Origin of the sequence: Polynucleobacter sp. Tro8-14-1 (assembly GCF_018881655.1) — a bacterium.
Taxonomy (GTDB): domain Bacteria; phylum Pseudomonadota; class Gammaproteobacteria; order Burkholderiales; family Burkholderiaceae; genus Polynucleobacter.
The window spans coordinates 111,104-168,774 of record NZ_JACVPX010000006.1; the positions used below are offsets into that span (position 1 = coordinate 111,104).

At 46.1% G+C, this 57,671-nt stretch carries 55 protein-coding genes, 1 other RNA gene and 1 pseudogene (2 of these 57 running past the window's edge); 41 read left to right on the forward strand and 16 right to left on the reverse strand.

The annotated features are described in order from the left end of the window. Together ICN34_RS08055 and ICN34_RS08060 are read left to right on the forward strand one after the other, a co-directional pair. A protein-coding gene (locus ICN34_RS08055; RefSeq protein WP_216121885.1) for a ferrous iron transporter B crosses the window boundary here: on the forward strand, positions 1–467 show its final stretch. It extends 1,447 nt beyond the left edge of the window; 467 of the gene's 1,914 nt are visible here — the last part of the coding sequence; its start codon lies off the left edge, out of view; the stop codon is at positions 465–467. A 97-nt stretch (positions 468–564) separates the two neighbouring features. Continuing rightward, positions 565–1,608, forward strand: coding sequence for a fumarylacetoacetate hydrolase family protein (locus ICN34_RS08060; protein WP_216121886.1), 1,044 nt, complete (start codon positions 565–567; stop codon positions 1,606–1,608). A 71-nt stretch (positions 1,609–1,679) separates the two neighbouring features. On the opposite strand, the gene ICN34_RS08065 is transcribed toward ICN34_RS08060, so the two are convergent. Continuing rightward, positions 1,680–3,037 (reverse strand): IS3 family transposase gene (locus ICN34_RS08065; RefSeq protein ID WP_370623991.1). Its coding sequence is split into 2 segments (ribosomal slippage): positions 1,680–2,575 and positions 2,575–3,037, totalling 1,359 coding nucleotides; the frame shifts between segments, so codons are not numbered across the junction. Between the two features lie 107 nt (positions 3,038–3,144). Beyond that, a complete protein-coding gene (locus ICN34_RS08070) occupies positions 3,145–4,032 on the reverse strand; it encodes a fumarylacetoacetate hydrolase family protein (RefSeq protein ID WP_216121889.1) in 888 nt (295 codons plus the stop codon). 113 nt (positions 4,033–4,145) lie between these two features. Between ICN34_RS08070 and ICN34_RS08075 the strand changes: the two genes are divergently transcribed. From ICN34_RS08075 to ICN34_RS08085, 3 genes are read left to right on the forward strand one after another with little or no spacing between them, the layout of a single operon-like run. After that, entirely contained in the window at positions 4,146–5,132 is a 987-nt protein-coding gene (locus tag ICN34_RS08075; RefSeq protein ID WP_216121892.1) for a tripartite tricarboxylate transporter substrate binding protein, read from the forward strand. Beyond that, positions 5,132–5,929: a class II aldolase/adducin family protein gene (locus tag ICN34_RS08080; RefSeq protein ID WP_215359751.1), complete on the forward strand. Its 798-nt coding sequence runs from the start codon at positions 5,132–5,134 to the stop codon at positions 5,927–5,929. The genes ICN34_RS08075 and ICN34_RS08080 overlap by 1 nt, the downstream gene beginning before the upstream one ends. 21 nt (positions 5,930–5,950) lie before the next feature. Next, positions 5,951–6,748 carry a transporter gene (locus ICN34_RS08085; RefSeq protein ID WP_216121894.1) on the forward strand — a complete coding sequence of 266 codons (798 nt, stop codon included), beginning with the start codon at positions 5,951–5,953 and terminating at the stop codon, positions 6,746–6,748. Between the two features lie 11 nt (positions 6,749–6,759). On the opposite strand, the gene ICN34_RS08090 is transcribed toward ICN34_RS08085, so the two are convergent. After that, a complete protein-coding gene (locus ICN34_RS08090; protein ID WP_216121895.1) occupies positions 6,760–7,761 on the reverse strand; it encodes a tripartite tricarboxylate transporter substrate binding protein in 1,002 nt (333 codons plus the stop codon). Between the two features lie 106 nt (positions 7,762–7,867). Between ICN34_RS08090 and ICN34_RS08095 the strand changes: the two genes are divergently transcribed. From ICN34_RS08095 to ICN34_RS08105, 3 genes are read left to right on the forward strand one after another with little or no spacing between them, the layout of a single operon-like run. Then, positions 7,868–8,149 (forward strand): SemiSWEET transporter, encoded by a 282-nt coding sequence (locus ICN34_RS08095; RefSeq protein WP_216121897.1) that lies wholly within the window; start codon positions 7,868–7,870, stop codon positions 8,147–8,149. Positions 8,150–8,184: 35 nt separating this feature from the next. Further along, complete coding sequence (locus tag ICN34_RS08100) at positions 8,185–8,877, forward strand: fumarylacetoacetate hydrolase family protein (RefSeq protein WP_216121899.1); 693 nt, start codon at positions 8,185–8,187, stop codon at positions 8,875–8,877. A 21-nt stretch (positions 8,878–8,898) separates the two neighbouring features. Continuing rightward, entirely contained in the window at positions 8,899–9,948 is a 1,050-nt protein-coding gene (locus ICN34_RS08105; RefSeq protein ID WP_216121901.1) for an alpha/beta fold hydrolase, read from the forward strand. Between the two features lie 14 nt (positions 9,949–9,962). Here ICN34_RS08105 and ICN34_RS08110 read toward each other — a convergent pair whose 3' ends face one another. Next, complete coding sequence (locus tag ICN34_RS08110; protein ID WP_216121903.1) at positions 9,963–10,742, reverse strand: enoyl-CoA hydratase/isomerase family protein; 780 nt, start codon at positions 10,740–10,742, stop codon at positions 9,963–9,965. 87 nt (positions 10,743–10,829) lie between these two features. On the opposite strand from ICN34_RS08110, the gene ICN34_RS08115 reads away from it, so the two are divergent. From ICN34_RS08115 to ICN34_RS08145, 7 genes are all read left to right on the forward strand, one after another. After that, entirely contained in the window at positions 10,830–10,988 is a 159-nt protein-coding gene (locus ICN34_RS08115) for a DUF5993 family protein (RefSeq protein ID WP_158009030.1), read from the forward strand. Between the two features lie 6 nt (positions 10,989–10,994). Continuing rightward, positions 10,995–11,558, forward strand: a complete 564-nt coding sequence (locus tag ICN34_RS08120; protein ID WP_216121905.1) for a disulfide bond formation protein B — start codon at positions 10,995–10,997, stop codon at positions 11,556–11,558. A 34-nt stretch (positions 11,559–11,592) separates the two neighbouring features. Beyond that, positions 11,593–12,591 (forward strand): tripartite tricarboxylate transporter substrate binding protein, encoded by a 999-nt coding sequence (locus tag ICN34_RS08125; RefSeq protein ID WP_216121907.1) that lies wholly within the window; start codon positions 11,593–11,595, stop codon positions 12,589–12,591. Positions 12,592–12,683: 92 nt separating this feature from the next. Next, complete coding sequence (locus ICN34_RS08130; RefSeq protein WP_255538612.1) at positions 12,684–14,504, forward strand: COG3014 family protein; 1,821 nt, start codon at positions 12,684–12,686, stop codon at positions 14,502–14,504. Between the two features lie 11 nt (positions 14,505–14,515). Continuing rightward, complete coding sequence (locus ICN34_RS08135) at positions 14,516–14,872, forward strand: YcfL family protein (RefSeq protein WP_072582136.1); 357 nt, start codon at positions 14,516–14,518, stop codon at positions 14,870–14,872. Positions 14,873–14,924: 52 nt separating this feature from the next. Continuing rightward, positions 14,925–15,509: a penicillin-binding protein activator LpoB gene (gene lpoB, locus ICN34_RS08140; protein WP_370623994.1), complete on the forward strand. Its 585-nt coding sequence runs from the start codon at positions 14,925–14,927 to the stop codon at positions 15,507–15,509. Between the two features lie 35 nt (positions 15,510–15,544). Continuing rightward, entirely contained in the window at positions 15,545–16,582 is a 1,038-nt protein-coding gene (locus ICN34_RS08145; RefSeq protein ID WP_072582138.1) for a hypothetical protein, read from the forward strand. 20 nt (positions 16,583–16,602) lie between these two features. Here ICN34_RS08145 and ICN34_RS08150 read toward each other — a convergent pair whose 3' ends face one another. The 5 genes from ICN34_RS08150 to trxA all read right to left on the reverse strand — a co-directional run bounded on the left by ICN34_RS08150 (position 16,603) and on the right by trxA (position 22,147). After that, complete coding sequence (locus ICN34_RS08150; RefSeq protein WP_216121909.1) at positions 16,603–17,994, reverse strand: MATE family efflux transporter; 1,392 nt, start codon at positions 17,992–17,994, stop codon at positions 16,603–16,605. 3 nt (positions 17,995–17,997) lie between these two features. Next, a complete protein-coding gene (locus tag ICN34_RS08155; protein WP_216121910.1) occupies positions 17,998–19,716 on the reverse strand; it encodes a glycosyltransferase family 39 protein in 1,719 nt (572 codons plus the stop codon). An 89-nt stretch (positions 19,717–19,805) separates the two neighbouring features. Continuing rightward, entirely contained in the window at positions 19,806–20,153 is a 348-nt protein-coding gene (locus tag ICN34_RS08160; protein WP_072582141.1) for a type B 50S ribosomal protein L31, read from the reverse strand. A gap of 156 nt (positions 20,154–20,309) precedes the next feature. Beyond that, positions 20,310–21,572, reverse strand: a complete 1,263-nt coding sequence (rho, locus tag ICN34_RS08165) for a transcription termination factor Rho (RefSeq protein WP_011903147.1) — start codon at positions 21,570–21,572, stop codon at positions 20,310–20,312. Between the two features lie 248 nt (positions 21,573–21,820). Further along, on the reverse strand, positions 21,821–22,147 hold the full coding sequence (trxA, locus tag ICN34_RS08170) for a thioredoxin TrxA (protein ID WP_062309025.1): 327 nt from the start codon (positions 22,145–22,147) through the stop codon (positions 21,821–21,823). A 110-nt stretch (positions 22,148–22,257) separates the two neighbouring features. Here trxA and ICN34_RS08175 point away from each other — a divergent pair, with 110 nt between their 5' ends. Together ICN34_RS08175 and ICN34_RS08180 are read left to right on the forward strand one after the other, a co-directional pair. Next, positions 22,258–25,224, forward strand: coding sequence for a PD-(D/E)XK nuclease family protein (locus ICN34_RS08175; protein WP_216121912.1), 2,967 nt, complete (start codon positions 22,258–22,260; stop codon positions 25,222–25,224). Beyond that, positions 25,221–28,757 carry a UvrD-helicase domain-containing protein gene (locus ICN34_RS08180; protein WP_370623995.1) on the forward strand — a complete coding sequence of 1,179 codons (3,537 nt, stop codon included), beginning with the start codon at positions 25,221–25,223 and terminating at the stop codon, positions 28,755–28,757. Before ICN34_RS08175 ends, ICN34_RS08180 begins: the two co-directional genes overlap by 4 nt. A gap of 4 nt (positions 28,758–28,761) precedes the next feature. Here ICN34_RS08180 and ICN34_RS08185 read toward each other — a convergent pair whose 3' ends face one another. Next, positions 28,762–29,109 carry a BrnA antitoxin family protein gene (locus ICN34_RS08185; protein ID WP_215321817.1) on the reverse strand — a complete coding sequence of 116 codons (348 nt, stop codon included), beginning with the start codon at positions 29,107–29,109 and terminating at the stop codon, positions 28,762–28,764. After that, positions 29,090–29,362 carry a BrnT family toxin gene (locus tag ICN34_RS08190; protein ID WP_072582145.1) on the reverse strand — a complete coding sequence of 91 codons (273 nt, stop codon included), beginning with the start codon at positions 29,360–29,362 and terminating at the stop codon, positions 29,090–29,092. Before ICN34_RS08190 ends, ICN34_RS08185 begins: the two co-directional genes overlap by 20 nt. Before the next feature lie 225 nt (positions 29,363–29,587). Between ICN34_RS08190 and ICN34_RS08195 the strand changes: the two genes are divergently transcribed. Together ICN34_RS08195 and ICN34_RS08200 are read left to right on the forward strand one after the other, a co-directional pair. Beyond that, positions 29,588–30,400, forward strand: coding sequence for a tol-pal system YbgF family protein (locus ICN34_RS08195; protein WP_255538613.1), 813 nt, complete (start codon positions 29,588–29,590; stop codon positions 30,398–30,400). 28 nt (positions 30,401–30,428) lie between these two features. After that, positions 30,429–30,932, forward strand: a complete 504-nt coding sequence (locus tag ICN34_RS08200) for a DUF1993 family protein (RefSeq protein WP_216121914.1) — start codon at positions 30,429–30,431, stop codon at positions 30,930–30,932. 204 nt (positions 30,933–31,136) lie between these two features. Here ICN34_RS08200 and ICN34_RS08205 read toward each other — a convergent pair whose 3' ends face one another. Together ICN34_RS08205 and ICN34_RS08210 are read right to left on the reverse strand one after the other, a co-directional pair. Beyond that, on the reverse strand, positions 31,137–32,099 hold the full coding sequence (locus ICN34_RS08205) for a tripartite tricarboxylate transporter substrate binding protein (RefSeq protein ID WP_216121916.1): 963 nt from the start codon (positions 32,097–32,099) through the stop codon (positions 31,137–31,139). Beyond that, the gene (locus ICN34_RS08210; RefSeq protein WP_216121918.1) at positions 32,096–33,163 is read right to left on the reverse strand and encodes a tartrate dehydrogenase; all 1,068 of its coding nucleotides are present in this window, start codon (positions 33,161–33,163) and stop codon (positions 32,096–32,098) included. The genes ICN34_RS08205 and ICN34_RS08210 overlap by 4 nt, the downstream gene beginning before the upstream one ends. Before the next feature lie 228 nt (positions 33,164–33,391). On the opposite strand from ICN34_RS08210, the gene ICN34_RS08215 reads away from it, so the two are divergent. From ICN34_RS08215 to ICN34_RS11520, 3 genes are all read left to right on the forward strand, one after another. Further along, complete coding sequence (locus tag ICN34_RS08215) at positions 33,392–33,883, forward strand: LexA family transcriptional regulator (RefSeq protein WP_216121920.1); 492 nt, start codon at positions 33,392–33,394, stop codon at positions 33,881–33,883. A gap of 1 nt (position 33,884) precedes the next feature. Continuing rightward, positions 33,885–35,201 (forward strand): Y-family DNA polymerase, encoded by a 1,317-nt coding sequence (locus tag ICN34_RS08220; protein WP_255538614.1) that lies wholly within the window; start codon positions 33,885–33,887, stop codon positions 35,199–35,201. Between the two features lie 64 nt (positions 35,202–35,265). Beyond that, on the forward strand, positions 35,266–35,397 hold the full coding sequence (locus tag ICN34_RS11520; protein WP_255407106.1) for a hypothetical protein: 132 nt from the start codon (positions 35,266–35,268) through the stop codon (positions 35,395–35,397). 67 nt (positions 35,398–35,464) lie between these two features. Here the strand turns inward: ICN34_RS11520 and ICN34_RS08225 are convergent, their stop codons facing one another. Beyond that, positions 35,465–36,124: a putative quorum-sensing-regulated virulence factor gene (locus ICN34_RS08225; RefSeq protein WP_216121923.1), complete on the reverse strand. Its 660-nt coding sequence runs from the start codon at positions 36,122–36,124 to the stop codon at positions 35,465–35,467. Between the two features lie 185 nt (positions 36,125–36,309). Here ICN34_RS08225 and ICN34_RS08230 point away from each other — a divergent pair, with 185 nt between their 5' ends. The 3 genes from ICN34_RS08230 (at position 36,310) to ICN34_RS08240 (ending at position 38,765) form a co-directional block, all read left to right on the forward strand. Beyond that, entirely contained in the window at positions 36,310–37,299 is a 990-nt protein-coding gene (locus tag ICN34_RS08230) for a sulfurtransferase (RefSeq protein WP_216121925.1), read from the forward strand. 451 nt (positions 37,300–37,750) lie between these two features. Next, positions 37,751–38,380, forward strand: a complete 630-nt coding sequence (locus ICN34_RS08235) for a nucleotidyltransferase domain-containing protein (RefSeq protein ID WP_216121927.1) — start codon at positions 37,751–37,753, stop codon at positions 38,378–38,380. Between the two features lie 22 nt (positions 38,381–38,402). Then, a complete protein-coding gene (locus tag ICN34_RS08240; protein WP_216121929.1) occupies positions 38,403–38,765 on the forward strand; it encodes a DNA-binding protein in 363 nt (120 codons plus the stop codon). Between the two features lie 110 nt (positions 38,766–38,875). Here ICN34_RS08240 and ffs read toward each other — a convergent pair. Then, an RNA gene (ffs, locus tag ICN34_RS08245) (signal recognition particle sRNA small type) lies at positions 38,876–38,974 on the reverse strand. A 32-nt stretch (positions 38,975–39,006) separates the two neighbouring features. On the opposite strand from ffs, the gene dnaX reads away from it, so the two are divergent. The 13 genes and pseudogenes from dnaX (at position 39,007) to ICN34_RS08310 (ending at position 54,508) form a co-directional block, all read left to right on the forward strand. Then, positions 39,007–40,659 (forward strand): DNA polymerase III subunit gamma/tau, encoded by a 1,653-nt coding sequence (dnaX, locus tag ICN34_RS08250; RefSeq protein ID WP_216121931.1) that lies wholly within the window; start codon positions 39,007–39,009, stop codon positions 40,657–40,659. Positions 40,660–40,711: 52 nt separating this feature from the next. Beyond that, positions 40,712–41,035, forward strand: coding sequence for a YbaB/EbfC family nucleoid-associated protein (locus ICN34_RS08255; RefSeq protein ID WP_215359808.1), 324 nt, complete (start codon positions 40,712–40,714; stop codon positions 41,033–41,035). A gap of 33 nt (positions 41,036–41,068) precedes the next feature. Then, positions 41,069–41,683 carry a recombination mediator RecR gene (recR, locus tag ICN34_RS08260; protein WP_216121933.1) on the forward strand — a complete coding sequence of 205 codons (615 nt, stop codon included), beginning with the start codon at positions 41,069–41,071 and terminating at the stop codon, positions 41,681–41,683. A 243-nt stretch (positions 41,684–41,926) separates the two neighbouring features. Next, the gene (locus tag ICN34_RS08265) at positions 41,927–43,342 is read left to right on the forward strand and encodes a carbohydrate porin (protein WP_072582158.1); all 1,416 of its coding nucleotides are present in this window, start codon (positions 41,927–41,929) and stop codon (positions 43,340–43,342) included. A 185-nt stretch (positions 43,343–43,527) separates the two neighbouring features. Next, positions 43,528–45,045, forward strand: coding sequence for a TolC family protein (locus ICN34_RS08270; protein ID WP_072582159.1), 1,518 nt, complete (start codon positions 43,528–43,530; stop codon positions 45,043–45,045). Between the two features lie 9 nt (positions 45,046–45,054). After that, on the forward strand, positions 45,055–46,314 hold the full coding sequence (locus tag ICN34_RS08275) for an efflux RND transporter periplasmic adaptor subunit (RefSeq protein ID WP_083564197.1): 1,260 nt from the start codon (positions 45,055–45,057) through the stop codon (positions 46,312–46,314). Further along, entirely contained in the window at positions 46,315–49,392 is a 3,078-nt protein-coding gene (locus tag ICN34_RS08280) for an efflux RND transporter permease subunit (protein WP_216121935.1), read from the forward strand. A gap of 2 nt (positions 49,393–49,394) precedes the next feature. Then, positions 49,395–50,180 carry a 5'/3'-nucleotidase SurE gene (gene surE / locus ICN34_RS08285; RefSeq protein WP_072582161.1) on the forward strand — a complete coding sequence of 262 codons (786 nt, stop codon included), beginning with the start codon at positions 49,395–49,397 and terminating at the stop codon, positions 50,178–50,180. Between the two features lie 29 nt (positions 50,181–50,209). Then, a pseudogene (locus tag ICN34_RS08290) lies at positions 50,210–50,833 on the forward strand (protein-L-isoaspartate(D-aspartate) O-methyltransferase); the annotation flags it as partial. A 76-nt stretch (positions 50,834–50,909) separates the two neighbouring features. Then, on the forward strand, positions 50,910–51,632 hold the full coding sequence (locus ICN34_RS08295) for a peptidoglycan DD-metalloendopeptidase family protein (RefSeq protein WP_237767706.1): 723 nt from the start codon (positions 50,910–50,912) through the stop codon (positions 51,630–51,632). A 24-nt stretch (positions 51,633–51,656) separates the two neighbouring features. Next, complete coding sequence (locus tag ICN34_RS08300) at positions 51,657–52,478, forward strand: 3'-5' exonuclease (RefSeq protein ID WP_072582164.1); 822 nt, start codon at positions 51,657–51,659, stop codon at positions 52,476–52,478. After that, on the forward strand, positions 52,471–53,898 hold the full coding sequence (gene rlmD / locus ICN34_RS08305; RefSeq protein WP_072582165.1) for a 23S rRNA (uracil(1939)-C(5))-methyltransferase RlmD: 1,428 nt from the start codon (positions 52,471–52,473) through the stop codon (positions 53,896–53,898). Before ICN34_RS08300 ends, rlmD begins: the two co-directional genes overlap by 8 nt. A 55-nt stretch (positions 53,899–53,953) precedes the next feature. Next, positions 53,954–54,508 (forward strand): outer membrane protein, encoded by a 555-nt coding sequence (locus ICN34_RS08310; protein ID WP_072582166.1) that lies wholly within the window; start codon positions 53,954–53,956, stop codon positions 54,506–54,508. Between the two features lie 356 nt (positions 54,509–54,864). Here ICN34_RS08310 and ICN34_RS08315 read toward each other — a convergent pair whose 3' ends face one another. Then, positions 54,865–55,566 carry a Bax inhibitor-1 family protein gene (locus ICN34_RS08315; protein ID WP_072582541.1) on the reverse strand — a complete coding sequence of 234 codons (702 nt, stop codon included), beginning with the start codon at positions 55,564–55,566 and terminating at the stop codon, positions 54,865–54,867. Positions 55,567–55,826: 260 nt separating this feature from the next. Here ICN34_RS08315 and ndk point away from each other — a divergent pair, with 260 nt between their 5' ends. The 3 genes in view from ndk to ispG are tightly spaced (at most 46 nt apart) and all read left to right on the forward strand, a layout consistent with a single transcriptional unit that may run on beyond the window. Beyond that, the gene (gene ndk / locus ICN34_RS08320; RefSeq protein ID WP_071465494.1) at positions 55,827–56,252 is read left to right on the forward strand and encodes a nucleoside-diphosphate kinase; all 426 of its coding nucleotides are present in this window, start codon (positions 55,827–55,829) and stop codon (positions 56,250–56,252) included. Positions 56,253–56,298: 46 nt separating this feature from the next. Continuing rightward, positions 56,299–57,531, forward strand: coding sequence for a 23S rRNA (adenine(2503)-C(2))-methyltransferase RlmN (gene rlmN, locus ICN34_RS08325; RefSeq protein WP_216121936.1), 1,233 nt, complete (start codon positions 56,299–56,301; stop codon positions 57,529–57,531). A gap of 27 nt (positions 57,532–57,558) precedes the next feature. Next, positions 57,559–57,671: the 5' portion of a flavodoxin-dependent (E)-4-hydroxy-3-methylbut-2-enyl-diphosphate synthase gene (gene ispG / locus ICN34_RS08330; protein WP_216121938.1), read on the forward strand. It continues 1,156 nt past the right edge of the window; only the first 113 of its 1,269 coding nucleotides appear in the window; the start codon lies at positions 57,559–57,561; its stop codon lies beyond the right edge, outside the window.

Here is a 57,671-nt window from a genome sequence, read left to right on the forward strand (position 1 = left end):
TGATGACTATTGGTTTGTGGGTGTTATCTAGCTTTCCATTCCCGCCCGAGGGCGCAACAGGATCACCGATTCAATACAGCTTTGCTGGAATGATGGGGCAGGCCTTAGCGCATGTGTTTTCACCAATTGGATTTAACTGGCAGATCAGTATTGCTCTAGTGCCAGGTATGGCAGCCCGTGAAGTTGTGGTTAGCTCACTGGCAACGGTTTATGCGCTATCTAGCTCGAGTGTCGACGCAGCTGATGCGCTGATTCCCTTAATCTCCAATGGCTGGTCCTTAGCCACAGCTTTATCTCTATTGGCCTGGTTTGTATTTGCCCCTCAATGTTTGTCCACCATTGCTGCAGTAAAGCGCGAGACGGGTGGCTGGAAGATTCCGATCATCATGCTGAGCTACTTATTTGCCTTGGCCTATATCGCCTCCTTTATTACCTATCACTTAGCTATTTATCTAGGCCTAGGTTAAGCCTGCTGACATCTATATTTGCTGCGGCACCGCATAAAAGGGTGCGGTAGTATTCTTGTTGTAGTTAAAAAATAGATAACAAAACAAGGAGATATAGATGGGTTCACGTCGCCAATTTATGAAGACTGCTTCAGCTGCTGGGGCCGGTTTAGTAGCTGCCTCTACTATGGGTGTAATGAAAGAGGCTTCAGCACATCCCACCTCAGTATGGGGAGGGGAGGTTTACACCGGTCCACGTGAAATGGTCAAAAACAGCAAAATTCTCTCGATCCAAAATGCGGATGGAGCAGAAACCTTGGGTGTAGTTACCCCAAAAGGTGTTATCGATATTCGTGCCGTAGCTAAAAAAATGAAGATTGCAGCACCGACTACCTTGGATCAATTATTGCAAGAGGGTAATGCTGCGGGATTTAATAAGGTAGTAGCAAGCGCTGATAAATCTGGCGTGCCTTATTTAAAAGAATCGGACATTACTTTCGGGCGCCTGTTTAAAAACCCTGGAAAGATTGTTTGCGTTGGCTTAAATTACCGTGCGCATGCGGATGAGGTTGGTATGGCTCGCCCACGAGTACCGCCGCTATTCAATAAGTACAACAATAGTCTTACGGCTCACAACTGTTTATTGCAAATTCCACCGCCATCGGTTTCTTATAAACTAGATTATGAAACTGAGTTGTTGATTGTTGTCGGCAAGCAGATGCGCAATGTTCCCGAATCGGCTGCTTTGGATTATGTGGCAGGTTATTGCACCTCAAATGATTTCTCATCACGTGATTTGCAACTGGAATTGCCAAGTGGGCAATGGATGATTGGTAAGACCTTGGACCAATACGCACCAATTGGACCTTACTTTGTTACTTCTGACTTAGTGGGTGACCCTAATAAGCTTGACGTAAAGACTTGGGTGAATGGTGAGTTGCGTCAGAACTCAAATACTTCCGACTTTATTCACAATACCCAAAAAATGTTGTCTTACATCAGCACTTACTGGACATTAGAGCCGGGAGATATTGTTTTCACTGGTACACCGCAAGGCGTTATTGCTGGTATGCCAAAGGACAAGCAGGTATGGCTGAAGAAGGGTGATAAGATCGTAAGTTCAGTAGAAAAACTTGGAGATTTAAAGTTCACGTTGGCTTGATCACTCTAGAGTTTGTTTATCAAAAGAAAAGCCACCCGAATGAACTGACCCCCAGTAGTTGGACAGTTTAGTTAGGTTAGCACGAGGGATTGAGTTCGGTAATCAACCGGACTTAATCCCTTTAGCTTTTCTTTGATTCGGTCATGGTTGTAGTAGTGGATATATTCCTCTAGTTCTGCCTTAAATGATTTGATAGTCTCAAACTTCTTTTGATAGAAGAACTCCGTTTTCATAATCCCGAACCAGTTCTCCATGACAGAGTTATCTAGGCAACTACCTTTTCTAGACATGCTTTGAGTAATACCGTGCTTGCGTAAGGTCTGTTGATAAAGCCCCATTTGATATTGCCAGCCCTGGTCTGAGTGCAGCATGGGTTTGTCTTTTGGTCCCAGTTGTTTAAATGCGCTTTGAAGCATCTGCATTACTGAGCTAATCTGTGGCCGATCAGCAATCTCATAGGAGATGATCTCTTGGTTATATAAATCTAAGATCGGTGATAAGTACACTCGCTCGCCCTTGATATTGAACTCAGTCACATCGGTTACCCACTTTTGATTGGGTGCTTTAGCTATAAAGTTGCGCTCTAACAAGTTGGGGGCTGCCTTGCCCACAGACCCCTTATAAGACTGATAGCGCTTAGGTCTCACAGTCGATTTAAGTCCTAATTGAGTCATGAGCTTTTGCACTGTCTTGTGGTTTAAATGTTGATGTTGATTACGTAGCTCTAAATGTACCCGCCGATAGCCATAGCGACCCTGGTGGCGATGGTAGATTGCGCTAATTTGATTCTTAGCATCCAGATAGGGATCGGGCGCATGACTACTACTGGCTTTAAGCCAGTAGTAGTAAACGCTTTTAGCCATCTTGGCGATAGCGAGTAAATCGATTAAACGGTAATACGGCCTTAGCTCAGTAATTATTTGGGCTTGTTCTCTTTTGTTGCTTTGCTCTGAGCTAAGGCTTCTAACTTTTTTAGGTAGGCAGCCTGTGCTTCGGCATACTCCAAACGTCTTCGCAACTCTGCCGGCGTGAGCTCCGAGATAGGCTTTTTGAGTAATGCTTTGATATTAAATTGGGACATAGGCGGTTGTCCTCTCTGTCGATTGGCAAGGGCTGTAATACCGCCTTCATTGTAGAGTTTTTGCCATTGCAAAATGGTGGTCATACTACCAATCCCAAAGTGGGCAGCAGCTGGCCTAGCTGATATCTGATGCTGTGCCATGTACTCTAGAACCTGTACTTTGAACTGCGGGGAGTGGCGTTGGTGGCTGGGATTAAGACCACTATGGCCACGTGCTTGATAGGCTAAAGCCCATTTGCGGACATCTGAGTGACTAATCTCAAATAAGTGACTTACCCGCTTAAGACCACCTGACTTTAGAAACTCTTGAACTACCTTTAGCTTGAACTGCTTGCTGTACTTGCTCATAAAACAAAACCCCCTTGGTTGGACATAACGTCCAACTTTTGGGGGTCAGTTCATAGGGTGGCTTTTCTTATCAGTGGCTAGAACGTTTCTTAAACACTTAATCTGCTTTACTCGGCAATAAAAGTATTCTCAAGCTTTCCAATACCACCCATCTCAACGACTACAACATCGCCGTTCACTAAGTACTTAGGAGGTTTAAAGCCGATGCCAACGCCGACTGGAGTTCCGGTAGCGATCAAGTCTCCTGGGTAGAGGGTGATGCCTGCAGAGACCGTAGCGATCATATTGGGGATGTCAAAAATCAGATCTTTAGTATTGGAGTTTTGGCGTAATTCACCATTGACCCAGCACTTGACTGGGATATTTTCAGCATCGACTTCATCTGCTGTAACGACCCAAGGACCCATAGGGCAGAAGGTATCAAAACTTTTTCCTAAAAACCATTGCTTATGTCTTTGCTGCCAATCGCGCGCAGTCACATCATTGATGGCGGTATAACCCCAGACGTGTTTCATAGCATCTGCTTCGTTAATGCCTTTGCCGCCTTTGCCAATCACAATCGTGAGTTCCGCTTCGTAATCGATGCAGGTGGATACAGCAGTGGGGATAATGACGTTAGTATTGGGTCCGGTTACAGACTCGGGTGGCTTCGTGAAGAAGATTGCATGGCTTGGAATATCTTCCCCAGGTTTAGCGCTGCCATCAAATCCGCTGTTGGAAAATTCTTTAGCGTGCTCATGATAATTTTTACCGACACAGAAAATATTGCGACGCGGTCTAGGTACAGGAGCGAGTAGACGGATGTCGCTAAACGCATGCGTGGAAATAGGTTTTGGGAGCTTGCCTGCGAGGTCAGATTTGAGAATGGCAACAATGCCATCTTCACTAACGTCAACGCCCAAATCGAGCTCTTGAACTGTCGTGCCATCAGCAGACACAATTCCAACGCGAGTTTTGGTAGGTTCTTTGGCTAAAACAAATGCGGCATATCTCATGTTTGCTGTCTCCGGCTGGGGTTTTGTCTACGTTAACCCCTGTTTATTGTGATGAATCTTGTAGTAGGATAAAGAGTATAAATAATAACTAATTTACGTACTTGAGACAAAAAATGAGACAAAAATATTCATTTGCTACTACCTTAGTCTTTTTATGTACTTGCTTGGCCTCTCAGGGGGCTATTGCTCAAGCGCCAGAAGCCTGGCCTACAAAGCCCATCACTATGGTTGTGCCATTTCCGCCGGGTGGCGTTGCTGATACTGTTGGTAGGCCGGTGGCAGAGGCGCTATCCCGTAGGTTGGGTCAGCCAGTGATTGTAGAAAATAAAGCTGGGGCTGGTGGTGGCATTGGCATGGCGGCAGTAGCCAGGGCAAAGCCTGATGGCTACACGATTTTGATGGCCCTATCGTCTATTTCAATTATTCCAGAGGCGGATAAAGTAGTGGGAAGAGAGCAGTCTTTTCAACTCAATCAACTTAAGCCGATCGCACGCTTTACAGCGGACCCAACGGTTTTGGTAGTGAGGGCGGACAGCCCATGGAAAGATTACAAATCTTTTGTGGCAGCAATGCGAGCCAATCCCGGTAAATACAATTTTGGTTCATCAGGAAACTATGGAACGATGCATGTGCCGATGGAGATGCTCAAGTCTTCAGAAAAGTTCTACATGGTTCATATTCCGTATACAGGTGCAGGACCAGCGATTGTGGGTTTATTGGGCGGCCAAGTAGATGCGATCGCTACTGGACCTTCTTCCATTGTTCAGCAAATTAAGGCGGGCAAAGTACGTGCATTAGCTCATTGGGGTGATGGCAGATTAGCTAGCATGCCCGAGGTACCTAGCTTTAAAGAGATGGGCGTTAAGGTTGAGTTCTCTCAGTGGGCTGGTTTATTTGTGCCCAGCGCAACCCCTGACTACATCACCAATAAGCTCCGTGAGGCTGCTAAACAAGCGGCGAATGATGAGCGGGTGCGCACTGTGATCAATGGAGCTGGAAGTCCAATTCAATATATGGATGCGCCTGAATTTAAGGCCTACTGGGATAAGGAATCCGCTCAGATGGGTGAGGTTGTTAGAAAGATTGGCAAGGTTGAATAATGAAAAAACAATTACTTTCCCCTTTGTTTGCATTGCTTTTTACTCAGGCACATGCTGCAACCGTTCAGGAGCAGATGGATCAAAATATGGCAGTCAAGACAGCTGTTGAAGAGCTTGTTCTTGCGAATCATATTTTGTATGACCAAAATGCGGTAGATGGCTATGGCCATATTAGTGTTCGTAACCCAGCCAATCCTAATACATTCTTTCTGGCAAGAAGTGTCGCGCCATCAGTTGTCAAAATTGAAGACATCATGGAATTCGATATGAATGGCAAAGCTTTAAATGGCGATACACGAGTGGCTTATGGTGAGAGATATATTCATAGTGGTGTTCTAAAAAATCGCCCCGATATTAATTCGGTAATTCATGGTCATGCTGCACCCATACTGCCATATGGACTTACAGGTACCACTCTCAAACCCGTGTATCACATGAGTGCATTTTTAGGGGATGGCGCGCCTATTTTTGAGATCCGCAATTTTGCTAAGCCCAATCCAGATACGGATATGTTTATTAGTAATGTTGAGCTAGGTGATGCTCTGTCTAAAACTATGGGTTTGCAGTATTTTGTTTTGATGCGGGGCCATGGATATGCTTCAGGGGCAGACTCCATTAAGAAGGCAGTCTTTAGAACGGTGTATGCAATTCAAAATGCAAGCATTCAGTCTGAGGCAATGAAGATGGGTCAGGTGCAATACCTTACCCCCGGCGAAGCTGTTACTGCGCAGGAAACCATTGAGAAGACCATTGGACGGCCATGGCAGCTTTGGAGTGAGCGCGTCAAAAAACCGTAATCATTGTTAAACTCTTGCATCATGCAGATGCAAGCCCACTCCCTCGCCAAAGCCTTTTTACAGGGATTAGTGTCAGTATCCTTACTGCTGCTGCCATCGGTCAGCATGGCGGTCCTGCAGGATGAAATTCAGGTCTACGATGACGAAATTAATGCCAAGGGTGAAGCTAGTCTAGAGGTGCATTTAAACAGTACTCCCCGAGGCATTCAAAATCCCTCCTATCCAGGAGAGGTGATGAATAACAATGGTGTGCGGGTTACTCCAGAGTTTGCTTATGGCTTAGGCCACGATCTAGAGGCTGGCCTATACATCTCTTACGTGAACTATGACAACAAGTTTCAATATGCGGCGACTAAGGTCCGCATGAAATGGCTACCAATACGCGAAGACAAAGGAGATTCTTTCTTTGCAGGTGCAAACCTAGAGTTAGCTAACGTACAACCGCAGTTTGAGGAATCTCGATACAACAGTGAAATGCGTTTCATTGTCGGCAAGCATTTTGATGAGTGGCTTTTCTCATTTAATCCGGTTGTAGATATGCCGCTCTCGCAACCCTACGTAAATCAGTCGCCTTATTTTTCCACGGCAACTCGTTTATCTAGAGAGGTGACACCTGAGTTAGCGCTTGGGGTAGAGTATTACTCCAACCTGAATCAACTTGGTCAGCCCATCAACTACCAAAATACCCAACAATTGGGATTCTTGATGATGTACTACGAAGGCAAACCACTTTCTTTTCAGGCTGGGGTAGGTAAGGGCTTCTCTAACAGCACGGATTCGTTAACGCTTAAAGCGATTTTTTCCATTCCATTAAATTAACGCGATTAGCCTTAATCAGGCTTAATGTTGGCGTCCTTAATAACTTTGCTCCACATAGTCATTTCCCGTGTAATGCGCTTGCTGGAATCTGCTGGGGAAAGATAGTTCACATACACACCTGCTGCCAGCATGCGTTCTTGCACTTCGGGGCGCTGCAAAATAACCTTGATATCTGCGCTGAGTTTATCGATGATTGGCTTAGGAGTTCCTGCAGGAGCCAAAATACCAAACATACTTACAACATCAAAGTTAGGCAGACCTGTAGCTTCGGTGACGGTAGGTACATCCGGCAACTGACTAATGCGTTTAGCGGTTGTCACGGCTAGAGGTCTTAATTGACCTGCTTGAATAAATTGTAGGGCTGCTGGAACTGTTTCAGACATCGTGAGTACTTGACCGCCCACTAGATCAGTCATTGCAGGGCCGCTGCCTTTGTAAGGCACATGCAATAAATCTAAACCAAGTTGATAGCGAAACATTTCCATTGCAAGGCGTTGTGGCGCACCAGCTCCAGATGATGCGAACGTGAGCTTGCCTGGGTTGGCTTTTGCGTAGGCAATGAACTCTTTCATATTCTTTACGGGGACTGAAGGGTTCACTACAAACACCAGAGGTACCACTCCCACCACGTCAACTGGTGTGAAATCTTTCTCAAGGTTGTATCGAATTCTATCTTTATCAAGATTTGCGTTGATAGAGTGCGAGGTCAGGGCGCCCATTAACAGCGTATAGCCGTCAGCAGGAGACTTTGCAACCATATCCGCACCAATATTGCCGCTATCGCCTGCGCGATTATCGGGAACTACCTGCTGGTTTAGTGACTTGGAGAGCTCTTGCGCTATGATGCGACCAATCACATCAGTAGCACCACCTGGTGGGTATGGAATGACTAGCCTAATAGGTTTGTCGGGATAGTTTTTAATAGCAGAGCTATTGGTTTGCGCCAATAGTGGAGTGGTGATCAGGCTACTGCAAAGGAGTAGGCCTAAGCCTCGAATTAGATGTTGTCTCATTTTGTATTTCTAATGGTGGGTTGAGTTACGATTTTCTATTATCTACAGATTAAAAATTCATGCGCTGCGTCAATGAACTGCAAATTTCCCTTATTACAATGAAGAAATGAACCTTGAGTCCCATCAAATCGAGATTATTGGATATTGCGCCGCATTCTTGACTACTATTGCCTTTTTGCCGCAGGCGATACAGTCTTGGCGCACCAAAGACCTATCGGGTATCTCCCTCGGGATGTACTCCTTATTTACTGCGGGGGTGGGTTTGTGGCTGGTTTATGGCCTCATTATTGAAAAGTGGCCCCTCATTTTGGCCAATGCTCTCACCTTTGCCTTGGCGCTCAGCATCTTATTGTTGAAATTGCGTCATACTTCTAAATATCAGAAATAAAGCACTCATTCATTAAAATTCTTCGAAAGGTTTTTATGTCTTCAGCATTCGTGATTGATCCCCCAGCAGTAATTTCATTGCCTGTGACTGGCGATACTCGTCGCTTCGCCGTGAATCGTATTTACTGCGTTGGTAGAAACTACGCCGATCATGCACGAGAGATGGGCCATGATCCTGATCGAGAGCCACCATTCTTCTTTATGAAGCCTGCTAATTCAATTGTGACTGATGGCAAAGATATTGCTTACCCAAATTTATCAAAGGATGTTCACCACGAAATTGAAATGGTGGTCGCTATTGGTAAAGGCGGCGCAAATATCCCTGCAGAAAAAGCCTTGGAGCATGTCTATGGTTACGGAGTTGGTCTGGATATGACTCGGCGCGATCTTCAAGGTGAGGCAAAGAAGATGGGCCGCCCTTGGGATACCGGCAAAGCATTTGATCAATCTGCCCCTTGCGGTGAGATCACACCAGCCAGTCAGTGCGGTCATCCTGCCAAAGGCGCCGTTAAGCTCTTAGTGAATGGTGAAGTTCGTCAAGAGGGCGATCTCAATCAGTTGATTTGGAATGTGCCTGACACGATTGCTTATTTATCTACCTTATTTACCTTGGAACCAGGTGACTTAATTTTCTCCGGCACGCCAGCAGGTGTTGGCCCAGTTAAAAAAGGGGATGTACTTGAAGGTAGTGTTGCCGGTTTACCAAACTTAAAAACAAAAATTCTTTAAATCAAAAAGAAAGTCGGATTGATGACAAGTTTTCTCAAGAAAGTATTGCTGATTAGTGCAACGTTAGTTGCATCGGTTTTTTTGGTTTCATGTGCTAATACTGAGAAGACCTCATCAACTCCACCTGCCAGTCTTTATGCTGATGCAGCTCCTTTAGATTTGCGAATCAGCAAATGGCCTTACCCGTACCCACTCAAAGAATTTAAAACTTCTTTACAGGGGCAAGCAGCAAGCATGATGTATATGGATGTTGCGGCCTTAGGCAAGCAAAAGGGTGTGGTGGTGTTATTTCATGGCAAGAATTTCTCCAGTGATTATTGGTCCTTCACTATTGCAGGCCTTTCAAAGGCCGGCTATCGTGTGATTGCTCCTGATCAGATTGGCTTCGGAAAGTCTTCTAAGCCAGATGTGGCATACCACTTTGATGATTTAGCTGTCAATACGCAAGACTTACTGAAGTCCCTCAATATTAAGCAGGTTTCAGTCATAGCGAACTCCATGGGCGGCATGGTAGGTATTCGTTTTGCGCGCTTATACCCACAAACTGTCCAAAAGCTAGTATTGGAGAACCCTTTAGGACTTGAGGATTACAGCAAAGACATCCCTCCGCAACAGAATGACGATTTGCTTAAGCTAGAGATGGCTCAGACTGAAGCGAGTTATCGCCGCTTTCTGCAAAGTTATTTTCCAAACTGGCAGCCTGCTTATGAAAAGTTTGTAGAGGTCTATGTGCGCGTGCAAAAAGGTCCAGACTATCCGGCCTATGCAAAGACTTCAGTGCTGACTTACCAAATGATTGCTGAAAAACCAGTGGTCAATGATTTGCCACAATTAAAGATGCCGGTGTTATTGGTGATTGGCCAAAAAGACCGTACAGTATTTGGTCGACGCTTTGCCCCACCAGAGGCAGTGAAGTCCTTGGGCAACTTTCCAGAGTTAGGTAAGAAAGCGCAAGCAGCTATTCCGAATGCAAAGCTAGTGCCAGTTGAAAATGTGGGGCACGTACCTCACGTTGAGGTGCCCGATCAGTTCCTGAAAATCGTGGTGGAGTTTTTAAACTCTAAAAGCTAGTCCAGCAGCCTTACTTATTCCCCATTCCACAGAGGCGAACGACCTTCTAAGAAAGCGTTCACACCCCCTCTAAAGTCCTTGCTGTTATAGGTTTCTCGCATCAGATCTGTGCAGTCTGGAAGATTGCTTTGGAGTAAGCGTGCCAATGTCAGCTTGCTGGCTTTTTGTGTGATGGGAGCAAGGGTCGCTAATTTTTGAGCGAGCGCATTGGTAACAGATTCGATTTCTGCAGGCTCTGCCGTTTGATAGAGGTAGCCTGAAGCTAATAATTCTGGTGCCTTAATAAGTTCCGCAGTCAGAAGCATTTTCTTCACTGTTGGAGTTCCTAGGTGAGCCGCAAGCCAAGATAAATTACTTGGCGATAAGCAATTCCCCAAGGTCTTGGCTACCGGTATACCGAAACGGGCATTCGGCGTCGAGATCCGAAAGTCACAGAAAGTGGCCATCAACAGACCGCTGCCGACTGCTAAACCTTCAATCATGGCAATAGTCGGCATCGGCAGTTGTTGCAGTGAGGAGAAAATATGATCAACAGCAACTTCATATGCTTCATTCTCTTTGAGATCAACAAATTGCTGAATATCACTTCCAGAAACAAATGCTTTATCTCCTGCCCCTCGCAAGATGACCACTCGAATTTCAGGATTGTTAGCTAAGGAGTCGCAAATCCTTTTGAGCTCTTCATACATTGGCCAAGTGAGGGCATTACGAGCGGCGGGGTGATTAAAAACAACCCGTGCCATATTCCCATCAATCTGTAGATCTAAGCAGGGAGGGGAGGGGCTGGTAATCATGAGCCCATTCTAAACAAAAGCCCTTTCCCAAAGCCCTGAATTTATGGAATTACCCCTACTCTAAGAGTCCTGCGCTAGAATTCCCTTATGTATATGTTTCTACCTTTTCTGACGGCTTTTATCGGACTTGTTTTAGTCTGGTTTGAGAAGCGTCTTGCAGGTTTGACAGTTTTGGCGATTACCGTTGCCATTCTTCTGGTTTGGTTCCGTTTTCATGCAACTGACCATCTCAACATCAGTCTGTAATTGATTGTGAGTAAACATTCTCTACCCTCTCTAGCCGCGCTTGGTAATCAGCTTGCATTGCTAGCCGTTGTAGGCATGCTGTCATATGCCTTTGTAGATCAGCTCTACTTTGGTGAGTTGCCTTGTCCTTTGTGCTTAATGCAGCGCGTTGGATTTGTGATTATTGGTTTTGCTTTGGTGCTCAATATTCGTTGTGGTGCTTATTCATCCCATTACGGATGGGGCATCATTGGCGGCTTGGTTGGTATGATGGTTTCTCTTCGTCAGGTGTTCTTGCATATTCTGCCGGGCGACAAAGGATTTGGAAAAACATTTTTAGAGTTGCATTTCTATACCTGGGCATATGTTGGGTATACCGGTTTGTTAATGGGTCTTGCAGTGCTATTAATGCTACCTAACCGTGAAGTTCGCTCACGCTCATGGTTTGCCAATGCCCTTGTCATTGCATTCGTTCTCTTGGTTTTTGGCAATCTCGTATCTACACTCTTGGAATGCGGTATCGGCCCCTGCGCTGATGACCCAGTGAGGCATGAGGGCTGGTTGTGGCTACGCTCTCGCTTTGGTTTTTAACCTAGACCTTCCGGTCTAGTTCTACATTTTGAGCATGCCATTCTCTAAAGTTCTGAAGAGCTTTCTCTTTATTTCTGTGTTGTGGGTTATTGGCTTTAGTGTTCATGCGCAAAGTACATCCCAGAAAAACACTACCTGGCCAAAACAAGCAATTCGCATCGTTGTAACCTTTACCCCCGGTGGTGCTCCAGATATATTGGCGCGCGTTTTAGCGGAAGATTGGCAGCAAAACTTGGGTGTACCAGTGCTGGTCGAGAATCGCCCAGGCTATGGCGGTAATATTGGCGCTGATCTCGTTGCTAAGAGTGATCCAGATGGCTATACCTTATTAATTGGTACGGTAGGCATTCATGCGATTAATGGTGCGCTGTATGAAAAGATTTCATACGATCCCGCGAAGGATTTCACACCCATTAGCTTTTTAGCAAGCACACCAAATGTATTAATTGTGAATAAGAAATTAGGCGTTAACAATCTTCATGAGTTAATTGAGCTAGCAAAAGCCAAGCCAGACCAATTGACTTTTGGTTCATCAGGCGTTGGCACTTCTTTGCACATGTCAGGTGAATTGTTTAAACAAATAGCAGGTGTTCAAATCCGTCACATTCCTTATAAGGGACGAGCGCAATCTTTACCTGACTTACTCAGTGGTCGCATTTCTATGCTTTTTGACAATCTTTCCTCTTCCTTAGCCTTGATTAAGGCTGGAGAGGTTCAGGCCTTGGGAGTGACTACACTGAAGCGCTCACATGCCGCCCCTGAGATTCCCACTCTAGCTGAGCAAGGTTTGGCCGGTTTTGAGGCTGTATCTTGGTTTTCATTGATGGCACCAGCAAACCTTCCGCCTGATATCCAAAAACGCTTAAATCAAATGGTGCGCCAAACTTTGAGCAATCCCAATGTCAAATCCAAGCTCTTGGCTGGTGGCCTGGACCCCGCTCCAGGTAGCCCAAAAGACCTTTCTAAGTTGATTGCCTCCGAGGCAAGCAAATGGGGCAAGGTAGTACAGCAATCAGGTGCAAAATTAGAGTAATAAACCCCTATTTTCTTGTCAGCCCAAGCCTATTTTTAAGCGTTAAAGGTATGTGGTCTTCATTTTTTCCTCTTTTTCATAAACCCCTCAATTTGCCTAAATTTTCAGCATTAGACATTTCTAAATTCGGCGTGACTTTGACTGTCTGTTTGTTGGTCGGTTGCGCTACGCAGACTCAGCAAATCAAGATGAATGAGTCCAAAGAGCAGTTTAAAAATGGTGATCTGCAAAATACGACGGCGGCCATTCAGGGCGCCTTCAAGGATAAAAATACCCTGTATTACATGGAGCTGGGCGAGGTACAAAGACTGCAAGGTCCCGCTCAGATTCCCAATAGCACCCAAAACCTATTAGCTGCAGATCAATTAGTCAGTCGTTGGGAGGCGACTACCAGCGACAAACTCAGACGCTCTTTTTCAGGAGCAAGTGGTTACGTTTTGTCTGAAGGTTTCAGTAGTGAGTATGACCCTAAACCTTATGAAGTGAGTCTATTAAGCCAAACCATCGCTTTAAACCACATCTCTCAAGGACGCTGGAATGATGCCATGGTGGAAGCCAAAAAGATGGCGCAGCGTGAAAAGGTTATTGAGGAGTTGATACAGAGTAGGGTGGCCGCAGTCTCCAAGGTAGAGCAGGAGCAGCAAAATAATCCCAATACTCAAGGTGCATCTAGTCGTATTGAAAGTATTAGCGGTTACCCAATCAATCTATTGGATGACGAGGAAACCCGTAGCCTTAAGAACTCGTATCAGAATCCTGCAGCGTATTACCTGTCTGGTTTTATTCACGAGTCACAAGGAGAGGCAAGTCTAGCTGCGCCAGGTTATCGCTTGGCAATTGAGTTGCGACCACAAGTCAACTTCTTTAAAACCAGTATTGCTAAGTTGGACTCCAATATTGCCAATCAAGGCAAAAAAGCGTTTGCTGATACCTTGATTATTGTTGATACAGGTTACATGCCCAAAATTATTCCTTATCAAATCAGCCAGTCTTTTAATCTGGGCGGTAACCCAAAGTTGGTTACCTTAACTTTTCCGGTCATCGAAAAATCTACTGAGCGTTTCAGGCCAACCATGGTTCAGTTAGGCGATAAGGTGGCTAATCCAGAGTTGGTTGCCAATATTGATGCTATGGCTCGCAAGAACTTGCGTGATGAGATGCCAGCCTATGTTTTAAGAGCATCCTCTAGAGCCTTAGTCTCTCTAGCCGCGCAATATGCAGCGGATCGAGCCGCCCAGCAAGCGGCTAACAAGCGAAGCCAGAATAATCAGAACAATCAGAACAATGGTAGCGCTGCTCTAATTGGCGCGATTGCAGGAATGATTACGGGATATAGCTTACAAGCAATCAATGTGACTGATGTGCGTCATTGGTCAACTTTGCCCGCGCAAACATACATGGCCAGAATGGGTTTGCCGATTGGACCAACTGTTCTGAAATACACTTTGCCATCTGGCGTAACCGCATCTCAAACGGTTAATTTAGTAGGCGGGTACAACGTGGTTTATATCCGCATGTTTAGAAATAGGGCAGCTGTACTGACCTCGAATGATCCTACTGCGCTTCCTCCCAAAGATCCGGTTGTTAGCACTCCAATAGTCGCATCTCCAGCCGCCATCTCGCCAGTAAGCTCACACCCCGCTCTCCTTGAACCTAAACCATCTGAGGGTGCATTTGCAGGCTTTAAGAAACTATGGGGAGGCTTTCAGGATCCGCAGCCCGAAGAGCCTGCTTCAGCAGCGGTAATAACCACCCCAGTAGCGACACAGGCAACCCCCGTACCTGCGGCGCCTATCTCAAACCCGACCCCCAATTCCACCCCCAACACTATCCCCGCTAGCGGTAATATGGAAGGGGTGAAGCCTTACGAGCCACCCAATCTGTTGAATAGCTTTCAGCAGCTTTTTAATTAGGAAAGACCCAGATGAAAAAATACCTCGCAATCCTGATGACGGCACTTGCTCTTGCCGCATGTAGCTCAACGCCATCCATGAAGGACATGACGGTACGCACGGGTGATACGGATGGCATTCAAATTGCTGATATGCGTAGTTTGATGCGCAATGGCGTATTGACAGCGCAGGTAACCATACAGAATGACAGCAAATCCAATCTCGTGTCTTATCGATTTAAGTGGATTGGTAAAAACGGCATGGCGGTAACAGATGAGGAGCCGTGGAAGCCTGTAACAGTAGGTAAGGGGCAGTCGACCGTTATCATGGGAATCGCCCCAACGCCAGATGCTACTGACTTTCGTTTTGAATTAAATCAATACAAATAAAAATCAATTAACTATTTAATATTTAAAAGATTTAGGCTTATTAAGGATGATCATGAACACTAAAACTATTCGCTTATCTGCTATTGCATTATCAGTAGCAGCGCTTGCTGCATGCTCAGGACCGCAGGTTCGTTACGGCGATGCGAAGGCGGTAGAGACCGTTAATGCAAACTATGGATCAACTGATCTACAGATGATTGCCGAGGCAATGACAAGATCACTGCTCCAGTCTAAGGCTATCTCTGGAAGTAAAGATGCGCCTATTGTGACGCTTGCAGATGTGAAGAATAAGACTTCTGAATATATCGATACGCGTGTAATTACCGATAAGATCCGCACGCAGTTAATGAAGAGCGGTCAAGTGCGATTCGCAGTGAGTGTTTCTGAAATGCAAAATCAGACTGAAGAGCTCAAGCGTCAAAATCAGTCAGGTTTATATAAGAACAGCACGATTGCCAAGACGGGCAATATGCAGGGCGCTCAGTATCGTATCGAAGGATCGATTGCTTCTATTGTCAAAAACACCAAGGATGTGAAAGACGTTTATTACGTATTTAATCTCAACCTCATTAACAACGAATCCGGTTTGCTCGAGTGGGCTGATGAAAAAGAGATTCGTAAGACTGCTACACGCTAATACGCAACTCAACACCATAATGAATTGAGCAACACATGAATAAAATATTATTAGCTTGTGCGGGTATGAGCCTAGTTTTTTTGGCTGGCTGTGCTAGCAAGCCGCCTGCTCTCGTCGAATCTGCGTATATTGGCCAAGTTCCAGCAGACCCACCCAAAAATCCCGTAATCAGTGCTGAGGCCCTAAAGGCCGATTCCAAGTCAATTGCAGTCACTGATATCTACTTTAAGAAAGAAGGAAAAAATTTAACGTTTGTCGAAGAAACTAGGACGACAACAGATAGCAATATTTCTTCTGCGATTGCGCCCAAGACTATTGAGGTGGATGCGGATAAAGCCAATGCATCTGCTATTGCTGGCGGGGCAAATTCATCTGCGTTCCCAGTGAAGTTCACTAATTTGGCCGATCCTACAGCTACTAGTCCAGGTGTAGCCGCAGCGCCTGTAACGGATACGGCAGCTCCAAGTAACAGCTCTTCAAGCGCCAATACTCAAAGTATGAAGAAGTCGGGATATCAGGCCAATAATGAGTATGGAGAATTGCGTTACTTGGCCAACCCCATTCGTGGCCTGTTGATTAAGTCTGGCTATAAAGTGGTTCAAGCCAAGGCTGCCGTAGCCGCCCCTAATCAAGGCGATGAGTACTTTGATATTGTTAAACGGATCAAAGCTGGCGATTTCGGTGATGCAGACTATGTTTTATACGGTGTGTTGGCGGAAGTCTCTAGCACGGATAACGTATCTGATATTCCTGGAACCAAATCTACCTCGCAACAGATGACGCTTGAGGTAACGGTGGACTTTAATATCGTCGACACCAAGACAACGCAAATCGTTGCGTCATTTGTAGCTTCTGGTGAAGGTAAGGACGTCCAAATCGATGGCAGAGACACTGGATATAAACCAAGTAATGCAAAGTTAATGAAGTTGGCTTCATTGGATTTGGCTGAGGATGTACGCAAGCATTTGGCTGATCAAAACTTTATTACTAACAATCCTGGTTCGGCAGGGCAGTTGCGTAACCTCAAAACCCGTTTAAATGACGATGCCTCCACTTTGAAGGTCTATAAGTAAGGGACTCAAAGTAGTTTGCCTTAAACCTGTACCGGCGGATGCGTCTTCTCATAGCGCTCCGCCGTTCTTCTAAAGAGATAGAGCAAAAAGCACGCAGCTAAGCCTAGACTTAAGCTGTTGCCAGCCCAAAAGCCATTGGCGCCCTGTAGGAATGCCGGTGTATTGCCAAATATATTAAAGCCCATGAGGTAGCCGCCACCAAGGCCTACGCCCCAGAGTGAGCCTGCATAAATCACCATCGGTAAAAAAGCAATGCGATAGGCCCGCAGAATAAATGCCGCGGTAACTTGAAGGGCATCAAATACTTGATAGAAGGCTATAAATAAGAAGAGGGGGATAGAGAACGCCTTTACCTCTGCTGGTGGATCGTATAAATCCAATAGCTGTATTCTGAAAATCCAAACTGCGATACCAATAGTGATGCACAGCGTGGTGGTAAAAAAGACAGATGACCAACCGATCTCTTCGGCACGCTCGGGCTTGTTGGCACCAATAGATTGTGACACTAAGGTCATGGTTGCAATGGAGAGGGATAACGGCACCATGTAGATGACGGTTCCCATGTTGGCTACGATTTGATGTCCCGCTAATGCCGTAGTTCCAAGGCGGGCAATAAAAAGCGACATAAACGTGAAAGAGGTTACTTCAATCAAGTAACTAAATCCAATAGGTGCACCGAGCTTTAATAATGTCCAGATACGATGCCAATCCGGCATGCTAAAGCGGGCAAAGATCTTAAATGGTTTATAAAAGCGATCAAATAAAACGAAGCCTAGAGTCATGAGTAGCCAAGACCAGTTAATGATGACGGTAGCTACAGCGCAGCCTGGTCCGCCCATGCCCTCTATGCCTAAGCCTCCATAAATAAAGAGTAGGTTTAAGGGTAGCTTGAGTCCTAGGCCAATAATTTGTACAACAGTGATGACGGTGGGGCGTGAAACTGCATTGTGTAGGGCCATCAATACGCGCATAGCCATGCTGGCTGGTAAGCCAATTGCTAGGATATTGAGATATAACTTTGCTTTACCTTCAATAACATCATTGACTCGGGAAATAGCTAGCAAGTGATCTGCATTGAGCAAAATGAAGCAGCCCAAAATAGTGAGACCTAAAGCAAGCCAAGCCGCTTGCCGCACTTCTTCGCCGATTTCTCCAAAACGTTTAGCGCCAAAGAGTTGTCCTGCAATTGGTGCTAACGCCGAGATCACTCCGGTGAGGCCTACGTAAATGCTGATAAAGATGGCTGATGCCATTGCCAGCGCCGCTAAATCATCGGCTGAATAACGTGCCGTCATCGCAGTATCGAGCACGCCAAATGCAATCACAGCAAGCTGTCCCACTAATAAAGGTCCGGCTAGTTTTAGTAAAGAGGGGATGTCCTCGCGAAGGCGCGATAGTTTAAAGTGCAGCACGAATTATTCCGGGATAACTTCGTAGAGACGCAGGCGTTCATCGCGGTCAGCAGCACGACGATCTTCCCAGAGCAGTGTGAGCTTTTTATTATTTAGCTCTGCATATGCCTTTGCTTCGGATTGGCTGTGGGTTAGCATCCATGGGCAATTGGAGTCATCTCGCAAATTGAGCTTGGAGAAGTATTCAAAAGAGGCGAGCTGTGCAGGACCTAGATTGGTCGTGTCTATGCAGCTACCGCCAGCGGGGATTACTTGCGCCAATCGCGCAGAAACCTGACGATAGGTTTTAGCGTAGTTAATAGTTGGCAGCCATAAAGACATCAGCAGTACCCACATCAAAGTAGTCCCTGATGCTGAGATGATGAGGCAGCGCCAGATTTCTTTCGGGGCCCGAGAAGTTCTCCAGCGAACTACTGCCAGCCATACACCCGTAGTAGCAAGAGCAACGATAAAGGCCAAAACATTAAATTGACCAGTAAATCCAGGTAGTAGGCGTGCAATATTGGCGGCCGTAGATTCTGGGTAGCCAGTTACTTTTGCGAGCCAAATAATCCAAATAGCTAGCGCGATCAGCGTAAAGCTAAACATTGCAAACCAATCAATAAAGCTAATGACGCTTCGCTTAAGAACAGGCAGGCTAAATGCGGCAATAATCGAAAGGCTTGGAATCAAAATCATTAAGTCATGTTCATTTGCTTCTAGGCGGAACAAAACATAAATTAAGCTGCCGATGAATAAACTCAAAGGAATGCAAAGATGGGGTGCGCGCCATGCGCCCGATTCTTTAATGCGACCCCAGTGCGCAAGGGAGACGATTGCGAGCGGCCAGACGGGCCACGCGTAAGCCCAGAAGTTCACACTCAAGAAACCGAGTGATTCAATTGATGGAGTAGCGCGCATTTCCGGTACATTGCGCCAGCCTTCTTCAGCGATATGACGCCATTGCGCTGGCAGATCGGCTAGATACCAAATCAGCGGCCAAATCGCAAAACCGATTAAACCTAAAACGGTGCTAGTCAGCGTCCAACGAAAGCGTAACTTCGCATTGCTAGCAATGACTGCAATGATGGTGGAGGTAACAATGATTAAGCTGAGTGTGAGATTGCTTGATAGGGCGACGATGGCAATACCAAGGCCAGTCCAAAAACCACCTTGCCAAGGTTTATCTAAGCCGCGCACTGTGCCATATAGCACGATGCTAATACCCATGAGCTGCGCCATCATTGGTGTTGTTTCATGGGCGCGTTGCGCTAGACCTACGCATGCCAAGAAAATGAGCAGCGCACCATCAGCTAAGGTCATGCCGTAGCTCTTTAAATCAGGCTGACCACCAACCGCTAATGCCATCGGCTGCACTTCACGACGACGACCTAATAAATAGGTGGCATACCAAATTGCTAGTGCAGCAGAGAAGAAGCAGATGGCGGCGTATAAGCGTGCAGCATTAGCGGCGCCAATGAATGGACCAAACCACTCAATGAGGGTGGCGCCCATCCAATAAGGCAAGGGTGCACCAAGAGAGATATCGCGTCCAGCTAAGTGGGGAACCATCCAGTCTAAGGAGTTACCGCGAAATAGTGTCCACATGCCACCAAACCCAATGGCATCCTCATTCTTCCAGGGGTCCCGAAAGAAGAGGCCAGCGAAACCATAAACTAAGGTCAGCGCAAAAATAATAATGCGCGGAATAGATTTAGTGGCAGCGGCAGTAAGTTTGACCATGGGTGAAGTTCAAAATAAAAAAGGCAGCAAACGCTGCCTTAATTATCTCGCAGAGCAGGTATTTAACATACCCCGCGAATAGAAGTGGTTTAAGCCTTCTTCTTAGCTGGCTTTTCAGCAGCTTTAGCTTCTGCAGCAGCAGCTTTTTTCTCAGCTGTTTTAGCAGCGCCATCACCGGTAGCTTTAGCAACAGCCTTAGTACCGAATTTCTGACGGAATTTCTCAACACGACCAGCGGTATCCATAATTTTCTGGGTACCAGTGTAGAAAGGGTGTGATTCAGATGAAGTCTCGATCTTGGCCAATGGATATTCATTGCCATCTTCCCACTTGATTGTCTCTCTAGTAGACATAGTGGAGCGAGTCTTGAAGCTGAAGTTATTGGAAACGTCTACAAAGACGATTTCGCGATATTCGGGGTGAATGCCAGGTTTCATGTTGAGTCCTATGAGCGGGGAGCCGTTTGAGCCAAATTGGCTGAAATACTTTCCCAGGTTTTAAAAGCGGTAAAGGCGAAATTATGCCATGAAATCAACAACAAAGCGCTGTTTAGGTATCTAAAAAGGGCTGAAACAGCCCTCTAGACCCCTAAATTAGCCTCCGCGACGCATTAAGTCGAAGAATTCACCATTATTTTTGGTTGATTTGAGCTTATCTACGATGAAGTTCATCGCCTCGATATCGTCCATATCGGCCAGCAATTTACGCAATACCCAGATCTTCTGGAGGTTCTCAGCTTTAACCAAGAGCTCCTCGCGGCGGGTGCCAGACTTATTGAGGTTAATCGATGGGTAAACACGACGCTCAGCCAAACGACGCTCAAGGTGAACTTCCATATTGCCAGTACCTTTGAACTCTTCATAGATGAGGTCATCCATGCGGCTACCAGTTTCAATCAGAGCAGTTGCGATGATGGTTAATGAACCACCTTCTTCAATATTACGGGCGGCACCAAAGAAACGTTTTGGACGTTGTAATGCATTGGCATCCACACCACCAGAGAGTACTTTGCCTGATGAAGGAACAACAGTGTTGTATGCGCGTGCAAGACGAGTAATGGAATCTAACAAGATGATCACATCTTTGCCCATCTCAACCAAGCGCTTGGCTTTTTCAATCACCATCTCGGCAACTTGAACGTGACGTACTGCTGGCTCATCAAAGGTAGAGGCAACGACTTCACCGCGAACAGAGCGTTGCATCTCAGTTACCTCTTCAGGACGCTCGTCAACGAGCAACACAATCAAAATCGCTTCAGGATTATTGGCAGCAATCGCGTGAGCAATGTGCTGCATCATCACAGTCTTACCGGATTTTGGTGAGGCCACAATCAAGCCACGTTGGCCGTAACCAATCGGGGAGATCATGTCGATGATGCGGCCAGTGAGGTTCTCTTCGGCTTTGATATCACGCTCTAAGCTGATCACGCGATTTGGGTGCAATGGGGTTAAGTTCTCGAACATGATGCGGTTCTTGAGGGCTTCTGGAGCCAAACCGTTGATCTTGTCTACCTTTACCAAAGCAAAGTAACGCTCACCATCTTTAGGTGTACGTACTTCACCTTCAACGCTATCACCAGTGTGCAAGTTAAAGCGACGAATCTGCGCAGGGGAGATATAAATATCGTCAGGAGAAGCCATGTAAGAGGCTTCAGGAGAGCGCAAGAAACCAAAGCCATCAGGCAGTACTTCCAAAGTGCCGTCACCGAATACGGTTTCGCCAGCCTTCGCACGTTTTTTCAGAATGGCAAACATTAATTCTTGTTTGCGCATCCGTTGTGTGTTTTCAATCTCCAAGCTAGCTGCCATTTCAAGCAGAGCGGATACGTGGAGGACTTTGAGTTCAGTTAATTGCATGTGGTTCTCGGGTGTTGATGAATTTGAATTTGGGAATTTGTTTTGGAGTATCGCTGCGCTGATTTAGATCACGCAGAAGTGGAAAAACAGAATTTGGGAATTTGCTAAAAGAAGGGGGAGGTAAATTGCTGAAAATCGGAGCACTGATTAGTGCGTTTGAGTAATACTACACCAAAAAATGCATGTGACAAGCGTTTAAAGCGGTAAAAGCCACAGGCTCAGCTGGTGAACCTGTGGTCTGAGACTATTTACAGATGACTATCAATAAATGCAGTCAACTGGGATTTGGCCAAAGCGCCTACTTTTTGAGCAGCCACGGTGCCATTTTTGAAGAGGATTAGGGTAGGAATGCCGCGAATATTGAACTGGGCAGGTACGCCTTGGTTCTCATCTACGTTCATTTTTGCGATCTGTATCTTATCGCCATACTCGCCAGCGAGCTCTTCCAGGATCGGACCAATCATTTTGCAAGGACCGCACCACTCAGCCCAGAAGTCGAGCAGAACAGGTTTATCGGACTTGAGGACGTCTTGTTCGAAAGAGGCGTCAGTTACATATTTAATGCCGGCACTCATGAAAATTCCTTATTTAGACTTATTTAGCGAGTTATTTAATTATGTCGTTATAACGCTTATATTAGCAATAAGCGAAACATTCTGCTCAAAATAGATAAATTACTCCATTCATGCCCCAGCCTTTCCAAGCCCTTTCTGAGCAAAAGCAGCCTCAAGCTTGGGCAATTGCACCCAATAGCCAAGCGCTTACCCAATTGGCAAAAGGCATCTGGGATTGTGCAGTGCAAACCAATCAGCGCCCCCTAGTGGTTCTGAGTACTGCGGGACCATTAATCGGGGTAAGAGCAGCCCTTGAATTAAACCGACCCAAAGATCTTCCAAGCAACATCGCATTCTTGCCTCAAGTCATCAGCTTTACAGATTGGCTGGAAGCTGCGCCAGGCGCATGGAAATTTCCAAAGAAGCAAAGTGATTTAGAGAGGTGGTTGGGGGTCTATGCCACTTTGCGCAAACACAAAGATCTGCAGTCATGGTTTAAAGCCGAAACAGAATCTGGTGCATGGGGTCTAGCGCAAGCAATCGTTGAAGCATGTGACACCTTATCAACTGCAGTGAGTCCACAACTGCAAAAACAGATTCATGAATTCATTCAAAGTAATCGGAGTGAGCAAAGTAATCTCGGCGAGATCTGTCTGAGTCAGGCGCAGAATTTGCTCGATAGTACCGTTGCTAAAGTCTACTCAGGAATGGCGCGTAAGGTCGTTGATCAAGAGACCAAGGTCTTGCTCACATTTTGGCGCTACACCGCGAGTGTGAGCGATCCAGCATTTCGTAATCAGTTTGCAATGGCAGCTCATCTCGAAGCTGCTAAGAATGCAAATCCCGCAAGACCTCTGATATGGGTAGAGACTGCTGATCCGACTCCCATCGATCAAGAGATCATCGGAGCTCTGCTGGCCGAGTATGCCCAATATGCTCCTGTGGTAGAGGCCAGGATGAGCTGGGGTGATGTGGGTTTATGGGCAGAGACAATTGGTACTAGTGATGCGCAGGCAGAGGCGCTCAGAAATCTTAGGCAAGCCCATAGCAAGAGTTGGAGCCTGATTGCAGCTAAACGCTTTGAAGAGCTTGCGTGGGCTGCTGCCAAAACAATAGAGCAACATCTGATTGATGGCAAAACTCAGCTGGCACTTGTTGCACAAGATCGCTTGGTGGCTAGAAGGGTGCGTGCACTGCTTTCAAGATTAGGCCCAGCACTTAACATTCGGGATGAAACCGGTTGGAAGTTATCCACTACGCGTGCTGCAGCTGCACTTAATAGTTGGTTAGAACTTATTAAAGCGCCAAAAGATGGGCCCAGTGCAAAAGCCTTGCTTGAGTTTTTGCAGAATCCTTTTTTAGATCTTGGAAAGATTTTGAATCGAGATGCAGAGGTCTGCATCGGACTCATTGCAGAGCTTGAAGATATCCTGGTGGGTAGTAAGGCAGAGTCTGGTTGGAAAACCTTTCACCTAGCCATAGAGGGCGCGCAAGAGAACGCAGCCAAAACATCTAGCGCATTACCCAGTACTGCATTATTTGAGTTATTGCAGTTTGTCAGAGAGCGCCATCATGAGTGGTTAACACTCAAGTTTGATTGCAGTAAAGCGTATGCTCACCTGCAGGCCAATCTCCAAGCGACTGGCATGGATCAGAGCCTTGAAAAAGACTCGGCCGGCAAGCAATTGCTGGAAGTGCTCAAGACATTTGATTTGAGTAAGACGCAATACCAACAAACCTCTATTCGTTTGAGTGAGTGGCTTAGTTTGCTTAAAACAGTTATTGAAGGCGCAAGCTATCAAGAAGCTGGTAAAGAAGCCAAAGCCACACTGAGCATTTTGCCTTTGAGCTCTACACGTATGCGTGACTTTGAAGCAGTGGTTGTTGTGGGTTGCGATGAGCAGCAGTTGCCAGCTTATTCAGAGCCACTATTATTTTTCTCAGACGCGCTTAATCAGCTGTTAAAGACCTCAACGATAGCGATGCAGTTTGTGCAGCAAGCTAGAGATCTTTCGCAATTGCTAGTGTCATGTCCCAGTGTTGATTTGCTCTGGCAAAGCAAAAGTAATAATGGAGAACCGCTCAGACCATCGGCATGGATACAGCGTTTGCAAAATCTAGTTAAGTGGGAAGCCATTCCAGCTCAATTGAAAAAACGTGCTTTTGAACCGAGGCCCATGGAGATGGCGGTTGCGCATTTTGAAGAAGATCTACCAATGCCGCTGTCAATGAGTCCCAGCGCCTATAAGGCTCTGCGAGATTGCCCATATCGTTACTATGTGCGCAGTCTATTAGGCTTACGTAAGAACAAAGAGTTTGATGAAGGCTTTGACGCCTCGTTGGCCGGACAGACATTGCATAAATTGCTCAAGCGCTTCTATCAAGCACTCAAAACTCAAGAACATACTAATCCTGCGCTGAAATCCAATTTAGATCAAAGACGTGCTTGGATGGAACAAGTCTTAAGTGTTTATTCAGAGCAAGAGTTTGCTTCTTTGATTGAGGGTGATGCAAGAGTGATGGGCGCGTTAAGAGATTGGCAAAAACAAATTCCTAGCTTTGTAGATTGGCAGTTGCAACGTGAGTTAGCAGGTTGGCAATATTTCGATGGCGAAGTCAAAGTTGGCTTTGATTTGCCATTTAAGGATGTGGATGGCAATCCTAAGATCATTCGTATTGAGGGGTATGCCGATCGTTATGACATCAATGTAGATAACAACAAGCTTGCCTCAGTGATTGACTATAAAAATCAACGTTTTGAGAGAGTCAAAGTAAGGGCTGAGCATATTCTGGATGATCCACAGCTATTGATCTACGCACGGGCCGCCAATGAAGGTCAAGAAAGCCATAAGCTGAGTGGACATCAGGCACAGCAAGCCGAATGGGTGGCCTTGAAGGCGGATATTTCTAAGGGCGAGCAAAAAGCACTGCGCAGCCAAGAGGTGGTTGATATGCCGGAAATGATGCAACAGTTTTCCGAGCAAATTACAGAAGACGTAGAGCAGCTTTGGGCTAAAAAGCCCATGCAAGCATTCGCTCCAGAAGGGGTATGCCAATACTGCGAAGCAAGAGGCATTTGCAGGAAGGGGATTTGGTGAGCAATCGAATGAATACGCTTCCAGAAAAGCAACCCTATTCAGAGAGGCTTGCTTGTGATCCACAGCGTTCGGTCATTGTGTCGGCTTGCGCAGGCAGTGGCAAGACTTGGTTATTAGTGGCCCGGATGGTGCGGCTGTTGCTCGATGATGTGAAGCCACAAGAGATACTCGCACTCACGTTTACACGCAAAGCGGCACAAGAAATGCGTGACCGCCTATATGGATTGCTTGAACAATTTTCAAAAAGTGACGATGTCTCTTTGATGAAAGAGTTAACCGCTCGGGGTATAGAAAAAGAGCAGGCCGAAAAATATCTGCCCAAGGCTAAAGCACTTTATGAGCAGGTGCTGGCAAACCCACAACCAATTGTGATTGATACCTTTCATGGTTGGTTTGGCAGGTTGCTGGGCGTAGCTCCAGTATCAATGGGCATTCAACCAGGGTTTAAGTTGCGTGAAGATGCTAAGCGACTGCAAGAGGAGTGTCTTGATGATTGGTGGGGTGGTCTCAGCCCAGAATTGAAAGCGCATTACGACGTTTTATTGGGCTATTTAGGTTCACACGAGACGCAAAAACTTTTAATGGGTAAAGGTAGCCTCTTTAAACAAAGGGGTGCATGGACTTTCTTTGCGAAGCAATGCGATCAAGCGGGTATCACTCCAATAGAGCGCCTAAAGCAATCTCTGCATAAACTCAATATGCCAAACCCATTACTGGCTACTTGGAATGCGCCCAATGCATTAGCTGACCTCGAGTTTTTGGAGTATTGCTTTAAAAATAGCAGTACCAATGATCAAAAGCTATTGCCTAATTTAATGCCGGCCCTAGCCTATAAAAAGGGTGGCGGCAACGTGATGGATGTTGCCAAGAGTTTGCAAGATGTCTTTTTGACGAAAAGCCCTGTGAAGTACCGCAGCGGTAACGATACGATTTTGAATGTTTTGGAAACCTTCTTAAATAATGAAGGTAAAGCAGAACGCATAAGTGATTACATTGCTATCAAGCAAAACTGGGGCCACACCTTTGAGGAATATCTCCTCTGGCAGGCAGAGCAGGAAGTCTTTTCGATTAATGAAGCCTGGTTTGCCTTGAATCAATCCATGATGGCGCACGCTAATGCCCAAAAAGAGAATATGCGCGTACGTGATTTTGATGATTTAGAGATTGGTGTTAGCTTATTGATGGGGGAGCCTGAGCACGCAGCCTACCTTCAATCGCGCCTTGATGCAAAGTACAAACAAATTTTGGTCGATGAGTTCCAAGATACCAACCCATTACAGTGGCAAATTTTGCGAGCTTGGTTAGCGGGCTATAGCGAAGGTGATGAGCGGCCAAAAGTCTTTATCGTAGGCGATCCAAAGCAATCAATTTATCGCTTTCGCCGTGCCGATCCTCGATTGTTTGTAAGTGCAGCGCAGTTTTTATATCAACGTCATGATGCTGCTTACATTGAGCAGGATAAAACGCGCCGTAACGCCCCCGAAATCAATAGCGCTGTTAATAGAATCTTTCAGGGTGAGCAAGTACCCCCTGACTATCCGTATTCAGAGCAGCAAACACTGTGGTCCACCCCAGATGAGAGTAAGCCTGCCGACGCTTATGCTGGGCAAGGTGAGATTTACTTGCTGCCATTGATTGCCTATGCAGAGCAGACCCAGGAGTTGCGAGAGGGCAGTGCATTTGATGGAGCGATTGCTGATTCAAGTGAAACAGTTGGAGTAATTCAGCGTCAGCATGAGGGTGAGTTGGTTGCGAGCCTGATTAAAGAAGTTATTGCTACACGCAAGGTCGCTGATAAAGAAGGTGCTAAGGAAATTTGGCGTGAGGCTAGAGCAAGCGATTTTCTATTGCTAGTAAAACGTCGTAAATATTTGCCTCAGTACGAAAGAGCGCTACGTGATGTGAAGCTCGCCTATGAGAGCCCGCGCTTAGGCGGCTTGCTCAACACTCTTGAGGTCGATGATCTGATTGCCTTGCTTACTGTACTTGTGACCCCGCGTCACGATTTACCGCTAGCCCAGGTTCTCAGAAGTCCTATATTTGGTTTTACAGAAAAACAAATGCAGCAACTAGCGGTGGCGATGACTTCTGGTCAATATCGTTCTTGGTGGGATGGGCTACAAGATAGTAAAGACGCAAAAATACAAGGTGCTGCGCGTTATCTCCAGCATTGGCGGCTTTTAGGGGAGCGCTTACCAGTGCATGACCTACTTGATCGTATTTATCAAGAGGGTGATGTACGCCTCAAATATGCAGCAGTCTGTCAGGATCTCGATCGCCCACAGATATTAGCCAACTTGGATGCATTCTTGGAGGTGGCCCTTAATCAAGATGGCGGCCAGTATCCAAGCCTGAGCCGTTTTATTCAGGAAATGAATACTAAACGCCGCGGTGATGATGATGAAACACCCGACGAAGGTGATGTCGATGCGGCTAGTGATGACAACTTGGTTGAAGTAGATGAAGAGAGCGAGATGTCAGAGGAGGATCGCCATAAGCGCGTGCGCCTGATGACAATTCATGGCGCTAAAGGACTAGAATCGCCATTTGTCATTATTCTTGATGCGAATAATACTGACACTAATGTCGACTACAGCGGTGTCTTAATTGATTGGGCGCCTCAAGAAGAGGGTCCATCCCATTTATCCCTGTTTACTTCTAAAACATTAACTACCCCCCGCGCCAAAATCAATGAGGCCGAGAAGCAAATCGGTGAAAAAGAAAACTGGAACCTGCTTTACGTCGCTATGACTCGTGCACGTCAAGGTCTATGGATTAGCGGTGATGCCCAAAAGCCTACCACCAATAATCCCAGTGGCTTGGATAAAGCTTCTTGGTATGGCAAGGCGAGCAAAGCTGAGTTGTCTGTGTATCAGGTAGGTGAGCAAGTAGTGGCTAAGGGGGAGTTTGAGGCCATCAAACCTGTGCAAGAAAACGCAGTTGAGGATTTTGTCTTGGACTGGGACTCTGCGCAAGAAAGTTATGCGCAAATGCTGTCTGACATCGAGAGCGGTGTGACGGTTGAAGTATTTGCCGGTGAAGATGAGAAAGTAGGCAATCCCGATCCAGAAATCCTAGAAGAGGGCACAAACTTCCATAAGCTGCTCGAGTTCCTCACCCCAGATTCCAGTAATGAAATAAAGCCGCCTATGCCAAGCGAGCAAGAGCTTATGAATTGGTTGGGCGTAGATCAAGAGCATGCGAAAACATTACTCTCTCGCACCAAAACAGTCTTAGATGCTCCAGAGCTCAAGCGCTACCTGACATCGGGTGAATGGCTACAAGCTTGGAATGAGCTCGATATCGCTAGTGAAGATGGTAAGAGCTATCGCATGGATCGCTTGGTGGAGCTTGCCGACCATCTGGCCATCATCGATTACAAGCTGACTATCCCAGAAGTGGGTAGCGAGAAATATGAAAAGTATCGCAAGCAATTACAGGGCTACCAAGCTGAACTTACGCGCATCAGAAAAGACAAGCCAAACAAGGCTTATTTGATTTCATCAAAAGGCGAGATGGTAGAAGTGAAGTAGGGTGTTAAGCAGCTACCTTGAATTTATTGGCGATCAAGGTCCCCTTGTTTAACTTCTTTTCAACCATCAAGATGGATTTAGATTCTCTTTTTACTTCGCCAAGCACTTGGTTGATAAATGTTTGCCAACCTTCACCTTTGGATTTATAAAAATCTAAAACATCCTTATCAATCCTTAGGGTAACTTGTTCTTTAATCCCGCTACCCACAGGTCTTCCCCTGCCGCGAACGACTCTGTGTTTAATCGCATTCCACTCTTCTTCCGTGATAGGCGGGTTATCGGGGTCAGATAAGGCGGCCTTAGTAATTGCGGCATCCTCTTCGGCACTCAGTCTAATTAGCTTCTTCTTCATAGATTTTCATCTCACGGTTATTTGCTTTTCTTAAACTAATAATTCTCATCGCTATTTTTGACTCTACATAAATCACGCAATACAGGCGTTCATTCATTAACACCAAAGCAATCCGTCTTTCTTCACCGCAATTCTTTCTTTCATCGATCCAGCTAAAGGCTGTATCCCAATCAAGTATCTTTGCATCTGAGAGCGGAAGGCCATGTTTTACAAGGTTTGAGTCATTTTTTACCGAATCATAGGTGAATTTCATCGGAAATATTGTAGTTACGTTAAATCATAACATCAATGAATTAATATAACTACAAAAATTATGGGAATTTCAATCTAAAGAAGAGGGTAGCAAGGGGTGTGAAGGGGGTGGTCATGCCCTTGAATTTCCCGTAAAAGCCCCCATATAGATCATGAATAGCAAAAATGTCTAAACTGGCGATAATGAAATTCCCAGCAAAACATTTCACGAGGAGTCATGATGAAAATGGGTAATTTACTCAAGTTGTTTGTTGGTCTATTCGCAAGCGCGCTATTACTAACGAGTCATCTTGCTTTTGCAGAAGCTACTTTGCCCGAGGTCTATCAAGCAATTGAATCTGGGCAATTGGCAAAAGCGGATGCCATGATGCAAGAGGTCTTGAAAAATCATCCTAATAGCGGCAAGGCACATTACATGGCTTCTGAGCTTTACCTCAAAGAAGGTAAGTTAGATGCTGCAAGAAGCGCTTTTGTACAAGCAGAAAATCTGGCACCAGGTTTACCATTTGCTCAACCTGATTCTGTACAAAGGCTCCAAGCGCAATTACGTGCAGGTACAGCACCAGGCAACGTTAATACTAATGCGGGTGCAAGCTCCATCTTTACTAGCCCAGTTTTTTGGATCTTGATTGCCATCTTGGTTGCGGGCGTAATCTTCTTTATGAGGAAGCGCCAGCAGCCAGTGGAGGTTTATAACGCGCCGACTGCAAATGGACCATATCCAGGGGTACCAGGAGCGCCTGGCACCTATCCGCCTGGTTACCCAGGCGCACCAGCATCTGGCATGGGCGGTGGTTTAATGGGCAGCTTAGCGACTGGTGCAGCACTCGGTGCTGGTATGGTTGCTGGTGAAGCTTTGGCAAGTCATTTAATGGGCGGTAATCAACGCCCAAATCCAAACCTCAATAACGACTTTAACCAAGTAGGCGGTCAAGCACCAGATGCTGCCAACTTTGGCGTCAATGATGCAAGCTCTTGGGATGATGGTGGTTCGAGCTCTTGGGATGATGGCGGTGGTGATTTTATGAGCGACGTGTAAGAATAACTAAGAAGGTGGAGAGAGCACTATGGCAATTTCAATGTATCAAGCATCAATTCCGCAACTCACAAAGATGCTGACCAATCTTTCGAATATCCTCAAAAAGGGTGAAGCATTTGCGAGTGCTAAGGGTCTCGATAGCAAAGCATTGGTGGAAGGCCGTCTTGCCCCAGATATGTTTCCACTATCCAAGCAAGTTCAAATTGCTTGTGATCAAGTGAAAAATGGCATGGCGCGTCTGGCCGGTGTTGAGCCACTGAAATTTGAAGATAACGAAACTACTTTTGACCAGCTACAAGACCGTATCGCTAAAACCATTGCTTTTGCCAATAGTCTCAAGCCAGAGCAGGTTGATGGCACTGAAGCAAAAGAAATCAAGTTCTCAATTAAAGAGTGGAACTTTGAGTTTGTTGGTGAACAATATTTACTCACTTGGATCATCCCAAACTTCTATTTCCATGTGACTACCGCTTATGACATCCTGCGCCATAACGGGGTAGAGGTTGGCAAGTCCGATTACCTGGGTGGCTAAATAGCCCTTACAATATAGTCATGGAATATTTTTCACAAATCGTTGCGACTGTAAGCCCTTGGCTCTTCCGAGCTAGTGTTTACCTATCCAATGCTTTTCTGGATGATCCGGCAATTCTCGCTTTTGCTTTTTGCTAGAGCGGAAAGTAATGACCTATAAAAAAACCACCGATATGGTGGTTTTTTATTTAAGGATGTTAAAGCCTTACTTAATCATCCCGGCATTCTTCGCATCATCCATGGCTTGAGCTGTTTTCTCTTTCATGAATGTCGGCATCTTTGCCAATGGAATATCCACAATCACAAAGCCAGCATCTTCCAATTTCTTTTTAGTCTCGGGATCGGCATTGAGCTGTGCGAAGTAGTCAGACATCTTTTGCTGCAATACCAGCGGGGTTGCTTTGGGCACGGCAACGCCACGATAGGCGCCGTCTACCCAGCTCAATCCCAGTTCTTTAAAGGTTGGCACGTCTGGTAGAGTGGGATTACGTTTCTCGGTAGCGATTGCCAGTGTGCGCACCTTACCTTTTTGCTGAATAGCCAAAGGTAGATAACCCATCGCGCCATCAACGTGCATCCCAATCAAGGCGGTAATCAAATCACCCGTACCTTTAAAGGGAACGTAAGTAATTTTGACGCCAGCCAGTTTATTGAGGCGCTCGACTGCCATGTGGTTGGCTGAGAACTGTGCAGATCCAGCAAGCGTCATCTTGCCAGGATCTTTTTTGGCGGCCGCAATAAATTCTTGATAGGTCTTGTAGGGACTATCTGCAGACACCATCAAAGCATCAGGGGTGAAGTGGTAGTAGTAGATCGCATTAATATCTTCGGTCTTGTACTGAATCCCCTCCTGTAGCGGCTGCAAGATAGTGTGGGGGATATTCACGCCCACTACCGTTGTACCGTCAGCGGGATAGGTATTCATAGTGCTCCATACCAATGCGCCACCAGCACCAGCACGATTCATGACCACCATCGGCTGCTTAAATTTCTTGGCAGAGATGTCGGCTTGATAGCGCGCTACTAAATCAGACTCGCCGGCAGCAGGAAAGGGGATGATGTACTGAATGGTTCTATCGGGGAAGGGTTGAGCATGCGCGCCGGATAACAAGCCAAGTGAGACCAGGCCAATACTCAGTAATCCACTTAGTAATTTAAACAGTTTCATTTAGAAATCTCCTCAATGACTGCATTAGTAACATCACTCATCATGGCTGTGCCGCCTAAATCACGAGTGTGCAACTTAGGATTGGCTGTCACTTTTTCAATGGCTGCCATTAACTTTGCACCGAGCGCTTTTTCACCCAGGAAGTCGAGCATCATCACTGCTGACCAGAAGGTGCCAATTGGATTGGCAAGACCTTTACCCATAATGTCAAAAGCAGAACCATGAATCGGTTCAAACATGGATGGGTAACGACGCTCTGGATCCAGGTTGGCAGTTGGTGCGATACCTAAGCTGCCGGCTAGGGCAGCTGCTAAATCACTGAGGACATCAGCATGCAAGTTGGTAGCAACGATGGTGTCTAAAGATTCTGGCCGATTGACCATGCGCGCAGTAGCAGCGTCAACCAATTCTTTATCCCAAGTGACATCCGGAAAATCTTTGGCAACAATATTAGCGATCTCATCCCACATCACCATGCCATGACGTTGTGCGTTGGATTTGGTAATCACAGTCAGATGCTTGCGAGGGCGTGACTGCGCTAACTTAAAGGCGAAGCGCTGTACACGTTCCACTCCAACGCGAGTCATGATGCTCATATCAGAGGCTACTTCAATAGGATGACCTTGATGGGCTCTGCCACCTACACCAGAGTATTCGCCTTCAGAGTTCTCGCGCACAATCACCCAATCGAGTTGTCCCGGCTTGCAGTTACGTAGTGGTGTTGCGATACCAGGAAGAATGCGCGTAGGGCGTACGTTTGCATATTGATCAAAGCCTTGGCAGATTTTGAGACGCAGGCCCCACAAAGTAATGTGATCTGGAATCTTAGGGTCGCCAGCAGAGCCGAACAAAATTGCATCTTTAGAACGCAAAGGTTCGAGACCATCCTCGGGCATCATGATGCCGTGCTTGCGGTAGTAATCGCCGCCCCAATCAAAGTGCTCGAATTGGAAAGCGACTTCAGGATATTTTTTGCTTAAGGCATTTAATACCTTCTCGCACTCCGGGATTACTTCTTTGCCAATGCCGTCGCCTGGGACGGACGCAATCTTATACGTCTTCATATGTCTCCTACTGTTCTTTTTATATGAGCTACTGGATCACTTGCACAGTAACTTCTGGGATCATTATGCAATTCCTTGGGGGGTAATATGAGTAGGGTCAACTCGGGGTTTATGACTAGTGAGGTCGAGAAAAAGGAGGGGGCGGGAGGGGGCTCATAGCCCCAAAACAACAAAAATAAGGCCATTTTTGCGGTTTTTACATATACTGTATAAACATACAGTATATTAATGACTATGACGCAAGTAATGAACCCCGCAAAAGTAACCCTGAGTCAGGCGCCACAAGCCTTGGCAGGCCATTTTGCTGCCTATGAGCTCAAGCTCCTAAGCCATCGGATGTCAGCTGGATTCCCTAGTCCAGCGGCAGATTACGCCGAAGACGGCCTCGATCTGAATCATTACCTCGTCCAGAACAAGCCGGCCACCTTCATGTTTACCGTGAAGGGGGATTCCATGCTGGGCGCGGGGATTTGCGATGGCGATAAGGTCGTTGTTGATAAAGCCCTTAAGCCAAAACATAAAGACATCGTGGTTGCCGTAGTGGATAGCGAGTACACCATCAAGCGTCTTTATCAGTTGCGCGGCCGTATTGAGCTCCAGCCAGAAAACCAAAACTATCAACCCATTACCTTTAATGAAGGCAGCGAGCTGCAAATCTGGGGTGTAGTGGTTGGGGTAGTGCGTAAGTACAGCAATGCCAGTGGCAGAAATGGGAAGTGAGATGAGCTCCAATTTACAAACTACACCAACTCCACTTTTTGCACTCGTGGACGTAAACAACTTCTACGTTTCTTGTGAGCGTGTATTTCAGCCCAAGTTGGAAGAAGTGCCGATGGTCGTGTTATCTAATAACGATGGCTGCGCTGTAGCGCGTAGTGCTGAAGTCAAAGCGCTTGGCGTGAAGATGGGAACACCTTGGTTTCAGATGAAGGACTTGGCCAAGCAGCATGGTATTCAGGCTTACTCGTCTAATTACACCTTGTATGGCGACATGAGTAGTCGTGTAGTTGAGGTGCTGAGAGCATTCACGCCAAACCTAGAGGTTTACAGCATCGACGAGAGCTTTTTACAAATCGAGACAGCCTTAAAACAATATCAAGACACGATTGAATTAGGTCAAAAGATCAAACAGGAAGTGAAGGATACCACTGGCTTGCCAGTCTGCGTGGGTATTGGTGCCAGCAAAACCTTAGCTAAGTTAGCCAATCACTTGGCTAAGAAGCATAAGCAGTTCGTTGGCGTATGTGATGTCAACGGTATGGCAAAAGAAGAGCTCTACCAGTGGATGAGCGAGACTGAGGTGGGCGAGGTCTGGGGTGTTGGTAAACAAATTGCCAAGAAACTCAAAGCTCAAAACATTCAGAGTGTATTTGATCTTTTGCAAGCCTCACCACAAGCAATGCGTCAACAGTTTGGCGTAGTGATGGAGCGTCTCTGTTATGAGTTGCGTGGTACATCCTGCCTGCAGTTAGAGGAAGTGGCGCCGGCCAAGCAACAAATCATTGCTTCACGCAGTTTTGGAAAGTTGGTTACTAGTCAGGTAGAGCTTGCGGAATCCGTTGCTACCCATGTAGCCCGAGCAGCTGAAAAGCTCAGAACCCAAAACAGTACTGCGGGCGCGCTCACGGTATTTATTCAGACCAATCCGTTTAAGCAAAACGAACCACAGCATCACCAGAGTGTCACTATTCCATTGGCAGACCCAACAGATAACACGCTGACATTAACCAATGCAGCCTTGGCAGGCCTTAAGCAAATCTATCAAGCGAACTTCCGCTACAAGAAGGCCGGGGTCATTCTGAATCTCATTAGTGATAAGCCCACAGCCCAGCAATCCTTGTTTGAGGATATCGAAACTAAAGGCAAATCAGCACACCTCATGAAAGCGGTGGATGAGATCAACATGCGCTTTGGCAATGCATTCATCAGATCTGCAGCCGCAGGAACCAATGGTACTAAAGAAGAGTGGCAGATGAGATCAAACAATCGGTCGCCGAACTATACGACTAAGTGGGATGAGTTACCGGTAGCAAGATAAAGAATTCAGCAACAAAAAAGCAATTAATCAATAACACGTAACAACGCATAAAGAGGAGAAGCAAATGGACTTACTAAACAACTTCAACGGAATTTCTCTCGTAGCCATCATGGTTTTGTCTTACTGCGCAGTATTGAAAAATACTAAGCGTCATGAAAGCGCAACAAAACAAGTCTTTAATCGTAAATATCAGTAAAGAACAAGCAGTAGGCCTGGAAGGGGAATAAGGAAATCACGGATTCCTTATTCCCTAGTAAAGGCTATTACTTGGCTTCTAAAGCTTTGCGCAAATAACCAGAGACGTTGTCTTGGCGTAGTAGCCATTGCTTGTAATCACTGGGCACTTGGCTAATGAGCTCACCCTTATGTTTGCCATAAGGCATGGTCATTGGAATTCTGGCTTTCTCGGACATCTCCCATAAAGCATCCAAAGAAATGGGGTGTAACTTATCGATAATTTGAGCAACAATTTTTGAGCAGATCCATACATCAGCTAAGGCGCTATGCGCATTGCGTAATTGATCTCTAGCGGTATCGCGTTCAAAGTAATAGAGCAGAGCGCTTTGCGTATGACTATCCAAATCAGGCCACAGACTACGCGCCAGTGCCAGAGTGCAAATGCGTTTGACCTCAGGGCCGCCAATCGCAACCCAATCAAAATCAATATTGTGGCCAATGAGATATTTAGTGCCGGCCGGCAATCGAAAGGAGCTGCTTGCTGGGCAATTGACCAATTCCTCATCCATGATGTGGTGGGTGGCAAGTGCACCCAGGCTAATAGGCTTACCTGGGTTGTAACGTTGCACCCAAGGGTTGCCTACTTCAAATGGATTAAGTGAGGTGACATCAAGTGAGGCGGCTTCAATAATGACAGCATCATTTTTATCGGTTGCTTCTACATCGAAAATAATGGCTTGGGGCATAGGAGTCTATTAGGATTGAATCGTCCTATTGTGCCTCGAATTAAGTTGCTCAATTGATATTGAATAAAAGCCACATACCCAAAACCATATCAATTGCTCGTTTTGTACGGAGATCACTTGTGGGTAAGCGTTGGTTTATCATTAATTTATCGCTTATTCACTCATATTTAATCCAAGGAAGTATCGTGAAATCACTATTGGCAATCATTTTGACATCTATTTTTTCTATGGCATTCGCTCAGCAAAAAACAGCCATTATTCAAACAGATCAGATGCAGCAGGCAATTGCTCGCGGTGCGATTATTTGGGATGTACGCGATGAAAAAAGTTACTTAGACGGCCACATCCCAGGGGCAATCAATATTGGTGAGGTCGGTAACGTACTGCGTGATCCAAATAAAGAAGACTACATCCCTACAGAACAAATTCAAAAGATTTTTAACGCTGCTGGTTTAGATGTGAATAAAGATGTTGTGGTTTATGGTGCACGCGGCAATCCATACACTTATTTTGGTCTGTATACCATTAATTATTTTGGTGGAAAAGATGCGCAGATTTACCATGATGGTATTGATGGCTGGAAACAAGCTGGCCTGCCAATTCAAAAAGAGCGCCAAACCTTACCGCCAGTGTCCGTAGTACTAGTACCGCAGCCTCAATTGGTTGTTAGTAATGAGGAGATGCTCAAGCTTGCTCAGTCGAAATCCGTGCAAATCATTGATGCCAGAACGCCCGACGAGTTCTCCGGTAAGGATGTGCGTACGATTCGGGGTGGCCATATTCCCAATGCCACCAATATCCCGTTCGAGGACAATTGGCAAGACCCAGCAACTGCGACCAAGCTAGGCAAGAAACAAGTTGCTGATAACTCTGGCATGGCGCTAAAAAATCAAATAGATTTAAAAAAACTGTATGCCAATCTAGATCCTGATAAAGAAACCGTGGTCTATTGCCAAAGTGGTGTGCGGGCCTCTGAGACTGCCACAGTACTTAAGTCTTTGGGCTTTAAGAAGGTCAAGGTATATGACTCGTCATGGCTGGGCTGGGGTAACAACCTCAAAGCGCCAGTTGCCGATGAGACTTTCTTAAACGTTGGTGCGCTTAATGCAAAGATGACTGCAATGCAAAATAAAATCAATCAGCTAGAAGAAGCCTTAAAAAATAAAAATAACTAATTTATCGAGTTGCTGATTTAGATGACACACTGGTTCTGCATGATGTAAGCAGCAGTCAAGCCATCATTCATGCGCAAGAAAGTAACGCAAGGCCGCAATACCGATTCACAAAAGTAATTTTGATAGGCATGGCGTAGGAGGGTCTAATGCTTTCCTAGGATCATTTCATCCTTCATCTCTACTCACCACATTCTTAAGTCTCTACGCTGAAACTTTCTATATTTAGGAGATCAGCTTTGCGAGTTTCTATTGAGTGTTCTCACAGGCAGCTACAGCTATTTAAGATCCAGCTAGACGCTAGAACGGTTCTAGTTTTGGCAATCATTTGGATGATTTGGGGAATATTGAGGATTCTGAAGGTCTTTTAGACCCCTCATTTGATTTGGTCTTAATGTTGCTTTAAAAGCTACTATAGTTGCTAATAAAGCAACATTAGTGCAATATTTAGGGTATGTCGACACTCTCATCCGTACTTTTCACCGAATATCGCAGCCGTGTATTGGGCTTGCTTCTTCTTCATCCAGAGCGCTCCTACTATTTGCGTGAAATTGCTCGACTCACTGCAACCGTGCCAGGCACTCTCAAACGGGAAATGGATAAGTTGTTAGAAGTGGGTTTACTTACGATTCAGAAAGTAGGCAATCAAAATCATTACCAAGCAAATCAAGAGTGTCCAATTTACGTAGACCTTGCCAATGTTTTGCGAAAGACAAGTGGCTTAAGTGATGTATTGATTACTGCCTTGTTACCTTTAAGTGAAAAAATACAAAGCGCGTTTGTATTTGGATCAGTTGCGAGTGGAAAGGTAAATGCTAAAAGTGACATTGATCTCATGTTTATTGGTGGAGTAAGTTATGCAGAAGTTGTTCTGCTGTTGCATCCCTTGCAAGAGCAATTGGGAAGAGAGATTAACCCTAAGGTCTATGCTGCTAAAGAGTGGAGCAGGTTGGTGAAAGATAATGGAGCCTTCATCCATGATGTATTGAGCAAGCCAAAGCTCTTCATTATTGGGGATGAGCAACAACTCCACACTAATGAGGCCTCAGATCACCCTACAAAATCTAGTCGGAATCAGTCTTGATTCAATAGAAATCGATCGCTTAATGATTCGCAGGCTCATTGAAGCTGCGCAGTCGAGTTTGCAAGACGCTAAATTAAAAACCATTAGCAATGAAAGTCGTTTTGATTTAGCTTATAAAGCTATTATGCAAATGTCCAAAGCAGCATTGCAAGCAAAAGGCTATAGGGTGCTAACTAGTAAGCCAGGACATCATCAGCTCATGTTGCAGGCATTGCCCTTAACTATCGGTCTGGATAAAACTAGACTCATATTGCTCGATCAGTTGCGCAAGCAAAGAAACGCTATCGATTATTCAGGAGATCTAGTTTCAGATGCATTGACGTCAGAAGCAATTACGCAGGCAGAAAGTTTATTAACGCTAGTTAAGGATCGTTTCCGAAGCTGAAGGCAGGGCTGCTTTTGCTAAGAAATTAAAAGAGAATTCAGGGGAGCGGGGGGGGGCTAAAAAGCTACAGAAGTAAGCCGGCTTGGTCTTAGGGCATTCCATTGGGGAGGGTGGATGAGCCAAACCCCCGGCACTGGCAGAAATTGGGTTTGGCTGCTTCGTTCCCGACCTGACCAGGTTATCCAACCCACCATGCGGGGAGGCCCATCCAATTCCATTTTAGCTTGTTAGAATGTAAGACATGACAGCATTGGCATTAGCCCGTTCGTGGCGCCCCAAAACCTTCTCTGAATTAGTCGGCCAAGACCATGTGGTTAAGGCCTTAACCCATGCTTTGGATCAGGGTCGTCTGCACCACGCATGGCTCTTTACGGGTACCCGTGGAGTAGGTAAGACCACAATTGCCCGGATTATGGCTAAGGCCCTCAATTGCACGGGGTCTGATGGTTCCGGCAAGATGACTTCAGAGCCTTGCGGAAAATGCCCAGCTTGCATGGAAATCGATGCTGGTCGCTTTGTTGACTATATAGAGATGGATGCTGCAAGTAATCGTGGCGTTGACGATATTGCTGCCCTCCTAGAAAAGGCAGCTTACGCACCCAGCAATGCGCGTTATAAGGTCTACATGATTGACGAGGTGCATATGCTCACCAATCATGCCTTCAATGCCATGCTTAAAACCTTGGAAGAGCCGCCAGAGCACGTCAAATTTATTCTAGCTACTACCGATCCACAAAAGATCCCAGTTACCATTCTGTCTCGTTGCTTGCAGTTCAACCTCAAGCAAATGCCAGTACCGCTCATTGTTGAACATTTAGAAAAAGTGCTCGCTGCTGAGAAGGTGGAGTGCGAAGTCAATGCCTTACGTGTTCTCGCCAAGGCGGCTCAAGGTTCAATGCGTGATGCTTTGTCGCTAACCGATCAGGCCATTGCCTATGCGGCTGGCAGAGTTAGCGAAGAATCTGTACGCGGCATGCTTGGCACATTAGATGATGCTTATCTCATCCGTATTTTAGATTGCTTGATTGCTAAAGATGGTGCAAGCCTTCTTGCAGTCGCAAACGAAATGGGTGAGCGCAGCATGTCTTTCTCATTGGCGTTGCAAGATCTCTCTAGTCTGTTGCAAAAAATTGCAGCAGCCCAAGTCGTTCCAGAATCCGTTTTAGAAGATTGGCCAGAAGCAGGCGAGATTTGTCGCTTGGCAGGCCAGCTCACAAAAGAAGAGGCGCAACTCTTCTATCAAATCACGATTACAAGTCGTCCAGATTTATCGCTGGCACCGGATGAGCAAACTGGCTTTGCCATGACGCTGTTGCGTATGTTGGCGTTTCGTCCAGGTAGCGGTGGAGGAGGTAATTCTCCTTCAGCGCCATCATCTCCATCGGCTCGGCCAGCAGCGCCTGCTCCTAAAGCATCTGCACCAGCGCCTGCTGCTAGAACATCTGCGCCTGCCACTCCAGCGTCAACACCGTCAGCTACAGCTGCACAAATTTCCGTGGCCAGTTCTGCCGAGCGTCCTGATTGGCATGCCTTGATGCGTCAGTTACCCGTTAAAGGGATGGTGCAGCAGTTAGCATTTCAGACAGAGTTGCAAGATTGGAATGATTCAGCTTCTGGGGTGCGTGCAACTATCCTCACGCCGATGCCGCAGTTAGCTTCAGAAGCTTCTGTTGGTCGTTTGGCTGATGCGCTTACAACTCACTTTGGCAAGCCCGTCAAGATCGTAATTGAAAAGGGCGAAGTAGAAGGTAAGACAGTGGCCAAGGTGGATGCCCAGATTCATCAAGAGAAAAGAATGAATGCGGAGCAAATGATTGCTGCCGATCCATTTATTCAACAATTAGAAAAAGAGTTTGGTGCCAAGGTAGTTGGCGGTTCTGTGAAACCTCTTTAATTCAATATCAATTTTCATAAATCATAAGTAATACCACTAAGGAAATAAAGCGATGATGAAAGGTGGACTTGCTGGCCTCATGAAACAGGCTCAGCAGATGCAGGAGAAGATGAAAACTGCGCAAGCCGAGTTGGCTGCGTTGGAAGTAACTGGTCAAGCTGCCGGTGGCTTGGTAAAAGTAACTGTCTCTGGCAAATACGAACTCAAACGTGTGCAGATTGATCCAGGCGCCATGGATGATCGTGAGATGTTGGAAGACCTCATCGTGACTGCTTACACAGAAGCATTCAAACAGGTGGAAGCGGCAAGTGCCCAGATGATGTCTGGCGCCACTGCTGGCATGCCAATGCCCCCTGGCTTTAAGTTGCCGTTCTAATCCAATCTTTCTAAATACAAACCTGAATATTTAATGGCGCGCATAGAAGCACCTCAAGATGCACTCGCTCGATTGATCGAGGCATTACGCGTTCTGCCTGGGGTGGGCCCCAAGTCAGCTCAGCGCATGGCGTTCTATTTATTACAGCATGACCGTAATGGCGCAGCAGTACTCGCTCAGTCATTGGGTGAGGCAGTTGAAACAGTAGGCCACTGCGCGCGTTGCAATACGTTTTCAGAAACTCAGGTTTGCGGTACTTGTTCCGATGGTCGCCGTGATCCTTCTTTGCTTTGCATAGTAGAAACGCCTGCTGACCAAGTGATGGTGGAGCAGACGCTCAGTTTTAAAGGTAACTACTTTGTATTGATGGGTCGTCTCTCACCACTCGATGGCATGGGTCCAAATGAAATCGGCTTTGATCGATTACTCAATCGCATTGAGACCCCTGATACTGGTGTGTCGATTCGGGAAGTGGTGCTGGCTACGAATTTCACGAGTGAAGGTGAGGCTACTGCTCATTACATTGGCGAGGTACTTAAAGCTAAAGGCATCAAAGTTACGCGTATTGCACGAGGCATCCCAGTAGGAGGAGAGCTTGAGTATGTGGATGCTGGCACCTTAGCTCGCGCCTTAATGGATCGCCGTTAATTCTTCTGTTTGCTCATTGAGTTGTTTTCAGGGCACACCCAAGACTAGTACGAGCCCAATCTATCAGGGATTCTTCCCTAATCTGTCATCTCTAGGACATAAAGACTAGGTAAATTGCCTCTTTTTGGGGATAATTTGGGCTGCGCCGCCCTTGGGCTTCAATCCCAGGCCGTGAGTGCACTGATTTTTCCTTCAATCTGTTGCCATAACCACTAGGTTCAGCAACCTCATCAGAAATCGTGAATGACCCGCAAGCTTTTGCTCATTCTCTTGTTAAGTTTTGTCACTGCTTCTGTGTACGCACAGCGGGCAGGGTCAGGCGCCGACCAAATTGCGAGTTTTGCAGAAGCAATTCAGGGATTGCCAACAGAAGGTGAGATCCTAGGGTTGCCTGTAAACGTACACGGTCAAACTACCTATATTAATCAGCGCTACAACGCATTCAATTCCCCTTATCAGGGGCAAAACAGTTTGCTACCCGATAAGTCGATGAGTTATACCTGGTCGGGGACGCTATTTTTTGGTGCACGTGTCGCCTCTGATACTGATATTTATTTCAATCCTGAAGTAGTTTCTGGGGTGCCTTTTTCTGGATTGACAGGTTTAGGTGGTCCTACCAATGGCGAGGCAACTCGCGCACAAGGTGCACAAGCCCACTTTTATTCTGCTCGCGCATTCTTGCGTCAAACGATTAACCAAGAGGGCGGTAAGGTCGAGTTAGAAAATGATGCCAACCAGATTGGTCAAACAGTCAGCAGCAATCGATTTGTGATTACTGCAGGACAGTTTTCTACATTAGATATTTTTGATGACAGTAGGTACGCTAAAGATCCCCGCGTGCAATTTATGAACTGGGGCAATATGACTTACCTATCTTATGACTACGCAGCCGATGCGCGCGGCTATAGCTGGGGCTTGGCGGGTGAGTGGTATCGTGATAATTGGGTCTTTAGAGCCTCACGCATGCTAGCTCCAAAAGACCCAAACGGGCGCGATCTGAACTGGCAAATTTTTAATTCTTACGGTGATCAGATTGAGGTAGAGCGTCAGCATAGTATTGGCAGCTTACCGGGTAAGGTCAGTGTCCTAGGTTACCGTAATCGCATGGTTATGGCACGATTTACTGACGCTACTAATTATTTGTTGGTGAATAATGCTCAGGGCACTCAAGCTATTGTCAATGTTCGCAATAGCGCTCAAGTCAAAACCGGTATTGGTTTAAATGCTGAACAAGCCTTGACCAAGGACATGGGTATATACATGCGGGCATTCACATCCGATGGCCATACAGAAACTATGGCTTTTGCAGAGGCCGACAGCTCTTTATCTGTTGGTATGGGGATTAATGGTGAGCGCTGGGGTAGGGCCAAAGATACGATAGGCCTATCTGCGATGCTCAATGGCATTTCATCTAATCGAAGAGCCTATTTACAAGCAGGAGGAATTTCCAATTTCATTGGTGACACCCCTTATCCTTACGCAGGTCCAAGTCAGTCTATTAGTTATAAGCCTGAACAAATTAGTGAGGTGTACTACAACGCTTTGGTGATTCAAAATGTCCTCTTGGGTCTCAACTATCAGCACATCATGAACCCAGCCTACAATGCTGCTCGCGGTCCTGTAAATGTTGTGTCTTTTAGGATTCATGCCGAGTTCTAAGAATTTTTAGACTCGATCCATAATTATTATATTTAGAATCAATAACATAGAGAATTTTAATAATTCGACTTTTATCCTTTATCCCCTATAATCCTTAAAACCTCCAGAATCGCGTTTAAAATTGGTCGAAATCTGCATCTGGAGCTATAAAAACAGCATTTTTATTGATTTAGAGGCTGCCGCATTTGTTAATCCTTACACGCAAAATTAGCGCATTCAATGCTGCTCACTGCATCACTTCCTTGGTAGTTGCGACTTTTGCTTGCTCTGTGTTTGCGCAGTCCGCTACCAATGACATCACGCCGGCAAGTGTCAGCGTGCAAACAGGTGATACATCTTTAACTGCGCCTCCCTCAATTAGTGCTCAGCTGAGTGCTAAGGATAAGTCCTCAAAGGCTACGGAACTATTTGCACCAGTTACCAAACAAAATACCCCAAAGATTTATGTCAACAACGCATCAACTGGCTCATCAGAAATGGATTTACGCCAACTTTGGAGTGAGCTCAAACTCAATAATCCCCAGCTTGGCGCATTGCGTGAATCGTATTTATCGGCGAAAGCAACTGTGCCTCAAATTGCAGCACCAGCTAATCCACAGGTTGGTCTAGTGTGGTCCGGTATGCCGGCTAACTCCCCATTTGCATTAGGTGGTGCTAATGCACCATCTCAGCAATACCCCGGTGGAATTAGTAGTAATAACTCAATTTCGATTGCTCAGCCATTTCAGTTTCCAGGTAAAAAGAGTTTAGCTGCTGATATTGCCGATACCAATGCAGAGGCATTGCTGGCTCAATCTGAGGCAGCCTATTTGCAGTTAGGTGCACAGTTATCTACGCTGTATTACAGCGCGCTTGCTGCACAAAAGCAGTTGCAAGTGCTAAAAGAGTCGGTGATTCGTTTGGAGATGATTAAGAATGTTGCGAAGGCTCGCTATGCGAATAATGCTGCTGCTTATGTTGAGTATTTAAATGCTCAAGTTGCTCAAAGTTCTGCAGAAGCAGATCAATTTAATTTAGAGCGCCAGCTACAAGTAGCGTTAAACAACATTAATACTTTAGTGGGGCGCCACTCACGTGAAAAGCTTGTTCTCAAAGGCGATGTCCGCCGTTCGATGAATGCAATGCCAACCTTGATAGAGTTAGAGGATTACGCCGAATCTAGTCACCCAAGTCTAAAAGGATCTGCCCTCCAATTGGAGGCCGCTCGCAAAGGGGTGACCTTGGCGAAGAAGGCCTACTTGCCAGATTTCCAGGTGATTGGTTCTTCCTATACCCCACGCGGACCATTTTCAGCCAATAATGGTGCCTTGTTTTACCAGTTGGAGTTAGACCTCATTATTCCTTTGTACTTTTTTACCAAGGAGAAATACGGGGTGGAACAAGCGATCCGCAATCAAGCTTCTGCTGAGGCAAGCGATATTTCTAATCGTCAACAGATCGTGTTGGCTGTGAACTCAGCTTACGCTTCTTATGAGCAAGCCAGAACTGCGGCAAACTTTCTCAGGGATAGGCAAGTACCTCAGGCTGATGCCGCATACAAGGTCGGATTAACTCAGTATTCCAATAATGGCCAAGGGTTCAATGATTTGTTAACAGCACAAACGCAATTACGCGGCTTGGAAATTCAGCTGGCTCTTGCGGAGAGTAATTTATTGCAAGCGCAAGCTGTTTTATTGGCTACGGCCGGTAAAGAACCTTTTTAAGGAGTTGTTTTGAAGCATAAACTGATTGCCATTTACCAGCGAGCTCTTGCAGAAGCGCATAAGCTAAAAGATCAATTTGTAGCGCGCATTGATGCGAATACAAATAATATCCATCGCTCCTATTGGGCGCTACCACCGGAGACGCGCGCTCGACTGCGTTTAGTGATCATTTGTATTTCAATTTTGATGCTGGGCATTGTGATAGGGCTATTTGTTAATGTGAACCGTCCAGTCAAGCTTGAAAAAAATGATAAGTCATTAAAGGTAGAGTCGTCTGGTGCGATGGAGTTAAAGCTCCCAGGTCTCAATTTAAATCCAGATGTTTATGTATTTACCGAGGCCATTAAATCGGATGTTCCAGTTGAGTTAGCTATGCCTGGTCGTTTGACGTTTAATGCTGAAAAATCGAAAGTGCTCTCGGCTCGAGCTGCTGGACGGGTTGAGCGGATTGACGCCTTTGATGGTGCGCAAGTAAAAGTGGGCTCTCCTGTTTTGGAGATGTATAGCCCAGATTTCATTTCTGCTCAGCAAGAATATCTACTGTCCTCTAAGACTACGAAGATTCTAGAGGGTAATAAAGCGATGGGTGATTTATTGTCGGATTCTCGTATTACACAAGAGGCTGCTGCCAACCGCATTCGTAATTTAGGTGCCGGTGATGGCGACATTCATTTCCTAGAAAAGACTGGTAAAACGCAAACCAACTTAGTGGTGCGATCACCAATTGATGGCGTGGTAGTGAAGCGTGCAGTAGAGCCTGGTGCTTTTGCCAACATTGGCGATGTTTTGGCCACCTTGGCGGATCCGAAGGCCTTATGGTTCTTGGGTAATGTATACGAGCAAGATATTGCCAAGATTCAAAAAGGTCAAACCATTATTTTGCGTACTGAAGCCTATCCAGACAAAGTATTCACTGCTAAAACTAATTTTATTGCGCCCACTATTGATCCTGATACCAGGGCCTTAGTGATTCGTTGTGATGTTGATAATTCCGATGGTTTATTGCGTCCGGATATGTTTGCTTCAGGCAAGCTACAGGTTGGCTCATCGCAGGCTGTCGTTTTGCCACAGACTGCTATTGTGCGGGTTCGCGAGATGCGTTATGTCATTATCAGAACGGCCCCGGATACTTTTAGACGTTTTGTGGTGAAAGGTTTCGATCTTGATGGCAAACAATTTGCGGTGACCGAAGGTGTTGAGCCTGGTATGCAAGTATTAACGGATGGCGCGGTCTTGTTAAATGATCGTTTTGCGAAGCAGGAGGAGTAATTGAGTTTCGCAACGAACTTTCTAAGGAGCGTTTTAGATAAACGTGTTCTCATCCTCTTCGCTTCTTTTGTTTTATTGTGTATGGGCGGATATAGTCTCAAGCAATTGCCTATTCAGCCTTACCCTGGTGTAGCGCCGCTGACGATTCAGGCGATTTCCCAATGGCCAGGGAGAAGTACAACTGAGGTTGAGCAACAAGTCACTATTCCAGTTGAAAATGCCTTAGCTGGCATTCCGGGAGTCAAAGCGTTTCGCTCAGTTTCTCTATTTGGTTTGTCCGTTGTTACGCTCAAGTTTAATGACGATGCTGATCCTTTTAAGGTTCGGCAAATCTTCATTACCAATTTAGGTAATGTGACTTTCCCCCCGGGCGTAAGTTCAAGTGTGAGTCCTGATTCGGATGCTACTGGCGAGATCTTGCGTTACCAAGTTAAGTCTGACTATGCGTCTCCAACCCGACTAAAGACTTTGCAGAACTATGAAATCTATAAAGAGCTCAAACAAACACCGGGAATCGCAGACGTTTCTTCCTTTGGGGGGAAGGTACGGCAGTACAACGTGATTGTTCGCCCAGAGAGCCTGCAATCTAAAAATATTACTGTGGCGCAGCTAATTGATGCCTTAACAAAGGCTAATGACAATACTGGCGGCGGTGTTTTGCCAAGTGGTGAACAGCAGTTTGTTGTACGCGGTGTCGGCTTGCTAAAGAATTTAGATGATATTAGACGCGTGGTGATTGCTGTTAATAATGGCGTGCCCGTTCGTATTGGTGATGTAGCAACGGTAGAAATTGGCAATGCACCACGTTTGGGCTTATTCCAGTTTGACGAAAATCCTGACTCAGTAGAAGGAATCGTCTATTTGCGTCGCGGCGAGAATGCCTCCGAAGTCTTAGCGCGAGTGCGTGAAAAAATTACCACAATCAATGCCCATGTATTGCCTCCGGGCATTGAAGTCAAGCCATTCTATGATCGTCAGGTGCTTTTAGATATTACTGTCGACACAGTAAAGCATACGATGTTCTTTGGCATCTCTATGGTCTTGATATTGCTGTATATCTTCTTAGGAAATTTTAGGGCCGCTGCAGTAGTTGCAGTTGTCATTCCGCTGGCACTGTGTTTCTCTTTCATCATGATGTACGTGTTTAACGTACCAGCTAATCTAATTTCTTTAGGGGCCATTGACTTTGGCGTGATTGTAGATGCCGCAGTGATCATCACTGAAAACGTTATGCGCCATCTAGAAGATGGCGGAAAACGCTTAAACCAAAGCATTATTTTGGCCACTGCCGAAGTACAAAGGGCCATGGTGTATTCCACCAGCATCATTATTGTTGCTTATTCCCCCTTATTTTTAATGGGTGGAGTTGAGGGAATTATTTTTAAGCCCATGGCCTTCACCATGGGCTTTGCGTTAATTGCCTCGATTATTTTGAGTCTGACATTCTTGCCGGCGGCGATTTCATATTCGTTTGGTGAAAACTTCCACCATGAGCCACCAAAATTTATCACTTGGATGCTCAATCGCTATAAGCCATTGCTTAGACGTCTCATGGATCATCCTCGGCATGTAATTACAATATCTATTTTGGTGTTGGGGATTACTTTAATAAGCGCTACCCGTTTGGGTACGGCATTTTTGCCTACTCTTGAGGAAAACAATATTTGGTTGCGGGTTGTCTTGCCCAATACAGTAGATTTAGACTATTCCATTAGCATAGCCAATCAGCTGCGAGAAACCTTTACAAGGCAGCCTGAGATAGACCATGTTGCCGCCCAAATTGGGCGCCCTGATGATGGTACTGACTCTACCGGGGTATTTAATCAAGAGTATGGTTTGTATCTGAAATCCCCAGAAGCGATGCCTAAGGGCACCACAAAAGCCGACCTCTTGAAACGTTTACAGGGTGAGCTCAATCGTATTCCTGGAGTTTCCTTTAGCTTCTCTCAATATATTCAAGACAACGTGAATGAGGCTTTGTCGGGTGTCAAGGGTGAGAACTCGGTCAAGATTTTTGGTACTGATCTAAATATACTGAATACCAAAGCTCATGAAGTTATTGATCAGCTTAAAAAAGTACGCGGTATTGAGGACGAAAGTATTTTGAGGGAGCTTGGTCAGCCAACCTTGAATATTCAAATCGATCGTGAGCGAGCGGCGCGATATGGTGTAAATGTCGGAGATGTTCAGACTGTAGTCGCGAATGCCATTGGTGGGGCACCAGTTAGCAATTTCTTGGAGGATGAAAAAACCTTTGGTATTGCGGTGCGTTTAAATGAGTCAAGCCGAAACGATTTACCCGATATTGCTAATTTACTGATTGATACCCCTTCAGGTGCCAGGGTACCTTTGGGTATGGTCGCCAATGTTGAATTAACTGATGGCCCATTCTTTATTTACCGCGAAGCTGGGAAACGCTATATTGCTGTGATTTTTAGTGTGCGTGATCGTGATCTTGGGAGTGCCGTAGAGGATGCTAAATATTTAGTGGAGAAGAATGTGGCATTACCCGCCAATTACTCTATTGCATGGGATGGCCAATTCAATCAAATGAAGGCTGCGCAGCAAAAGCTGATGGTCATTATTCCATTGACGCTCGTTGCCATTTTCTTATTGCTTGTGACTGCTTTAGGTAATTTCCGGGATGCGGTGATTGTATTGATCAACGTTCCGTTCGCTGCGATTGGTGGCATCATTGCCTTGCATCTTGGTGGTGAGACCTTGAGCATTTCTGCCTTGTTTGGATTCTTATCGTTATTTGGTATTGCGATTCAGGATGGCGTGATTTTGATTTCTTATATCAATAAAACTGTTGCGCAAGAGCATGGCGCTATGAAAGATGCGATGGTTGATGGGGCTGCCTTGAGAGTGCGCCCTGTTCTGATGACCGCGATGCTAGCTGGCCTTGGTCTCTTGCCGGCAGCGCTGTCACATGCAATTGGTTCGGAAGCGCAGCGTCCATTGGCCCTTGTGATTGTAGGCGGAATGATCACCACAACTATTTTGACTTTACTAGTATTGCCAGTGATCTACGCAGCAATGAGAGCGCGTGGCAAACACAAACCAGGACTCGTTTAATCATGTCTAAGCAACCCCACATCCTGGTCTCTAATGACGATGGCTATTTAGCTCCTGGCTTGCTAGCTTTAGTAGAGGCGGTACGTCCCTTGGGTCGTATTACCGTGATTGCTCCTGAGCAGAACCATAGCGGTGCCTCGAATTCACTCACATTATCAAGACCATTGTCGATTCATCGTGTTGCAGGTGGCGAGCGTGATGGCTTTTTCTTTGTCGATGGCACACCAACCGATTGTGTGCACGTTGCCATGACAGGATTTTTGGATGAGAAACCTGACCTAGTGATCTCTGGCATCAATCAAGGCGAGAACATGGGTGAAGATACGCTTTACTCAGGCACAGTTGCTGCTGCAGTTGAAGGTGTGATGTTTGGTGTGCCAGGCATTGCTTTCTCGCAAATTGATCGCGGCTGGAATCGCATTGAAGATGCCGCTAAAGCGGCGCATGATGTAGTGGCCCAAATGCTGGTTTCTGCCTTGGCTCGTACTGAGGGTACAGCAACACTACTGAACGTCAACATCCCCAATCGCCCTTATGCTGATTTGTATCGCTGGCGTGTAACGCGCCTCGGTAATCGTCATCACTCTCAACCAGTAGTGGTGCAGGATAGTCCGCGTGGTGAGAAGATCTACTGGATCGGCGCTGCGGGCGATGTCAAAGAGGGTTCAGAGGGTACGGACTTTCATGCGATTGCTGAAGGATGTGTTTCGATCACGCCTATGCAATTGGATTTAACGCACCATGCTCGCTTAGCAGCGATGCGCGCGAATGGTTGGGATCGCGGTTGAAGGCTCCAACCGAACGCTTTGCTGTCTATCGGCAGGCCCTAGCAGCAAAAGTACATGCTGGCGGAGTAAGGCACGGTAAAACATTAGAGGCGATTGCCACCGTCCCACGTCACGCTTTTATGGATGCTGGATTACATGCGCAAGCCTACGAAGATACTGCGCTACCAATTGGTCACGAGCAGACTATCTCTAAGCCATCAGTAGTGGCACGCATGATTGAGTTGCTTCACAAGCCTAAACATAAACTTGGCAAAGTATTGGAGATTGGCACTGGTTGCGGTTACCAAGCGGCAGTGCTCAGTTTATTGGCGGACGAGGTTTATTCCATAGAGCGTATTCGTCCGCTGCATGACATGGCAAGAGCTAAGTTGCGCCCATTTCGCATTAACAATCTTCGCTTGATATACGGCGACGGTATTTTAGGTTTGCCTCAGGCCGCTCCATTTGACGGCATTATTTTGGCTGCTGCTGGCTTGGGTATTCCGGATGCCTTACTTGACCAATTAGCGGTTGGAGGGCGCTTAGTTGCCCCAGTCGCCAAAAATGACAAAGAGCAGCAACTGGTGATGGTTGAAAGAATGAGTTCCCAGCGCTATCAAAGAACTGTACTGGACGGGGTCTTTTTTGTACCCTTACAATCAGGGGTAGTATGAGATTTATGATGAATTCACTAATTCAGACCCCTTTTTGATGCCATCCACTTTATTGAAACTTTTCCTCGCCGCGCTCATGTCCTCATCCTTGATGTTGATGGTTGGATGTTCTACACCTCGCACTAAGCCTGCTAGCGTGACTGATCGCAGCGGTGGTTCAAGTGAGCCTGCGCCCCCTGGTTACTATCGTGTTAAAAAAGGTGACACCTTGGCGCGCATTGCCTTGGATCATGGTCAGGCACCGCGTGATGTAGTTCAATGGAATAAAGCAGTTAACTCTAGCTTTAATCCCAACGTGATAGAAGTCGGCGACTTAATCATGGTTAAAGCACCAGCAGGAACTAAACCTGCAAAAGTGGCTGAGAAAAAACCATCGCCTGAAAAATCAGATTCAGTAGCCTCCACTCCTGAGCCAGCGAAAAACGATGTAGTTGCTGAGCCGGGCATACGTTTATCTTGGCCTGCAAAAGGTAAGGTCACCGGTGAGTTCAGTGAGACAAATAAGGGGATCGATATTGCTGGTAAGGTCGGCGAGCCAGTTCTTGCCGCCTCTGATGGCAAAGTGGTTTACGCAGGGAATAGTTTGCGTGGCTATGGCAATCTCGTGATTATTAAGCACGACAACACCTATCTCACTGCTTATGCCCACAACAGTAAGCTCTTGGTAAAAGAGGGTGATACTGTTCGTAAGGGTCAGAAGATCGCTGAGATGGGCGATACAGACACTACTGCAGCTAAGCTGCATTTCGAGTTACGCGTTAACGGCAAACCAGTTAATCCAACGCCGTACTTGCAGTAATGTTGTTGGTCTAGGGTAGGCGCCATGGCGACCGTTCTTGTATTCGATATTGAAACCATTCCAGATGTCACTGGATTGCGTCGTCTGGAGGATTTTCCAGACTCCATGAGCGATGCCGAGGTTGCTAGCAAAGTGATGGCTGAGCGCGCAGAGAAGACCGGTAGTGAATTTCTACCCTTGTTTCTGCAAAAGATTGTTGCTATCTCTTGTGTGATCCGCAGGACTACTAAAGAAGGTTTGCCACAAATTAAAGTGGGCACTCTAGGCACTCCGCAGGATGATGAGAAGGTGTTAATACAAGCCTTCTTTGATCTCATCGAAAAATATACCCCTCAATTGGTTTCTTGGAATGGCAGCGGGTTTGATTTGCCAGTGCTGCACTATCGCGCCTTAGCCAATCATGTGCAAGCTCCGCGCTACTGGGAGATGGGTGAAAGCCAGGATTCTGATAGCCGAGAATTTAAGTGGAATAACTACATCAGTCGTTATCACATGCGCCATCTCGACATGATGGATCTATTGGCTAAATTTAACGGCCGCGCTAATGCACCATTGGATGGCTTGGCCAAGCTCTGCGGTTTCCCTGGCAAGATGGGTATGGATGGCAGTCAGGTATGGCCTGCCTATCAGGATGGCAAGATTCATGACATCCGCCGTTACTGTGAGACTGATGTGGTCAATACTTATCTCATGTACTGCCGCTTTCAACTGCTGCGTGGCGGCTTTACTCACGCCGAATATCAAGAGGAAATTGATTTCGTGAAAGCTTATTTAGAAAAAGAATCTAAAGAGCCTAATGGCAGTCAATGGCAAGAATATCTGCAAGGTTTTTCTGCGGATGCGTAGAGGGGATAAGCCAGTCAATATAGAGGTGACTGAGCCAATTAAAGTCGAAGCGCTGGATTTGGATGCTCAGGGGATTGCACGCCTAGCCCCCAATGAGGAGGAGGCCGCCCAAGGTCAAAGCGGTAAGGTGATCTTTATTAAAGGCGCACTGCCAACCGAGTTGGTCACTTACACCATCACCAGTAATAAAGCGCGCTTTAGCAAAGCCAAAGTACGTGACATTCTGAAGCCTGCGGTTTTTAGGGCGGAACCTAAGTGCAAAGCCTTTGGTGTGTGTGGTGGCTGCACCATGCAGCATCTAGATATTAGAGCGCAAGTAGCGATGAAGCAGCGTGTGCTTGAGGATGACTTGCAACATATTGCCAAGGTAAAGCCTGAAGAAATTCTCCGCCCGATGGGTGGACCTACTTGGGAATATCGTCACAGAGCACGTCTAAGCGCTGTCAATCGCTCCATTAAAAAGGGTACGGTACTGATTGGTTTTCATGAGGGTAAGAGCGGCTATGTAGCTGACATGCTAGCTTGTGAAATTTTGCCTAAGCACGTATCAGACTTATTGCCGCAGATGCGCAAGTTAGTGATGGGATTATCGATCGTTGACCGTATGCCGCAGATTGAGATTGCGGTTGGTGAGCCGGAAGATGTCTTCTCGGATGATCCCAAGAAATCAAAACCAGTTACTGCTTTAGTGTTTCGGAATCTCAAGCCCTTAACGGCTGAAGATGAGCAACTTCTCCGACAGTTTGCAGATCAGCACCAGGTTTGGATATGGCTCCAGCCTAAGGGGATTGAGACTGTGGCGCCGTTTTATCCTGAGACCGGCAAGCTTTGTTATCGGCTGCCTGAGTTTGAGGTCGAGATGCCATTTAAGCCTGCAGATTTCACACAGGTAAATCATATGATGAATCGTGCCTTAGTCAGTAGGGCGATTCGATTGCTTGAAGTCAAAGAAACAGATCGAGTATTGGATTTGTTTTGCGGTATTGGCAACTTCACATTGCCGCTTGCTAGAAAAGCAAAACAGGTCCTAGGGATCGAGGGTTTAGAGAGTTTGACGACTCGAGCTAAAGCCAATGCAGAGCATAACGGACTCGTTGATAAGGCCAGCTTTATGCAAAGCGATTTATTCCAAGTTACAACAGAAACAATTGCATCGTGGGGCAAAGCAGAGCGTTGGTTAATGGATCCGCCGCGCGAGGGTGCGATGGAGATTTGTAAAGCGCTTGCAGAGTTGCATATTGCGCAAAGTGAATTATTGCCACAACGGATTGTTTACGTATCCTGTAATCCCAAAACTTTGGCGAGGGATGTAGAGATCTTGTGCCATCAGGCAGGCTACACATTAAGTAGTGCGGGCATTATTAATATGTTCCCCCACACCTCCCACGTGGAGTCTATGGCTGTTTTTGATAAAGCCTAGCCTTTTGATATAGTAGCCAGTAATATATAAAAATAAGTATCAAGGGGGTAGTTGCATGAAAAAAATAGCAATTTTGCTATGGGCTCTTTCTGCGCCTATTGCTTATGGTCAATCGCAAAACTTTGAAGGTTTTGGTTTATCTGTGGACTACGCATTAAATTCTATTACTGACGTATCAACACCAGGCGGATCAGAAACCAGTCGAAGCGGAATTCCCAGCATTACTGCTGACGCATACAAGGCTATTAACGATCAATGGCTAGTAGGTGCCTATGGTAGTTATGATTTGGCTACAACGGATACTGCGGGCTCTGATCCTGATGCACAGCACCCCATCGAAGCAGGCGGAAAAGTAGCTTATGCGTTTACTGAAAATTTATTGGGCTATATCAAGCTTGGATGGTCTTGGTCGAAGTACTCATCACCCGGTTACTATCAATGGTTGAATGGACCTAGTTACGGAATTGGTGCCGAATACCTGCTCACCAAGCATCTCTTTACTAGAGTAGAGGTATCGCAACAAAACTATAAAACCATTCAATGGAACGATGGCTCAACCGACAAGGTTAATATCAATTCCTATGGCGTTTCTTTGGGTTGGCGCTTCTAAACTTTCATTCTCGAGTGTTCCTGATGCTTAATAATTGCACCAAAAGGGCGCTAATTTAGTGCATTTAGCCTGATTATGGTGCGGCGCCCTCAAAATCATGTCTTATAGAAGAGTAGATTGAGTTTGTGCAGTGATGTATCTCTGCCCAACTTTTTTACCTTCGGGAGAGCGTCATGAAAGCCTCAGATAGTTTTGCAATCCTATTGATTTTGGTTGCGCTATCCTTTGCTGTGAGCATGTTTGTAGCGACTTAATTATTTAGCTAAACAAACAGACTAAATAGCAGCAGTAAAAAAGGCGCCCGCAGGCGCCTGATGAGAACAACACACTAAAGTTTTAGCGTGTCTTAATTTACCTTAATCTCGATTACCACCAACAATACCCAAGAGGGCAAGTAAGTTGGTGAAGACGTTATACACATCTAAATAAATAGCCAATGTAGCCATGATGTAGTTTGTCTCGCCACCATTGATGACGCGTTGTACATCAACCAAGATAAAGGCTGAGAAGATGGCGATGGCTAACACCATCACAGTCAACATCAAAGCTGGCAATTGCAACCAGATGTTCGCCAATGAGGCAACGATTAGGAGTAACACGCCAACCATAAGCCATTTGCCCATACCAGCAAAGTCACTCTTGCTTACAGTGGCAATGGTTGCCATTGTGGCAAAGATAGCGGCTGTGCCACCAAAGGACAGCATGATGAGGGTCGCGCCATTGCTATAGCTATTAAGCGTGAACCCGATCAAGCGGGACATCATGATGCCCATGAAGAAGGTGAAGCCCAGGAGCAAGAGAACACCAACGCCGGAATCTTTATTCTTCTCAATTGCCCAGAAGAAGCCAAAGGCTACCGCCATGAAGACGATGAAGCCAATAAAGGGGCTGCCAGAGAACAGGCTTAGACCCATAGCAACTCCAAGCCAGGCGCCAATTACAGTTGGAATCATGGAGAGCGCCAAAAGGGCGTAAGTATTACGGAGAACGCGGTTGCGCACCTGGACATTGCTAATTGAACCGGTTTGGCCAAAGCCGTAAGAGTTCAGATCACTCATATTGACCCCTTCTTTTTCATAGTGAATACAAGAGCCCATGAAGGGCTGTTGAGCTTAAGTATAGACAAAACACCCTAATTTCAAGCCGCTATTGAAAAGACCTACAAATTAAAGGCTTATGCCCTGTAAATTCAAGGGCTTAGCCCTACGGACATAGGGGTAAATACGGTTAGGCAATGTATAATTCGGGGGTCGCTGGAGTGGGGTGGCTTATTGACCTCACCTGGCAAATACCTTTGAAATCACTATTGGAGTCTTGCATGGCAATTGAACGCACCCTTTCTATTATCAAACCTGATGCTGTCGCTAAAAACGTCATCGGCAAAATCTATGACCGTTTTGAATCCGCTGGTTTGAAGATCATTGCTTCCAGAATGGCGCATTTGTCACAAAATGAAGCTGAGCAGTTCTATGGCGTTCATAAAGACCGTCCTTTCTTCAAAGATTTGGTGAGCTTCATGATTTCTGGTCCTGTGATGATTCAAGTATTGCAAGGCGAAGGTGCTATTGCTAAGAATCGTGACTTGATGGGCGCGACTGATCCGAAGAAGGCAGAAAAAGGCACAATCCGTGCTGACTTTGCTGACAGCATTGATGCAAATGCGGTTCACGGTTCTGATGCTCCTGAAACAGCTGCTGTGGAAGTTGCATTCTTCTTCCCTGGCATGAATGTTTTCAATCGTTAATCCACGATTGCTAACGAACAACCTATTTAATATATAAGTAGGCGCATTGACCTCCCCGCGCGTAAATCTCTTAGATTTTGACGCTGACCAAATGGCAGCGTATGTCGCGGGGTTGAATGAAAAGCCCTTTAGGGCAAAGCAACTCATGCAGTGGATACACCAACGCGGTGTAGCTGACATTAACGACATGAGTGATTTAGCAAAAAGCTTTAGAGCAACTTTGCTAGATAAAGCGGAAGTACTTTCCCTCCCTGTTATCAAAGATGAGCACGCCAATGACGGCACACGCAAGTGGCTATTGGATGTGGGCGCTGGCAATGCGGTAGAGTCTGTATTTATTCCTGAGGATGATCGAGGCACCTTGTGTATCTCTTCTCAGGCGGGCTGCGCAGTCAATTGCCGTTTTTGCTCAACTGGGCACCAAGGTTTTTCACGCAATCTCACTTCCGGTGAAATCATTGGTCAACTCTGGTTTGCTGAACATCTTTTACGCAATGACCCTGAGGCTATTCGTAGAATTGAGAAGTTTCCAACGCCAGGTTGGGAACACACTGGTCGTGTGATTTCTAATGTGGTAATGATGGGCATGGGCGAGCCCTTGCTCAACTATGACAATGTGGTTTCTGCATTGCGCTTGATGCTGGATGACAGGGCGTACGGTTTATCACGCCGTCGTGTGACAGTTTCTACATCGGGTGTAGTGCCGATGATTGATCGTCTCGCACAAGATTGCCCTGTAGCATTGGCAGTTTCATTACATGCGCCTAATGACGCATTACGCGATCAATTGGTGCCACTCAATCAAAAATATCCTCTACGTGAATTGCTTGATGCGTGCGAACGTTACTTACCATTTGCGCCAAGGGATTTCTTGACCTTTGAATATTGCATGCTCGATGGCGTGAATGACTCCGACATCCAGGCAAAAGAATTAATACGCTTACTTAGAAACATTAAGTGCAAAATTAATCTCATCCCATTTAATCCTTTCCCAGAGTCCGGCCTCAAGCGCTCATCAGCCCAACGCGTCAATGCTTTTGCCGGCATCCTTTTAGATGCGGGCATGGTTGCTACTGTACGGAAGACCCGCGGTGATGACATTGCGGCCGCCTGTGGTCAGTTGGCAGGAGATGTTGTGGATCGCACCCGTGTGCGTGAACGCGCTGTTCACAATGCTGAGATTGAACTCGCCGAGGTTGAGCCGGATGAAGAGTTTGATCAAGATACCAATCTGGGACCAAACGAGCATCCCATTGAGTGGCTCAAAAAGCTTAAGTAAAAATTAGAACCCAACCCATAGATCCTAATGAGCTCTAATCAATCATTGCCACCACTTCCGCTAGGCCCATCCCCTAAGCGTGCAACGCGTCAAGCAACCGTTGCCTGGAAGACCAACATCATTACCGTTGGTGGAGATGC

What these genes read in the sequence shown, in the direction of transcription:
- ICN34_RS08060 (WP_216121886.1), top strand. Translation starts at nt 565, where the DNA reads ATGGGTTCACGTCGCCAATTTATGAAGACTGCTTCAGCTGCTGGGGCC.
- ICN34_RS08070 (WP_216121889.1), bottom strand. Translation starts at nt 4,032, where the DNA reads ATGAGATATGCCGCATTTGTTTTAGCCAAAGAACCTACCAAAACTCGC.
- ICN34_RS08075 (WP_216121892.1), top strand. Translation starts at nt 4,146, where the DNA reads ATGAGACAAAAATATTCATTTGCTACTACCTTAGTCTTTTTATGTACT.
- ICN34_RS08080 (WP_215359751.1), top strand. Translation starts at nt 5,132, where the DNA reads ATGAAAAAACAATTACTTTCCCCTTTGTTTGCATTGCTTTTTACTCAG.
- ICN34_RS08085 (WP_216121894.1), top strand. Translation starts at nt 5,951, where the DNA reads ATGCAGATGCAAGCCCACTCCCTCGCCAAAGCCTTTTTACAGGGATTA.
- ICN34_RS08090 (WP_216121895.1), bottom strand. Translation starts at nt 7,761, where the DNA reads ATGAGACAACATCTAATTCGAGGCTTAGGCCTACTCCTTTGCAGTAGC.
- ICN34_RS08095 (WP_216121897.1), top strand. Translation starts at nt 7,868, where the DNA reads ATGAACCTTGAGTCCCATCAAATCGAGATTATTGGATATTGCGCCGCA.
- ICN34_RS08100 (WP_216121899.1), top strand. Translation starts at nt 8,185, where the DNA reads ATGTCTTCAGCATTCGTGATTGATCCCCCAGCAGTAATTTCATTGCCT.
- ICN34_RS08105 (WP_216121901.1), top strand. Translation starts at nt 8,899, where the DNA reads ATGACAAGTTTTCTCAAGAAAGTATTGCTGATTAGTGCAACGTTAGTT.
- ICN34_RS08110 (WP_216121903.1), bottom strand. Translation starts at nt 10,742, where the DNA reads ATGATTACCAGCCCCTCCCCTCCCTGCTTAGATCTACAGATTGATGGG.
- ICN34_RS08115 (WP_158009030.1), top strand. Translation starts at nt 10,830, where the DNA reads ATGTATATGTTTCTACCTTTTCTGACGGCTTTTATCGGACTTGTTTTA.
- ICN34_RS08125 (WP_216121907.1), top strand. Translation starts at nt 11,593, where the DNA reads ATGCCATTCTCTAAAGTTCTGAAGAGCTTTCTCTTTATTTCTGTGTTG.
- ICN34_RS08135 (WP_072582136.1), top strand. Translation starts at nt 14,516, where the DNA reads ATGAAAAAATACCTCGCAATCCTGATGACGGCACTTGCTCTTGCCGCA.
- lpoB (WP_370623994.1), top strand. Translation starts at nt 14,925, where the DNA reads ATGAACACTAAAACTATTCGCTTATCTGCTATTGCATTATCAGTAGCA.
- ICN34_RS08145 (WP_072582138.1), top strand. Translation starts at nt 15,545, where the DNA reads ATGAATAAAATATTATTAGCTTGTGCGGGTATGAGCCTAGTTTTTTTG.
- ICN34_RS08155 (WP_216121910.1), bottom strand. Translation starts at nt 19,716, where the DNA reads ATGGTCAAACTTACTGCCGCTGCCACTAAATCTATTCCGCGCATTATT.
- ICN34_RS08160 (WP_072582141.1), bottom strand. Translation starts at nt 20,153, where the DNA reads ATGAAACCTGGCATTCACCCCGAATATCGCGAAATCGTCTTTGTAGAC.
- rho (WP_011903147.1), bottom strand. Translation starts at nt 21,572, where the DNA reads ATGCAATTAACTGAACTCAAAGTCCTCCACGTATCCGCTCTGCTTGAA.
- trxA (WP_062309025.1), bottom strand. Translation starts at nt 22,147, where the DNA reads ATGAGTGCCGGCATTAAATATGTAACTGACGCCTCTTTCGAACAAGAC.
- ICN34_RS08175 (WP_216121912.1), top strand. Translation starts at nt 22,258, where the DNA reads ATGCCCCAGCCTTTCCAAGCCCTTTCTGAGCAAAAGCAGCCTCAAGCT.
- ICN34_RS08185 (WP_215321817.1), bottom strand. Translation starts at nt 29,109, where the DNA reads ATGAAGAAGAAGCTAATTAGACTGAGTGCCGAAGAGGATGCCGCAATT.
- ICN34_RS08190 (WP_072582145.1), bottom strand. Translation starts at nt 29,362, where the DNA reads ATGAAATTCACCTATGATTCGGTAAAAAATGACTCAAACCTTGTAAAA.
- ICN34_RS08195 (WP_255538613.1), top strand. Translation starts at nt 29,588, where the DNA reads ATGGGTAATTTACTCAAGTTGTTTGTTGGTCTATTCGCAAGCGCGCTA.
- ICN34_RS08200 (WP_216121914.1), top strand. Translation starts at nt 30,429, where the DNA reads ATGGCAATTTCAATGTATCAAGCATCAATTCCGCAACTCACAAAGATG.
- ICN34_RS08205 (WP_216121916.1), bottom strand. Translation starts at nt 32,099, where the DNA reads ATGAAACTGTTTAAATTACTAAGTGGATTACTGAGTATTGGCCTGGTC.
- ICN34_RS08210 (WP_216121918.1), bottom strand. Translation starts at nt 33,163, where the DNA reads ATGAAGACGTATAAGATTGCGTCCGTCCCAGGCGACGGCATTGGCAAA.
- ICN34_RS08215 (WP_216121920.1), top strand. Translation starts at nt 33,392, where the DNA reads ATGACTATGACGCAAGTAATGAACCCCGCAAAAGTAACCCTGAGTCAG.
- ICN34_RS08220 (WP_255538614.1), top strand. Translation starts at nt 33,885, where the DNA reads ATGAGCTCCAATTTACAAACTACACCAACTCCACTTTTTGCACTCGTG.
- ICN34_RS11520 (WP_255407106.1), top strand. Translation starts at nt 35,266, where the DNA reads ATGGACTTACTAAACAACTTCAACGGAATTTCTCTCGTAGCCATCATG.
- ICN34_RS08225 (WP_216121923.1), bottom strand. Translation starts at nt 36,124, where the DNA reads ATGCCCCAAGCCATTATTTTCGATGTAGAAGCAACCGATAAAAATGAT.
- ICN34_RS08235 (WP_216121927.1), top strand. Translation starts at nt 37,751, where the DNA reads ATGTCGACACTCTCATCCGTACTTTTCACCGAATATCGCAGCCGTGTA.
- ICN34_RS08240 (WP_216121929.1), top strand. Translation starts at nt 38,403, where the DNA reads ATGATTCGCAGGCTCATTGAAGCTGCGCAGTCGAGTTTGCAAGACGCT.
- dnaX (WP_216121931.1), top strand. Translation starts at nt 39,007, where the DNA reads ATGACAGCATTGGCATTAGCCCGTTCGTGGCGCCCCAAAACCTTCTCT.
- ICN34_RS08255 (WP_215359808.1), top strand. Translation starts at nt 40,712, where the DNA reads ATGATGAAAGGTGGACTTGCTGGCCTCATGAAACAGGCTCAGCAGATG.
- recR (WP_216121933.1), top strand. Translation starts at nt 41,069, where the DNA reads ATGGCGCGCATAGAAGCACCTCAAGATGCACTCGCTCGATTGATCGAG.
- ICN34_RS08265 (WP_072582158.1), top strand. Translation starts at nt 41,927, where the DNA reads ATGACCCGCAAGCTTTTGCTCATTCTCTTGTTAAGTTTTGTCACTGCT.
- surE (WP_072582161.1), top strand. Translation starts at nt 49,395, where the DNA reads ATGTCTAAGCAACCCCACATCCTGGTCTCTAATGACGATGGCTATTTA.
- ICN34_RS08295 (WP_237767706.1), top strand. Translation starts at nt 50,910, where the DNA reads ATGTCCTCATCCTTGATGTTGATGGTTGGATGTTCTACACCTCGCACT.
- ICN34_RS08300 (WP_072582164.1), top strand. Translation starts at nt 51,657, where the DNA reads ATGGCGACCGTTCTTGTATTCGATATTGAAACCATTCCAGATGTCACT.
- rlmD (WP_072582165.1), top strand. Translation starts at nt 52,471, where the DNA reads ATGCGTAGAGGGGATAAGCCAGTCAATATAGAGGTGACTGAGCCAATT.
- ICN34_RS08310 (WP_072582166.1), top strand. Translation starts at nt 53,954, where the DNA reads ATGAAAAAAATAGCAATTTTGCTATGGGCTCTTTCTGCGCCTATTGCT.
- ICN34_RS08315 (WP_072582541.1), bottom strand. Translation starts at nt 55,566, where the DNA reads ATGAGTGATCTGAACTCTTACGGCTTTGGCCAAACCGGTTCAATTAGC.
- ndk (WP_071465494.1), top strand. Translation starts at nt 55,827, where the DNA reads ATGGCAATTGAACGCACCCTTTCTATTATCAAACCTGATGCTGTCGCT.